A 57671-nucleotide genomic window follows, 5' to 3' on the forward strand; every position below is an offset into this window, starting at 1 on the left:
TCAGTTCGCCTTCAGGTTCGGCAATGTTGACGGGTTCTTCGACTTCGGTTTCTGCCTCAGTCTGAGGCAGCTCTGTGGCGGGAGGTGTCGCTTCTGCCTCGGTCTGAGGCTGTTCTGTAGCGGGAGGTGTCGCCTCTGCCTCGGTTTGAGGCTGCTCTGTGGCCGGAGGGGACGTCTCTGTCCCGGTTTGTGTTTCTCCGGTATCGGGCTGGCTCGTCCCAGTGTCAGGCTGGCTTGTCCCGGTATCAGGTGGGTTCACCCCGATATTGGGTTGGCTCGTTCCAGTATTGGGCTGGGATGGAGCGCTGATCACAGTATACCCGTTGTTTTTGAGCCAGTCGATGTAAGGGCCCGTAATGCTGTTTGCGAGGTCCGAACCCGCATTTGCCAAGTCCGCCGGGCTTCCTGGTATGACGACGTACTGATTGTAGCCATCCGTCTGCGCCGTGGCCTGATAGGTAAAGTGCTGGTCGTACTCTGTGGGCTTGATTAGGACATTGTTGCCGACGTTCCAGTCCGGCTGACCATTATGCCCCAGAACCTGCGACGTGATGTTTTGGGTGATCGTGACGTTTTTGGAGCCGTTCGAGACAAAGATGAGCGGAATTTCAATGCCGCCTGTCTGGGTTTTCTCGTCTACGTGCAGAACCGAGTTCTTGGTGATGGTAATTCCGTCGACGCCGTAAACCGAAATGCCGTGCAGGTGGCCGTTGTAAATCACGTTCCCTTCGATCAGGACGTTGTGGTGCAGCACATTTGGGTCGCTGAGATCCTTGCCGTCACCGCCAAACCAGATGGTCTGGGTGTAGTCTCCCTGTCCCATGTCAAAGACGTTGTTGCGGATGGTGATGTTGTCACTGCCGCTGCCGTTTGCGCGCTGGATCTGGATCATGTCACGGTGATCGCCTGCGCCTGCAGCGCCGCCGAAATCGTGAATATAGTTATTCTCGACCAGGATATTGTCTACATTGTCGAACACCAGACCATCTGAGCGGATCGAATGAACGTCGTTCCCGGTAAAGCTCACCCCATCGGAATTAAGAGCGATGGCGCCCTTCCACCATTTCGAGAATTCGGTATTGATGACGTCGATATTGTTGGAACCGGAGATCATCAGACCGGTGCCATATCCAGTGCCATCTGCAGATGTTCCGGTGCCGCTGGCAAAATCACCGTCGAAGTTCGAATTCTGGAATGTGATGTTCGAACTGTTGGTGACGCTGAATTTATTCTGGAAGTGATAGTCTCCAGAGCTGTACGTGTAATCGAATTTGATCGTGTCGAACGTTACATTCGACGCCCCATTGAGATGCACTTCAGAGAAGCTTGCGCTCGCATTCGGATCAGCGGATTTAATCGTTACGTTAGATGAAAACTGTTTACCATTCAGGCTGAGCTTGCCGTAATTGCCGGCCGCAAGCAGTATTGTTTCCCCACCTGTCACCTGTGACAAGGCCTGGTTCAGCTCTGCCGCAGAGGTTACCGTAATTGTCGTCGACATATTTCACCTTCTGTTTCATAGGCGCTGTGAGTGGCAGCGCACGAGTTCCCGCACACCCAGGACAAATGGAACAGCTGCCCGAGGGCAGTAGAGTGGCCTAAATATGGCTATGTTTGGAAATTGTTGCCTGTATTGGGACAATGGCGTCCCTTTGCCTTCATTTCCGAGTGAACTCGATACTCGATACCGGGAATTGTTCCATTTCCCTTGGCGGTTGGCGTCTGTTTGGATAATTGATTCCCGTTAAGCAACAATGAACACATAATTGCCACTATTCCGGCGCGTCCTTGCGTATCTCTGGTAGGTGTCGGCAATGAATTGCCCGGTGCCCCTACGGCAACTTACAGATTTAATTGAGACCACCCCGGAAAAGCACCGCTGAGTGTCTCGGAAATGTCATGCGATCCGAGGGGCACCACAATAGACAGTATGCGGGGGTTCGACTAAGCTTTCGAACGGTCGCAGATCAGAAAGGTACGTCATGTCCAGATCACGTATTCTTGCGCTGGCAGGTGCGATCCTGCTGTTCTTTAGCCCTGCCTTGCATGCAAAGACCCCTTGCGACAGGCAGCAATTCAAACCCAGATTCACGGCCCAAACCCAAGGTCAGGCTATTTCCGACGCAGCAACGCTGGCAAGTGCTTTGCAGAATGCCCGTGGCGGTGAGGTCTATCTGCTTGCACCCGGAAACTATGGTACTCTGAAACTGGGCAAGGCTTTCCCGTCACCGGTGGTGATCAGATCGGCTGATCCTGCCAGCCTCGCGTGTTTCAGTGTCGCCATTCTTGACGGGGCCGAGAATGTCCATCTGGATGGCATCAGGTTCGACTATACCTTCAAGAACGCTGACCCGTATCACCTGGCCAACTTTGTTGTTCGCAACAGCCGGAACATCACTATCTCCAACTCCGTGTTCAGCGGGGATGTTGCACGCGGCACCGGAACGCCAGAAGACGGGGCGGGGTTTGGTACAGGTCTGTTGGTGTTCCACGCCGCCAATGTCGATATTTCAAATTCCGAGTTTCTCACATGGTGGAAGGCGATCATCGCTATTAATACAGACGGCATAAAGATCACTGACAGCGACGTGCATTCGATCCGCTCGGATGGTCTGGTGTTCGACAATGTCGACGACATCCTGGTGCAGAACAATTACATCCATAACTTTGGCGGGGCCGATGGCGTTGGCGATCACCGCGATATGATCCAGATCCAGCGGGCCAATAACAGCGGAAGCGCCAATATCACGATCCGGGACAATGTCTTCGATGTAGGTGCCGGCGACTTTGCCCAGACGATCTGGGCTGGCGGAGATGGAAAGAACATCGGAGACCCCGAGGTGCGGCATCGGAACGTGCTGATCGAAAACAACATGATTTACAACGGCCATGTCCACGGCATTTCCATCTACGGTTCCGACAACATTTCGGTCAGAAAGAACTCTCTGATCAATGTGCCCGGTGGCCATTCTGTGCCGGTAATCAATATCTCACCGGACTCGACATCCGTTGTCATCGAACAGAACGCCGCGGCAAACATCATGGGGTATGAAAACCAGCGCGATTGGGTGCTTCTTAACAATGCCATGATTCAGGATCAAAACCCGTCTCAGGAAGGGTATTATGATCAGCAATTCATCTACCATGCGTTGGGGCGGGAAAAGGGGTACAATGAGTTTGGCGTGCGTCCCGGCAGTCTCATGGATCGCCTGAATGCCGGATCAACGCTGGCAAAGAACTATCCCACTCAATGAAGACTGACATGGATGATTTTCGCTGGCGTGTTTAATGGCAAGGGCGTGGCTATGAAAGCCACCAGTTTTTTTGGTTTTTGAAGAGTTACTTGAGTTAAGGGCAGGAAATTCGAATGATTGCTGTGTCATCAGCCAAAACGAGAGAACAGGTGACAAAACCGCTTGTCCTGATGTTGCTCGTCATATCTTTTGCGATGCCATTCTATTTCTTTCTTGGCGGGCTGAAACTCAACGGCTATCGCGTGATCCTGCTTCTTTACATGTTCCCTGCTGTTTTTGGATGGCTGAGCGGTAAGGCAGGTAGAATCAGGGCGGTCGATTTCCTGGTGATCGGCTTTGCGTTCTGGGCCAGCCTGACTTTGGCCGTCAATCACGGCATTCAGGAACTGTGGCAGTTCATCGGAATGTTCATGATAGAAACGCTAACCCCCTATTTTATTGCCCGAACTTATATTCGCAATTTGGATGCGTTCCGGTTTTTTGTGAAATGCCTCTTCATTCTGATCATGGTTCTCTTACCGTTTGCGGCTTATGAAGCTGTCACGGGTAAGATGCCGCTCCTGAATCTGTTTGGGAAGGTGATGAGTGTTTATCAAAAGTGGTATTTTCCACCGAGACTGGGATTGCTGCGCGCTCAGACAACGATGCCGCATCCGATTTTGTTTGGAGTGTTCTGTGCACCGGCTTTTGCACTTACCTGGTATGTGTTGGGATGGAATAAATCCTTTAACAAAAAGGTTGGTCTCGTTTCCATCGTTGGGGGCACCGTCTTCTGTTCCTTGTCCTCGGGTGCTTTCATGAATGTCATCCTTCAGATGATGCTGATGGCGTGGAACAGGATATTTTGGTTCCTGAAGAATAGGTGGAAAATTCTTCTCTATATTTTCTCCTTTTTGTACTTCGTCGGCGAAGTCAGTTCCAATCGGACTATGTTTCAGATCTTCGCAACACACTTCACTTTGACACCGGGCACCGCATTTACGCGGATCAATATTTTCACCTTCGCCTCTGACGATGTTCTGCAGAACCCGTTGTTTGGAATCGGGTTGAATGACTATACGCGACCCCACTGGATGGCCATGTTGACCACGGTGGACAATTTCTGGCTGGTGATAGCATTGCGGCATGGGTTCCCGGGGCTATTTCTGCTGTTGGGTGCGGTGTTGGTTGTCTTTTTCCAAGCCGGCAACAGGAATTTGACCGGCGCCGTCGCAGACGCCCGTCTTGGGTATTTGATTGCGTTGCTGGGCCTATGTGTTTCCGCGATCACGGTGCATTTGTGGGACTCTACCTTCTGTTTCTTCATGTTTCTTTTGGGGGCGGGGGTTTGGCTTTTTGATGCTGATGATCAGGAAAGCCAGGGCGGCGACAGTGTACAGACACCGACTGAAGGCAGGAAATTGCGTTATACGCGGTTTCCACAGATTGTTCCGGCCGAGCTACCAGCAAGGCGGGCTGTCAGAACCGGTTCAGCCGGTCGTCATCCAGCGCCGCCGAGACATTCCCAAAGCCCGCCGCAAACGGCGCAGGGGCGGCATTTGACCGGATAAAGTGGCACCCATCTCGTGCGTGGACATGTCACCACGCAACGAAGTCCGTGGCCGCAGAAAACTGTTTGCGCGCCAATTGCCGCCATCGCTGGACCAGGCGGCGGTGTACCCCGCATCGCGCAAGGCCCTAAGGACCCTTGCGTCATAGCGCCCGAAGGGGATGCCCGCCTCTGTCACCGGATGTCCGCAGATTTTTTCAAGCTGCGCCCGTGATGCGCACAGCTCTTCGGTCAGTGCAGCATCATCCAGGGTGGGCCACATCGTGTGACCGATGCCATGACTTCCAATTGTCATGCCTGCGTCGCGCAGGGTATGAAGATGTTCGACATCCAGCGAGCCCACCTGCCCGATCCGATCGGTGAGTACGAAAAATCGCCCCCGGAGGTTGCGGGCCGCAAGGGCGGGCAGGGCGATACTGTAATCTGACAGATTGCCATCATCGAAAGTGATCGTGAAATGGTCCGGATCGGGGGCATGGGCGATCCGGTCGAGCGCATATTCGAATTGACTGACTGACAGCCAGTAAGGGGCCTCACCCGGTTCCAGGGCACGTTCCGGTGTGCCGATGCCGTGAAAAATGATACTCGTTCCAGTGGTCATTAGCGTGCTGTTTTCAAGCGGGAATGAAGCGTTTCGGCGGTGCCTATCAAAGCCGAACCCAATCCGGCGGGTCGGTACTCATAAGGTCCGGCCGCCAACAAGTCCGTTCCACCGGTCCGTTGTTTGAATTCTGTGACGGTCGGATTGATATTAGGGTCGATACCGTCCAGATCGTACCATTTTATGCCCTGTGTCCGATGCCTCAGGATGGATTCCCACATCAGATAATGGCCGGCATTGCAGCGGCGCCCCACATCCGTTGTCGCGCCAAACAGATAGACTGCGAAATTCCCTGTCCGGCCGATTGTCATGCCGGCTATGTCGACACCATCTTTTTGGGCAAACAGAACCTCGTGGGAAAAATCAGCGCCCTGAAGTGGATAGTAGAATTCGGGGGGGATATCAGGTTGCTCGAACCCTTTGGTGGCCTGTACCTGCTGGTAGAGTTCATGAAATCTGCCTGAGGCTTCGGAGATCGGGGCGCTTTCCAGCGACAGATCGCTTTTCAACGATTTGCGCAGATGGTTGCGCCATTTGCCATGTTGCGCCTTGAGCAATGTTTCTTCGTCCTGTTCGCAGTCGATGACGACTGTCCGATAAGGCCGAGAGCGATCGGTGGTGCAAAAACCCGCTGCTGCGGCAGACTGATCTATTGCTGGTACGTCGTAAAAGGGCAGTGCGGGAAGCCGCAGCCGAAGGATATGCCCGGTTTTCTGGGCATAGGCGCGCAGTGCCGCAAATGTTGCATCCAGCCGGTCCTGGTCGATTTCGGGCTGCTCGCGGTGATGCATCATGGGGCCTGCTGCGATCCAGGCGATACCGCGCCCCAGGCCGGGCACGCGCTTTACGCGCAGGCAGGCGGCAGCGGTCAGCTGACCTGCCTGATCTGACAGGGTGATAAAATCAGTCGTGGCGCCGATCCGTTGTGCTGCGGCCTGCGCATACGTCAGGGTCTGTTCGTATGTCAGATCGTGAAAACCGGCGCTGATCCGGGGCCAGTCTTCCGCGGTGACTTTCTGAAACGAGAGGGTCGTGTTCATAATTGCATCCGTATCCAGCTGCTCCAGAGGCTGTTCGGCCGGATTCCCAGCCGCGGGCGGACTTTCAGGAACCAGACACGGTAGTAAAAGAAATGCAGTGCATCCGCCCACAAAAGCAATAGGCGGGCTCGTAATCGCGCTGAAGCCCGATCAGGTGCCAGAACGATATTGTAAAGCGGCACCAAATCTCCTCCGTAGCTCAGCTTGTATTCATACTCGCCGGCGCCGGCTTCAATCAGGTGCGCATCCTGATCGATCAACTCTTCAACACGCGTGACCAGACCGACGCGGCCCAGGCCTGCCTTTGCAAATTCGGCATCGACTTCCCGTGCATTCAGCCACCAAAGCACCTTGCCGTTCAGGGTGTAACGCAACTGGCTGGACAGCAGCGTTTCATCCCGCCATTGTTCATCGATTGCCGCATGGCCTTTCGGGCTCAGGCCTTGCATCAGGCTGCGATAGAACGCTGCCGCAACCGGCCAGTCGGAAAAATGCCCCCCTTTTCCGGCGGCCTCCCATTGTCGCGTATGCAATGCGATGAACCGATCCATCATTGCATCGACGGTTTCCGGCGTGGAACTAACAGTGCGCAAGACCTCACCTGCCGGGGTCAGGCGTTTGATGTCCCGCCGGACCTCACGGCGGCGGCTTTTCGAAAGCGAGGCCATAAACGCATCAAAGGTATCAGGCAGAGTCATCAGTGTATGCCCGCGGGTGCTGATGTCGCGCAAAACGGATAGGCCACGCCCATTCAGGGCACGCAGGTTTTCCAATTGCCCTGCGCGTTCTGACAAGGGCGACAGGCTTACGACGCTACATTTCAAATGATCGGTCAGGTGTTCAATGACAGCCCCGAGAACTGTGTTTTCGTAACCGGCGGCAATGGGCAGTTCCATGACCGCGAAATTAGGATCCACGCCCGCCAGCCGGGCGACGCGCACCGGAATGGGGCCGGCCCAAAGGGTTTCAACGCAAAAGGGCAGAACGCCAACAATCTCTGAACCGTTCCGCAGAATATAGCTGACGGGATGCCGGCTGGCGGCAAACGTTTTGCCGTAATGGTCCCACCAGGCAGATTGCCAGTCGGACAGGAAATATATCTCGGCACCCAACGCTGAGACAAAACTGTCCCAGCTAGCTTGTATGCTCAGCTTGTGTGCAGGTATTTCGACACACTCAAGCTCGATATCTGCATTGTTGGAAATGGCGTCCCTCATGCCATCGGTTCCTGACCGAAAAGATGATACCGGATTGCCGCTCCGGACAGGCGCAGCCTGGCCTTGTGATCGGGCGTGGTGCGTAGAAGCCCGATCAAGCCAAAGGCAATCCCGCGTAACATTGCACTGCTGAGGAAGATCGCGCGCGTTATCAGTTCACCGCTTCGGCCGTAGTGCTTTCTGGCGTAGATCGTCTTGCTTTTTTGCTTTTGCACATACATGCGCGATTTGATCTGAGCGGTGCTTTTCGAGCCGCCTTCAAGATGCAGAATCCGTGCCTCGGGCGCGAAGACGCAGCGTTTGCCAACATTGCGGATACGTCGGCACCAGTCAGCTTCTTCCGAATAGATAAAGAACGCGTCATCCAGCGAACCGACTTCTTCGAAGACCGGGCGTGGTACCAGCATGAACATGCCCGACACCACATCCACGTCGCGCTGCGTTGTCCGGTCCCAGCCCCCATATTCCGGCCAGCTAAACAGCCGTTTCAGTCCGAATTCGATCACTGCCAAGCTGAGCGGTCCGGGATCGGCAAAACAGGTTAACTGGATGGTTTCAGGGCCTTCGAAGACCTGACAGCCGACGCATCCGACATCCGGATGCGCGTCGAGCCAGGCGCTCATAACATCGATAGCATGATCTAGGATGATCGTATCGGGATTGAGCAGCAGCAGCTTGGCGCCTGTAGCAATCTCGAGCCCTTGATTGTTGGCAGCGGCAAAGCCCAGATTTTTGGTATTCGCGATCAACCGGACCTGAGGAAATTCATCGGCCACCATTTCAGGTGAGCCATCGCTGGAGGCGTTGTCGACAACGATGATTTCGTGCGGCAGCCGGGTCTCATGCGCAATGGACGCCAAGCAGTCCCGAAGAATGTCCCGGGTGTTCCAGTTCACGATAATGATAGATACAGCGTATTCGCTACTCGTGCCGGGCGGCGATGAAACCATGATGCTTCGCTCTCGTTAACCACTTACATTCCAAATTTTTAACACTGCCACATTCTGTGAACACTTAAAACGTGACCGTACCGGGACCGTTGTTGTCGAAAAGTAGCTATAAAAGTCAAATCATTTAGATCAGTATATTGAGGTAATATTTTGACGGTGCGAAACCTTGAAAGACAAGACTGTATTAAGATCGGGTGCGGGTAAATTTTGGCCTCTGAGTTTGGCATCGAATGACTGACCGTGGGAACGCACTTTATTGCGGCGATCCTGTCATGCGGTTGTCCGATCTGTTTCGCCGGGATTCTGCTGGCGGGTACACAGCCCTGTTCCAGGACCGGTCGGTGTTTTGGAGCTATAATACCCGCGTGGCAATCCGGGCGTCCTGTGACCTTTTGGGGTTGCAACCCGGGGATGAAGTTCTGGCCCCCGCCTATAATTGCGGTTCCGAGGTCGACCCGCTGATTGATGCGGGCCTTTCGGTTCGGTTGTATCCGGTTTCCGAAAACCTGCGTGCCGATCCCGCACGGATTGCGCCACTTATTACCGGGCGGACGAAGGCGATATATGTGATCCACTATTTTGGTGTGCTGCAGCCATACCTGGAGGACCTGCGGGCCTTGTGCGATCAGCATGGGCTGCGGATGATCGAAGATTGTGCATTGAGCCTTCTCAGCGGTGCTTCGCCGGCAGAAGGCCGCACCGGAGACGTATCGGTTTTCTGCTTCTACAAGTTTGTGCCTGTTCCGGGTGGTGGGGCCATGGTCATCAATGCGCCGGACCTGAGCGCTAGGCATCCGTTTCCGCGGCCTGCCCCGGGCAAGGACGTGGCCAAAACACTTTTGCGCGCTGGTTTGGCAACCGTATTGGGGCTGTCTCGTATGCAGGCCATGCTTCAAAAGGCACGCGGCCGACAAGAACCGCTGCCCCACAGTGACGGGGATCAACCGGAAGACATTCCGGGGCACTATTATTTCGACCCGGCGCTGCGCTGCGCACAGATGAGTGTCTTCACATCCCGTCCATTGCGGGCCTATTCCGTAGCAGAAACCATTGCGGTCCGACGGGCAAACTGGCAGCGGTACCGGGATGCTTTCAACGAGTTTCCCGAGATACGCATGCTTGTTCCGGAGCTTCCGGTCGATGCCTGTCCGCTGAATATGCCGATCATAGTCGCGGGGCGTGACCGGGTCGTACGGGCGCTGAAAAAAAGCGGGATTGGTGCCACTGCCTGGTGGGCGGGCTTCAACCGCAATCTCGACTGGTCAGGGCAGGCCGAGGCTATGACCCTGAAAGACAATGTCGTATCTTTGCCAGTGCACCAGTACCTTTCGGCTGCGCATATCGATCACATAATAGCGCAACTCAAAAGTGAAGTTGTGGCCTGATCAGGCGGGCGGTTTATGCAGAGTGAGGTCAGCGTAACCGGGGCCATCACGCTGCCTTGGACAGCTTGCGTTTGAGTTTTGCGGCAAGCTCCAGCGCCAGGCTCTCGAACCCTTTTGGCTTCCCGGCAAGGCGCCAGAGCAGCAGATGTGTGCCAACATAGACAAAAACTCCGACGAGAACTTTGACCGAGAACCGGATACGTAGCAGCGGCAGGTCTTCCGCTGTCTCGTAAGCCCATCCCACTGCGTCGCCACTGCCATAGGCACTGCTGACAAATAGAACGGCAAGCAACATGGCAAAGGTCGACGCAAATGTACGCCAGGCCATCAGGATCGGTGCCAAAAACCCACCGGTTCCGAAATCCTTGGCCATGATCAGCGCCAGACCGATCGCAAACAGGCTGGCGGCTCCGGAGCCGAGGATCGCGCCGGTAAAGCCGTAGTTCGATCCCAGCACCGTCAGCGCAGTTGTGGCGATCAGCAGGATTGTGTTGCGGAGAAACAGGCGCTTTGTAGAGCCTTCGACGTAGCTTGCAGACCGAACATTGGCCTGCAATGTCTCGATCGCTTTCAAAGGGGCAAGCACCCAGATGACCTGTGCAGCGGCCAGCCACTGATAACCGGCCACGACAACGATCAGGTGATTGGCAACCAGAGCCATGCCGACACTGGCTGGAACGATGATCCCTAAGAGGATGGCGTTGGCCCGTTCGAAGGCTTCCCGGCTGGAGCCTTGGGTCCGGGAAGTATTGGCAAGGCTTGGGTAAACGACCCGTTCCAACGGGCCGATGATCTGGCTGGTGAACAGGACCACAAGGCGATAGCCGACCCTGAAAATCCCTGCATCGGCCAGACCCAGCATGCTTCCGATGACAATCTGGGGCATGTTGTTGATCAGAAACTGGGTGATCTGGGCCCCCAGTGACCATGATGACACATCAATGCAGTCATGCCAGCATCGGAGCGTTAACCTGGGCCGCATCGGGGCAACGGAAAAGGACCAGATGACCCGGATGACCTGAGTGATGACGCTGGCGACCACGATGGCCCAGTAATCACGCCAGATCCATGTGAGGCTGATGGCCATCAATGTATATGCAATTCGGCTGGTCGTTTCTTCGCCTGCGATGAAACCGAACCGGAGATCTCTTTCCAAAAGTGGGAAGCGTGTGCTTTTGATGGAAGTTGCGATGGCAATGAAGCAAAGCGCGGGGATCAGCGATGTCAGTTCCGCAAGCCCGAAGAATGTCATCAGAGGGGCGCTGGCCCAGATCAGGAGTGCCGAAAAGATGCCCAACAGCACCTGCATCGTAAACACGGTGTTCAGGTGATCGTCAGTGATTTCGGGCTGGCGGATCAGAATCATGGAAACAGCCCGCTGGACGATTTCCAGAAACGCGGCCGCGATTATGAAATAGGCAATGATCCCGAAATCCGTTGGCGTCAGAAGACGGGCCGTCACAACCAATGTCAAAACGCCTAGAAACTGGCTGAAAACGCCTGATGCAAACAATGTTGCGGCCCCCCTGGTAAGGGTCGCGCTGTGATCGGGTGTGCCCGGGGCGATAGTCACGCCTGGTTCAACTGGAGGCTTCAAAAGGCTTGCCTTTCCATACTCGGAACAAAAAACTTATCAACGTAGCAATGTTTCTAATCTGGCTACCCTCAACGTCGCTTCAAAAACCCGCACTTGCTGTTCTAGAAATTTAGTCGGCTGGCTGCTAGTCAAACCTGTAAGTATATTTTTGTGTTGAAATCGCATGTTTTTCCAGTTTCAGAGAGGTACACCATGTTTCAATCAGTACCGTCGCGGCGAGTCGGCGCAGAATATCACATAGAAAAATGAAGTTTCGCCTCAGTGTCTCAGATTGGATTCTGACTGCGCAAGGGTAACAAGTAGAAGAGCCCGGAGTTTTCTGGACCCGGTGCCTGTTTTCAAGATGGTATAACAGTATGAAGATTGCGATTTTTGGTCTGGGGTATGTGGGGTTCACGGCAGCGTGCTGTCTGACCCGTGAGGGGCATGAGGTGATCGGCGTCGATGTGAATGCCGACAAGGTCTCGGAAATCAATGCCGGGCAGCCTCCGATCAAGGAACCCAAGGTGGCCGAACTGCTGACCGAGGCGCTTGCAAAGAACCTGATCCGCGCCACGGTTGAAATCCCCGACCTGTCGGATGTGGATCTGGCCATCGTTTGCGTCGGCACGCCCAGTTCCACTGACGGGTCGCACAACATGAATTTCGTGGCCGAGGTGACGCGGCAGATTGCCAAGGCCGTTTCGCCCGACCGCGCGCGACCGCTGACCGTGGCGTACCGATCCACCTTCCGGCCGGGCACGGTGCGGCAGCTGATCGAGCCGATCTTCCAAAGCTATCTGGGCGATCGGACGGGTCAGGCGATCGAGATTGTCTATAACCCCGAATTCCTGCGCGAGGCTTCGGCGGTGGATGATTTCTTCAACCCGCCCAAGATCGTTGTCGGCACGGCAGACGGAAATCGCTCGGCGGTGATGGACGAGATGCACGAAGGCCTGAATGCGCCGGTGTTCTATACCGCGTTCGAAGAGGCCGAGATCACCAAATTCGTCGACAACACCTGGCACGCGACCAAGGTGGCCTTTGCCAATGAGGTGGGCCGCATCTGTCACAGCATGGGCGTGTCGGCAAAAACCATGCACGAGATTTTCGTCTCGGACACCAAGCTGAACATCTCGGCCTATTACACCCGTCCGGGGGGCGCGTTCGGGGGGTCCTGCCTGCCCAAGGATGTGCGTGCGCTGCAACATATCGCCGGTGAGGTGGGGGCGCATACGCATCTGATCGACAGCCTGTTGCAGACCAATCAGGCGCATAAAACCTATCAGGCGCAGGATATCATGGCGCGGCTGCCCGAAGGGGGCCGGGTGCTGATGGCCGGGCTGGCCTTCAAGGCCGGAACCGATGATCTGCGCGAAAGCCCCAATGTCGATATCGCCCGGCGCCTGTTGCAGGCGGGCTATCAGCTGTCGATCTATGATCCGGCCATCAAACCGGCCGATCTGCGGGGGCAGAACCTTGGTTATGCCTTTACCCACCTGCCCAACGTGGGCAGCCTGCTGGTAGACCGCGCCACGGCCGAGGCCGGGCCTTGGGATCTGGTGGTCGGTTCAAACCGGATCGTGAATGATCTGAACCTGGGTGATGCAGAGGTGGTAAGAACCTATGAATATGACTAGCCCTGTGCCCGCCGTTCAGCCGATCTCGTTCGAAGAGCTGCGCCAGAGCCAGCCCCTGAAGGGCCTCAAGGTTCTGATCGTGGTGGAAAACCTGCCCGTCCCCTTTGACCGCCGCGTCTGGATGGAGGCGCGCACGCTGGCCGCCGCAGGCGCGCTGGTCTCGGTCATCTGCCCAACCGGCAAGGGCCATGAGGAACGCGTGTGGGAAGATGAGGGCATCAAGGTCTATCGCCACCCGCTGCCGCTGGATGCCAGCGGGGCGCTGGGGTATCTGCTGGAATATGGCGCGGCGCTGTTCTGGGAAAGCTGGCTGTCGCTGAAGATCAAATTCACCCGCGGCTTTCACGTCATCCATGGCTGCAACCCGCCCGATCTGATCTTTCTGGTGGCGCTGCCCTTCAAGCTGTTTGGCGTGCGCTATCTGTTCGATCACCACGACATCAACCCCGAGCTTTACGAGGCCAAGTTCAACAAGCGCGGTTTCTTCTGGAAACTGATGAAGACGTTCGAGCGGCTGACCTTTGCCTCGGCCCGTGTGTCGATTGCCACCAATGAAAGCTATCGCAAGATCGCCATCGAACGCGGCGGCATGGCGCCCGAGGATGTGTTTGTCGTCCGATCGGGCCCCGACCTCAGCCGGTTGCAGCATCTGCCGCCGAACCCGGCCTGGCGCAACGGGCGGAAATACATGGTGGGTTATGTCGGCGTCATGGGTGATCAGGAAGGGATCGACCTGCTGCTGGAATCCGTGGCGCATCTGGTCAAGGTTCAGGGTCGCGACGATATCCAGTTCTGCCTTGTGGGCGGGGGCCCCAGCCTGGACAAGCTGCGCGAACAATCTGCTGAAATGGGCCTGTCAGAGTATGTCACTTTCACTGGCCGCGCCCCCGATCATGATCTGTTCGAGATCCTGTCAACCGCCGATGTCTGCGTGAACCCGGACCGGGTGAACGAGATGAACGACAAATCCACCATGAACAAGATCCTCGAATACATGGCCTTCGAGAAACCCATCGTTCAGTTCGACGTGACCGAAGGGCGGTTCTCGGCGCAGGAAGCCTCGCTTTACGCCAAGGCCAACGATCCGGTGGATATGGCCGACAAGATCACCGAATTGCTGGCCGATGACGAACGTCGTGCCGCCATGGGCCGCTATGGCCGCGCCCGGGTCGAGTCCGAAATGGCCTGGCCGCATCAGGTGCCCGCGCTGATCGCGGCGTATCAGCGGATCTGGAAGGGGTAATCGGCCAGAGCGCTACTTTGCTACTTGTTTTGTTCCTGCCTGCCCATGCGCTTTCCTCGGAAACCGAAGCTTCATGGCCGGAGCCTCAATGAAGTGCCATGACAGGACCGCGCATAACAGGGAGAGGGGGAAAGACATCGCCATGTTGATGACTGGCGTCACGACGCCAGACTGCGCCACCAGTTGCTGGATCGGGAACGCGTAGATGTAGACCCCGTAGGAATAATCGCCCAGCTTGTTGTAGCGCAAGAGAAGCGGGATTTTGACATAGCCGGCAAAAATCACGGCATAAGACAGGCTGATCGCAAAGACAGGTAGAAACAGTGGTGTGAACCAGGCCATAAAGGACAACGCGGCGGACAGGGCCAGCAGCGACCAGGACAATGGTACGTGCCGGCGCCAGATGTAAAAAACCATTCCCGATAGAAAAGGCAGACCAAGCCTTGTGAGGACCTCGATCCTTGGATTAACGTCAATGAATACGACGATGACTGTATAGAAACACAGGAATAACAGCGTTAGACTGGCAAAAATCTTTTTGTTTCCCAAAAATCCAAGCAAGCCACATAAGAGGACGCCCACATAGCAGGTGACCTCGTACGAAAGAGACCAGAGCGAGCCATTGATCGCAGCACCATAGGGGTTGGATTCGAACACGCCCGGCAATGTGTATTGCAGTTTGAACAACAGCATGTTGCGGATGAAGTAGCTACCGGCTTCGCCCCAAAAAACAGAAGGGGGCGCTTGTGTTAACAGAAGCCCGGCAACCAGAATGGTGATCACGGTTACCACGGCAAGCGCTGGGAACAGCCTCAGGGCTCTGGCTATCAGGAATGATGCTGCAGACGGGTTCCGGTCGAAACTGCGTGTAATGAAAAAACCCGAAATTGCAAAGAAAGCCCATACGCACATCAGACCAAGCGACAGCCCATGCAGTGTGGATTCAAACGGCTGCCCGAACTCGGCGCCTAAACTCAGAGGATAGGCATGTGACACCAGCACAAGACTGGCCGCGATGATCCGGATCAGATTGAAATTGTTATCCCGCCCGTCTGATCGATCTGCGATAAACAGCGCAGGCTTCCCCGAAATCACATGCACATTATGCTCACTCATTTGCGGTTCTCTAGGTCACTGGCACTATCATGGGATACACAATTATTTGGAAGCTGATCTTTGATACAATATCCATGGTGCGGTTGTCGCAAGAATATTGAATCCCTGGATCTTTGGCGGAAACGATTCCGTCGAGCAAACGACAATTGTGTCAGCTTTGGCGTTTGACAATGTGGCTATTGCGGATGGCACTGTATGATGTGCGTCCGAGGCAACGCTCTGAACCACGTTTTGCACCTGGGCCAGCGGCCCGATGATGTGCAGCGGGTGCTGGGTGGGATCGGCGAAGGTGGGGATCGCGGTGCCGTTAAAAATCATGAGAAAGGACAGGGGTCGACAATTGGGCCGAAAAAAGCGTGGATTCCTGGCGTCTTCGACATAGGCACCCGCGCCCAGGCTACGCGTATCATGGCTGTTCAGTGCTTCAAGATACGAGACGTAACTTCTGCTGTCCTGATACCATCCGATGCTCAGCATCAGGTTTCGTGCCAGAAACAGCCCTGCGATCATCACAACGACAATTTCGCGGGACGGTGATTTTACATCGGGAGCCAGAGACAGGCTTGCGGCCAGAAGCGCCAGAAGTAAAAGCGGGATGCGTTCGCCCAAATGCCCGACACCGAACAGGGTCGGGGGTACGATCAGGATCAGCAGAACGCACAGGGCCACTGCAAGCTTCATGCGTCTGTCGATCTGCAAGATCCCGGTCACGAGCCCGCCGATCAGTACGCCCCACAATACGATGCCAAAGCCCCAGTCGATCGATTGCCATGTGGTTTCGGCCACGCGAAGGAAGCCATCAACTCTCAGATAGGCTTCGGTGCTCAGCCGAACCCATAATGTTCCCTGTTCGGCATGGGCGAGAATACTTTCTATCGGTATGGTGCTTCCCGCACCTATGGTTTTCGTTTGGGTAAACAACAGGGTTGGTATGACGGCGACCAGCGCAAGCCTTGAAGCTTTGTAAAAAAGCGTACGCCCCCCCGGGTGGCCGGGTCCAAGAGCAAGTGACAGCTCGACCGCACCCAACAGTAACCCCCACAGCGCAAAGGCCAGCCCATGAATGAAAAACAGGAGCACACCTATGCACATAGTCACGGTCAATTGCCGGACAGGCCGGTCCTGTGTCGCAATCCAGTATCCGATTGCGCCCAGCAGAACCCCCAATCCAAGCAGGAAATTCGAAAAACCCCAGATCAGAATATGGTTATACGCCACCAGACCGGCCAAAAAAACGGTCAGTACCGAGAGTTGGCCGTGCAAAACACGTGACAGATACAGAATACCCGCGAACGGGGCCGCAATGATCAACCCCGCTATCAGCTTAGCCCCCAAAAGCGGGGGCAGTACATGCATGATACCTGTGCCCAGAATGTCCAGCCCGAGATTGGGCAGCAGTTGCCAGGCGGCTTCGTAGTTCTGTTGCAACATGACCGAGTCCGGCAACTTGGCCAGAATATAATAGCGGGCAATATGGGCGTAGAAATCTGTCAGCGGTAGAACAGGGGTTACGCACAGGGGAACGAGGCAGGCAAACAGAGTCAGTGCCAGAACCGGGCGCAGTGAACGGCGTCGAAGTGTCGTAATCGTTTCTGCCGCAGGCACATTTCCACCCACATACCAAGAACTAAAAAACCTGATCCCTCAGATATCAGTAACAGATCATTGTGCAATCTATAGTGCTTAATGCCATCTGACACCCGGGATGCAATGACTTCAGGGGAAAGATCTGGTGGGCAGGGCGCTGCGATCACATCGAGCTTGCCGTCTTTCTAAAACGGTACAAAGCGGGGCAGGCGGTTCAGGCTTGGCTCCATGAAACGTTGCAACCTTGCATCCGCATCCGCTTCGGTTTCACCGGGCAGGATGGGGGTCACAAACCGGACCAGAGCGCCATCGGTGCGCCCCATGGTGAAGCCGTCCTGAATAACGCTCATCTTGGCGCGGAAATCATTGACCATACGCTTGCCGCGCTGTTCGAACCAGTAATAGACCAGCTGTTTTGACAGCTCTTTCTGGATCACGGCGCGGTTGACCGTAAAGCGGCCATAAGGCGTGTTGCCCGGGTTGATCTCATACGGTTCAAGGCTGAAGATTTCCCAACCGCCCACCGGCAGGCACACTTCGGGCGAATGGATGCCGTCGCCGTCGGTCTGCTTGTCGTAAAAGGCCACGAACATGTTCACGAAATCGCCCGATCCGGTGTTGATATAGGTGGCATTGAGGTAATCGCTGGCACCCAGAACCTGTTCTACCTGTGGATCCAACGTGGTGGGCGACCCGGACCAGGGGCCAAGCTGCCGTGGATACAGTACAAACGGGTCACGTTCCACAGGCCGCACTTCGGAAGCGGGCCGCAGGGTCCAGGCGGTTGAAACCGTAAGCGTCAGAAGGGCCGCAACCGCCAGCGCCACCGATGCGCGAATGCCAAAGATACGCAAGGCAACAGAACCCAGCCCCTGGGTATCCAGATCAATGGTCTCGGCAAAGGGTTGCGGATTCGGCGCCAGGCGCTGCAAGCCGATGGCCATCAGGAACAGAATGGCGACGCAGAGCAGGAAGATGATCCAGCCTTCAAAGAAATGCATGAAGCCTTCAGCCTGCTCGATGCCGTGCTGATTAACCAGCACGCCGATCACGCCAATGCGGATCGAGTTCATCAGCACGGTCAGAGGGGCCGCCGAAACCAGCAAAACCACCTTGTGCCAGATCGGGCCACGGTAAAGCAGGGCAAAGAGATACGAGAAGCTCAGGATCGGGAACAGATAGCGCAGCCCGGAACAGGCCTCGGCCACCTGCAGTTTGTAGACCCCCAGATCGATGATGTTGCCTTCGATGAAAACCGAAACACCGGCCATCTGCACGAACCAGACGCCCAGTTCGGACGAAATCCATTGCAGGAAGATCGTGAGCTTCCAATAGACGAACTGCGGCAGCGGCAGCATGAACACCAGATGCAGCACGGGCAGCTGGTGGTATTTGCCCCGCTGCCAGCCGAACACGGTCAGCATGACGCCGCCCACCCAGATGATCATGGCATAGGTGACGATATCGGGAATACGGGCCAGGTTGCCCAGAATGGCGATGATCAGGGCCACGGCAATCACAAGCACGCCCGGCCAGCGATCATGCACAACCGGGTTGGGGGGCGGCATATCCCGCAATTCACGCAGGAACAGATACAGCGAGATGATCGGGATCAGCGGGCCATGGCTGTATTCGGGGGTGCTCCAGGCGGCGCCCAGAGACACGATCCCGATCCAGAAGACGGGTACCGATCCAAGCAGCAGCAGGACAAACCAGAACAGCCCGACGGTGTTCATGACCGGCAAGCCTCTTCTGGCCGCTTCAAGGATATTACTGCGGCTGTTTTTCGAATCGAGGTGATGCATCACGGTCCATCATGCACAATAAGGTGTGGCCTGAAATTATGACGGCTCAAGTTCCCGCTATTTTGATCCGTTTTCGGGACATTGGGCGCGGGATGTCCTGATTGTCGATATCATGAACCGCGTGAATGAACGTCAGGGTTTGAGAGAAAAGCGTCGGCCCAAAGTCAGAAAGACCGAGTTTGAGGTTGCCTTAAAGCCGTTCTGATCGTCCATTTCATATTGGTACCCCACGTTTACAGCCCAGTCTTTCGTGACCGCCCGTGTATAGGACGCACTGAACGTACCGCGCTGGCGCGGGTTGGGTTGACCGGTTCCCTCGTCTTCCTGGTCGATGTAATCGACGCTGAAAGACAGACCCGATACCGGGTTGATGAAATAGTCATATGTCAGAAACACCAATGTTTCACGTGTTTCTATGCTCTGCGTACTGGTGCCGACCCGGCGTTGCACCGTTGCTCCGATCCGGGAACTGGCCAGCTGATAGCTGTAGTCGAGCTGCCCGATCGGTGTGACTTCGTCGAATGGTCCTCTGGTCAGGCCCAGGTTGAAGCTGAATAGTCCGTTGGCGCGCTGAAAACTGCGGCCGGCCGTTGCGTTTATCCGTGACCCATTGACCCCGAATGTCTGGTCAATCTGAAAATCCGCCGAACCATCTGGCAGGGTTTTGTTCCATGCGAAATCCCAGACGAAATCCTCGGTCACGGTGTTGGTATTGGTTGTGCGCTGCGTGTCATCCACCTGACTGTAACCGATATTCGCACTGACGGTGGTGACAGGGGATATGTCATAGGTCCCCCCTACTGTCACAACCGTTGTTTGCTCATCGGTTCGCACGTTGTCTTCTGCCGAGAAATCAGTGTAGCCGAGACGCAAGTTGGCTTGGAAAACCGGTGACACCCGCAATGTCGTGATCGCAGTGTAATCGCTTGATTTGTTGTCGAACAGGTTCGGATCGATCGTGTTTGTATAAGTGCGTTCGCTATAGCTGTAGATGAATTGGAACCCGATTGGATCATTCAGGCCGGTTTGCCAATTCAGGTTGCCCAAGGAGTTGACCTGATCCCCGATGGTTCCGGTCACATCGGCGGCATCGATTCTGCCATCCAGATTGGTGTCGGTCAGTGAACGATTAAAAGCCAGATCCTGTTCGCGGTAATCCAATAGCAGGTCAAGCTGGCTGTTCTGGCGCGACCGCTGATACGACAGGCGGGCAGACGGGTCCGCAAAGCTGGAATCCGTCCCGATAATCGGCTCATTGGCGATCCGGTACAGTCCGGAAAGGTCAAGAGCCAATCTCGAATCCGAGGTCTGCTTCAGAATACCCAATGCCAGCGTATTCTCCCACCAGGTCGTGGACCCAAGCGAAGGATCGGTCAGGCGAAGATTGCTGTCATGTCTGAGCGACGAGAGATAATCCAGGGTCACACTCAGGCCGGTCCCGGTCCCAATCTGCTGACCGGTCGGCAGGCCGACCCTTCGGGCCGGGTTTCGCTGTGCCCGTTGTGCGATCAATTGCTGGCTGGGTGTCTGCTGCACAACTGTCGGTGCGACGGTTGTCTGCTGCACGGATGTTTGCTGTGTCGAGGTTTGTGTTTGCTGCGCAGTCGTTTGCTGTGTCGAGGCCTGCTGCCCGACAGCTGGTGTAAACGAACTTATGACAGCGATCCCGCCCCCCAGAATGGTGGACAGCCTGCTCCTGGATTTCCCCACCTGTATCAGCCCCTATTCGAACAAGCGGCGTGCTGGTACGACAACCACGTCTCCGGGTCTAAGCACTGTATTGCCTTGGATGCCACCGCCCGAGCCTTTGTAGTTATAGGTGTATTTTCTCATCACGCCTGTTTTACTGTCAGCCCGGCGCAATTCGATGCGCTTGCGAGCCGCGAAATTGGTCAGACCACCGGCCTGAGCCAAAACCTGAAGAATTGTCGTGCCTTCGGTTGCCAGATGCTTGCCGGGCACATTGACCTCACCCATGATGAAAACATCGATGGTTGGTCCGGATGCGGCCTGTCCGCCCAGAAGCGGCGGCGGAGCCAGCGACGCCACTGAAATAAAGACTGTCGGCGGCGTATTGAAATTCGAGGCCAACGCCGATGAGAGCGACGCGCTTAATCCGCTGGTCGACTGACCGGCCGCACGGATCGAGCCGGCAAGCGGAAAGTTGATGGACCCGTCCGGCAGAACCAGAATGGTCCGATTCAGGGTGGGGTCTTCGAGAACTTCAACCTGCAGCGCATCACCCGGTTGGATTTGATAGGATTGCGCCCATGATGCGGTGGCCGCGATCATGGTAAGGGCAAGAGCGATTAATGACCCGATGACTGTACGCATATTCAAATCTCTCACTTTTTCCTACTTATGCCTTCCCACAAGCTGCAAAACAATCAGCAGGGAGTCTGATACATACAAGATGCGGCAGAAATGCAGCGGCGTCATTAGCTCTGCGTTAGTGGCTGTTGGTGGGTACAGCGTTCAGCTGTTCAATCTCAGCCTCTACCAATGACGCGACTTCCGTAGAAACCCCGCTGAAAGCCCTGGCTTTATGGAGAAGACGCAGCGCATCTTCGTTCCGCTCCAAAGCCGCATATGTTTTCCCCAGATGATATAGTACCAGGGGATGCTCAGGGAACGCCGCTGCCGCAGGTTCAAGATAGGCGACCGCCTCTTCATAATTTCCCACCCGGTAGGCGACCCAGCCATATGTTTCTTGAAAGACCGGTTCCTGTGTGCCGCGCAAACGTTGCGCCAAAACTTGCGCGCGCCGCAGGCTCTCCTCATCGTTACGATGTGTTGTCAGCAGGCTTGCAAGATTGTTGGCTACAATCAGAGAGCGATTGGTGATCGGATAGAGCTTTTCGTATGTTGCGATTGCCTGGTCCAGATCCCCGCTGCGTTCGTACTCCGTCGCCTGCAGCATGAGCAAGGCCGGGTTTTCAGGCAGATTGGTCAATGCCTCGGTCAGAATTTCCCTAGCCTGATCGGGAGCGTTCCGTTCCGTTGCCAATCCGTGCAACGCAATCCATGCCCGCGTCGTAGTCGGATATTCCTCAAGAATGACACGGTAGAGCTGCTCAGCCTCACCGCGGTCGCCTTCACTGATCAACGCGCGGGCTTTGATCAGGCGGATTGGCAAAGAATCCGGGTCTTCTGCAAGCAACTGGTCAAGATGGGCGAAGGCTTCGGCCGTCTGCCCCTTTGTAAGCATCAGGCGAACAAGCGCGATATCGGCGGGCAGGCCAAATTCGGGATCATCCGCCAGCTCGTTCAGGAAAGAGGTCAGCTCATGTGTGCGTTGCTGTGCGGCCAGCATGTGCGCCCTGAGCTCATTCGCGGAGCGCCGTGTTCCCGGGCTGTCCAGATCCCTGATGGCATGAAGGACGGTTTCCAGGCGGTCCCAATCCTGCATGCTCAGATATACTTCTCCCAACAAAAGCAGAAGCTCGGAATGTTCCGGAGTCTGGCGCAGGGCTTGGGCCAAAACACGTTCGGCGATCACCAGATCACCTTCCGCGATCAGAAATCGGACATAGCGCAGCGTTTCGTCCGGTGCGTTCCCCGAAATTTCCGTCGCCAGCGCCAGCATCTCGCCCATCAGTTCTCTGTCTCCGTTGCGCTCATGCGCCTGGGCCATCAGGGTCATCAATTGCGGGTCACGGGGCGCCTGACCGAGCGCTTCGCGCAAAAGCACAATCGCATCGCCGGTCTTGTCCTCGTCAATCAGCCAGGACGCCTTGAACTTGAGAGCGCTGACCTGGGCTGCATCCTCGGACAGGACTTTTTCAACCAAAGCGCGGGCTTCATCGGGCTGGCTGACCTGGAACAGCATGAGGGCAAATTCTACCTCACTAGCGCGGGTCTGTATGTTTCTTTCCGCGCCTTCCAGCAGTGTCTGCATCTCGGCGATCGCGGCTTGTTCATCACCCGATCGGAATTTCAGCGCTGCACGCACCGTCTTGAATTGGAACGTGTTCGGGCCGTTCTGAGCGATGATCGTATCCAGCTCGGCAATTGCCGCTGCAGAGTCGCGGTTATCGTTCAGAAAGGCGATCAACCGCTGTGTCGGCATGTGATCTTCAGCGAGCGGATCCACCTCGGCCCGCAGCATCTGTTCTGCCGCATCCAGATTCCCCTGATCGATATAATGTTCCACAAGCAACTGCTCGACGCCCTCATCGTCAGGGAATGTCACGGCCATCTGCCGAAGAAACGCCTCGATTTCTGCGGGCATATCCAGTTCCTGAAGTGCGCGGAGCCGGATTCCATAAAGGCTTTCTTCCATTGGATCGGTGGCTATGGCCACCTCTGTTTCCTGCAGAACACCCGGCCAGTCCTCATCGCGGATCAGATGGTCAATTACGATCTGGCGCGCGGTCATCAGTTCCGGATGGCTTTTGATCATCTCGCGGGCTCTATAGACGGCGACGTCCACACTTGCGAAATCCCCATCCCTGACCGCGTCGGTATAAGCCAGCATATTATTGATGGATTTGATTTCGATATCATCCGGAGCCAGAGCACTTGCCAATGCGCCGTGACGCCTGACATCTTCCCAATTCCCCACTTCCAGAGCCATCTCGGCAAGGTTCCGATGGCCCTCAAGGTTGTCTGGGTACTGCTCTATCAGCCGCAGATACTGACCATATGCAACCGGGATGTTGCCGCGCTCGCGCTCCACCCTGGCAAAGGTCAGTCGCGCTTCTTTATGCTGGCCGTTGAGGTTGAAAACATTTCTGAACTCAACAAGTGCGCGTTCGACATCACCGGCTTCCAGATGGGCCAACCCGGCCTGGAAATGCGCTTCGGCCCGCTCCTCGGCCGAGTCGCACGCGCTCAGCAGGAGCGTCGCCGCAAAAAGAGCTGCGATCAGCCGTGCGCCAATAGGAGGTACGATCCAGTTCATTGCTGTTCTCCTGCAAAACTTAAGGAAAAAGCATACAACCAATCAACCTGTTCGGCTGCATGGCCCGTTCTCAGCAACCCGTGCCGCGCAGGACCACAAAAATGGTCCGGAACACGATTGAAACATCTGTACTGAACGACATGCTTTTCCAATACTCGGTATCGTGAAACGCACGCTCAGCAAATGTGGACTGATTGCGTTTCGAAACCTGCCAGGGTCCCGAAAGGCCGGGACGCATGGCGGTATAGAATTTTCCTGGATAAAGCTCTTTCTGGTTCACCATCATCGGGCGGGGACCGACCACGGACATTTCACCTACAAAAACGTTCCAGAACTGCGGCAGCTCATCCATCGAGGATTTGCGCAGGAAAGTTCCGAATTTGATGATACGCGGGTCATTGCGCAGCTTCTGATCGCGGTCCCATTCTTCCTGGGCTTCGGGGTTCTTCGCCAGATGCTCCTGCAGCACGGTTTCAGCATCATGCACCATGGTGCGCAATTTAAGCATCTTGAAGGCTTTGCCATTCTTGCCGACACGTTCCTGCCGATAAAACGGGGTCACGCCCTGACACGCAAGAAACGCGGCCAGCAACAGCACCACCGGCACGACAAAAGGCGCTGCAAGCACTGCGAACGCTATGTCAAAAAGACGCTTGCCTCCGCTTCTGTATATCCCTGGATATGACACTGTGGCAGGCACAACAGAAATACCGGAGTAGCCCGCGCCAGCGTTGGCCACTTCTTTCGAATGACTTGTCACTATTTAAACCCCCAACACACAATTACTCACGAACCACTCACCAAACTTACGAACCGAACACGCTCGACCTCAACCACACATATTTAAAATCTTATATTTTTATACCACTTCGACCCTGCACTTACTCACTTGCGAGGCCGCTTTCCCGTATCCAACTGTTAACAAATTCCACCTGCCTTGCAAAACATTAATGCTGGCGAACGTGTTCTCTGGTCGCTGAATACAGGTGCTTTTTTATAGTATCGTGAAGATGCGATCAGCTGATCGGCCGCAAATTCATGAACTTTCGTTTCCCCGCGGGACACAATGGGCGAAAATTTCACCCTTTAGGTTTGATTTCCGCCCTTAGAATCTTTTTTAATGTGTGATCACATCAGGTTCTGGTCGCCTCTTTTTTGGTCAACCTAATAAGGACACAACGGAAACAATCGCACCGATCACTCCAGATTGAGAAAGCGGAAAGGTCAATTCACCGCGTGTGCAGTTTAGTGGTGCCTGCTATCTTGATTTTGTGACAAACTAGTACCCAAGTACTTTTTGTTTATGTGATGTGTTCTTTGTGTAAGGGATTTCTGGTGGTTCAGAGCATGAGTTTGGATAATCTCCGGGGGGCCAGTACGAGGTTTGACAAGGCAGAAGGCAACCGAGGTGCAATGGCGTCCAGCGACGGGTTTTATCTAGATTATTTCGGGCTTGACCGACGGCCCTTCACGCTGCTTCCGGATCCCGGATTCATGTACTGGTCGCCGCTGCACAAGCGCGGTTACTCGGTCCTGCAATTCGGCATCATGAGTTGTGCGCCCATCACCGTGCTGACCGGGGAAATCGGGGCCGGGAAAACAACCCTGATACAGCATCTCCTCAGCGAGATGGAGCAGTCGATCACCGTAGGGTTGATCTCGAATGCGCAGGGCGGTCGCGGAGAGCTGCTGCAATGGGTCCTGCACGCGCTGGGTCTGCCGATCGAGGCGGATGCAAGCTATGTACAGATATTCCGGGCGCTGCAGGATTTCCTGGTCGCGGAATATGCCGAGGGCCGGCGGGTGGTTCTGATCTTTGACGAAGCGCAGAACCTGACCGTCGAAGGGTTGGAAGAAATCCGGATGCTGACCAATATCAACTCGAATACGGATGAGCTGATCCAGCTTGTTCTGGTTGGTCAGCCTGAATTGCGCGACATGGTTCTTGATCCCAAGATGCGCCAGCTGACACAGCGCGTTGCCGCAAGTTTTCATCTTGAACGGATGGATGAGTCTTCGGTCAAAGCCTATATCAGCCATAGGATGAAAACGGCTGGCGGTTCAGGCGATGAATTCACCGAAGAGGCCTGCAAGCAGATTTTCAAACAAACGCGCGGTGTTCCGCGACTTGTGAATCAGTTCTGCGACTTTGCCCTGCTTTATGCCTGGACGAATGAGGCCGAGAAGGTGGATGAAGAGGTTGTGGAGCAAGTGGTCAAAGATGGCGTGTTCTTTGGCGGAAACTCACTCGAGAAGGAGCTGACAGTCTGATATGGGCCCGGTTCGCTATTACTTTTCCATTTTCCTGAGGCGGTTTCCGTATTTCCTGATCGTCGCCCTGATCGTGTCTGTAGCGTCATTCATTGTCGCTAGAGCATTGCCCGCCACGTATGTCTCGACGATGCGCCTTATTGTTGAATCGCCTCAGATTCCGGGCAATTTGGCTGCCAGCACCGTCACGACACCTGCAGCGGAACAGCTTCAGATCATCGAACAGCGCCTGCTGACCCGTCCGATCCTTCTGGAAATCGCGCGCGAGTTTCAGGTTCTGCCCGACCAGGATGAAGCAAGCCCCGATCAGGTTGTCAAAGCCATGCGCAAGAACACCTCGATCTGGATTTCCAGCGGTCTCAATCAGGCCAATCTGATGACAATCAGTTTCGAGGCGCGAACCGGTCCGATCGCAGCTGGTGTGTTGAACGCGTATCTGACGGAAATCCAAAAGCTGGACGTCTCGTATCGCAAGGAGCGCGCGACCGACACGCTGGCCTTTTTCCAGCTGGAAGTTGATCGCCTGAGCAACGAACTAAGCAGGCGCAGCGCCCGCATTCTCGAGTTCAAGAATGATAATTCCGATGCGCTCCCCGACAGTCTGCAGTTCAGGTTGGCTCAGCAAGGGGCATTGCAAACCAATCTTGAACAAACGGATCAGCAGATATTTTCCCTCCAGGCGCAGCGGGAAAACCTCATAAGCATCTTCAGCTCGACGGGTCAGGTTGTCGGGGTTTCGCCGCAAAACCAGACCCAGGCACAGCAGCAACTAAGTCTGTTGCAGACTCAGCTCGACAGTCAACTCGTGGTCTATTCCGAGAGCAGCCCGCAGATCAAATTGCTTCGCGCAAGAATCGAAAAGCTTGAGCAGGTTGTCGCTGCCGAACAAGCAACAGCCCCGACGCAACCTGACGTACAGACGGGCAATTCGTCCCTTGACCTGCAGCTGGCGCAGGTCGACTCACAGATTGTTGCACTCGAAGACCAACGCCGCGTGCTTCAGGACCGGCTCGACGCACTCACCCTGACGATTGATCAGACCCCGGCCAATGCCATCACGCTTGCAGAACTGCAGCGCGAACACGACAATATTCAAACCCAATATAATGTCGCGGTCAGCCGGTTGGCCGAGGCCTCGACCGGAGAACGAATCGAGGTCACGTCCCAGGGGCAGCGTATTTCCGTCATTGAACACCCGTCCACGCCAACCGAGCCGTCCAAGCCAAACCGATTGATGATCGCCGGAGGGGGCGCTGCCTTTGGCATCGCACTGGGGCTGGGGCTTGTGGTTCTGCTGGAGATCCTAAATCGGTCCGTACGTCGCCCCGAAGATCTGATCAGCAAGCTTGATGTCTGGCCGATCGCCACGATCCCCTATGCCCCCTCACGTGGCGAAGTGATCATGCAGCGAACCGTATGGGGGGGGGTCATATTGGCCATTCTGATCGGGGTTCCCGCAGCGGTCTGGGCGGTGCACATCTATTATCTGCCCCTCGATCTTATTGCCGAGAGGGTCATGGATAAACTGGAGACATTCTGGTGAGTATTGTCTCGATTGATTTGGTGGAATTGTAATGGACCGTCTTCAGCAAGCGATTCAGAAAGCGCGTGAAGAACGCAACAGCCGGCAGCAGCCTCAGCCTGCGCCGTCCGCTGAGGTACAGCAGCCCCCGGCACCGCAAGACCGCGGCGATGAAGATGTTTGGCTGGCTGTGCCAGAGATAAAGATCGATCAGCGCCACATCTCTCGCAACCGTTTATTGTCATTTCATGGGGGCGCGGACGCCACCCCCTACGACATGTTGCGGACCAAGATGCTGCAGCAGATCTTGTCCAACAAATGGCGCAGGGTGGCATTGACCTCCCCGTACAGCGGGTGCGGCAAAAGCACGACGACGGCCAACCTGGCGTTCAGCCTGGGGCGGCAGGAAGATCTGCGGACGATCGTGATCGATTTCGACATGCGGCGCAGGGGGCTGGCCGAGATTCTGAAGCAAACCGGCAACCACAGTATGGCCGACGTCATTCAGGGGGTGGTGCCGTTTCATGAACATGCGCTGCGGTATGGCAAGAACGTGATCTTCGGGCTGAATTACACGCCCACGCGCAACCCGGCGGAGATCTTGCAAAGCCGACGGGCAATCGAATTCCTCGAACAGCTTGAGGCGGATTACAAACCCGACGTCATTCTGTTCGACACGCCCCCCCTGATGATGAGCGATGACAGCCACGGGTTTCTCAGGAATGTCGATTGTGCCCTGCTTCTGGCGGCCGCCGAAGAAACCAGCATTGACCATATTGACGTTGCCGAACAGCAACTGGCGGAACTGACCAGCGTCATGGGGATCGTGCTGAACAAATGCCGATACATCAGCGGGACGTTTGGCAATGAGTACGGATCCTACTGATACGGCTCCGGCCGATGCGGTGATCATTCCCCATTACAACGATTTGCCCCGGCTGGAACGATGTCTTCTTGCCCTGAGAGAGAACGATCTGACGGCGACCGAAATCGTTGTCGTTGACAATAACTCTCCGGTGTCGCTGGACACGATGCGCCAGGCCTTTCCCGAGGTGCGTTTTGTGGTGGAAACCCAAAAGGGCGCGGCCCATGCCCGCAATCGCGGGGTTGCAGAAACCAGAGCGCCCCGGCTGTTTTTCATCGATGCCGATTGCGTACCCGCGCCGGACTGGTTGAGCGTCGGGCGTCAGGTCGCGGATCAGGCCGATCTGATTGGTGGCCGGGTAGATGTCTTTGACGAAACCCCGCCCCCGCGCAGCGGCGCAGAAGCGTTCGAGGCCGTTTTTGCATTCAACTTCCGCAGGTATATCGAGGTTCAGGGGTTTTCCGGCGCCGGCAACCTGCTGACCCGACGCGATGTGTTCGATGCGATCGGCGGATTCATCAACGGTGTCTCGGAAGATCGGGAATGGACCATGCGCGCGGTCGCGCGCGGGTATAGCCTGATCTACCGGGATGACTTGCGTGTCAGCCATCCATCCCGGCAGAACTGGCCCGCCCTCAAGGCCAAGTGGCGGCGCACGACCCAAGAGGCATATCTGCTGCATGGCACCAACGCCGCCGCGCGCATGCGGTGGGCGATCCGTGGATTGGCCATGCCGGCCAGTGCAATTGTGCACACCCCGAAAATCCTTACCAGCGACAAGCTGGCCTCGGCGGGCGAAACCAGTCGGGCGGTCATCACATTGTTCCGGCTCAGATGTCAGCGGATGATCTGGATGTTGCGCCAGGCGGCAGGTGGCAACATCTGATCAAAAGAAAAGGGACCGCGAAACGGCCCCTTGTCCTGTTTGTCAGGTTTGTGTGTCGCTCAGGCGGCCCTGCGGCGACGCGTCAGAGCCAAACCACCAAGCGCGGTCAGAAGCAGCAGACCACCGGCGGGCAGCGGAACTGCAGCCACGTCAAAGTCAAACGTAACCGGCACCGGATTGCCATTGGCATCGGTCGCCCCTTGAGAGTTGGCCCAGCTAAACACCAAATTCTGGCTCAAGGTGTTCGGGCTGACGCTGCTGAACAGCGTGCTGAGTGTCGTCTGAACACCACCCAGAACCGACGTCGATGCCAGCACGTTGGCCGGGTTCAAGGCGTCGACCCAGCTCACCGTCAGACCTGTGAACGTGTTCAGCAGATTGATGGTGATCGAAGCGTTCGCAACACCAAAAAGAGGATCAATGGGCGACTGGAAGTTGATCATGTAAACCCCGGGTCCACCCATTGTGGAAACCGTACCGGAGAAGAGCGTGTCGGAGGTGATGTCATATCCACCCCCTGGCAGAGGACCACCACCCGCTGACACCGAGGTCAGAGCGCTGGCCGATCCGGCCATCATCACAGCAGTAGCAAGCCCCGCCGCCATCATCTTAAAAGTTCTAAACATACAAAGTCCCACCTTTGATTTTTATACACACAACCCGCTCGAAATCTCGGCAGGGCACCTACTGCATTTATTAATAATTCATTTCTATTTGATTGCGAAGGATTTTTCTCGGAATTGTGGCTTTTTTTGGGCGCAAAGGCCGATTGCTCGGCACAATGGGCGCTCGAATTATAGTTTGTTTCCCCATCGTGAACCAGAATCACCCGAATAAGGCGAATCTGCGTCTGGAGAACATGCCAACTTTCCGGCGATTCCGAGCGTTTTCACACTGCACCAAACATAATCCAAACCGGTTCAGGCAATGCAGAACCAACCCCGATCACTCTGTCATGAAATGCAACCGGCACGCCTTTTCACATGACGGGCGCCCCCGTTCTGCGCAAGGCGAGAAACAATACAAACCATTTCAGCGCACTGTCTACTTTCGGCCCGCCGCAAGGACCCTGCGGATCACAACAGAAGGGAAAAAGGCCACAAACCCGGGTTCCACCATATTTATTCTTCGACGGTCCGAAAGTTTCGTGTAGCTTTGGATTGTTATTGTACCAAGTTCAGGCACGCATTTTCAATCGGAAGCCCTTGTTTAGCCGTTTGTCCATTGTGCCTGCCTATTTAGCGAGGAGACATTGCGCATGGGCGTTGGCCAGAACATAGCCGCTGAGAATGCGAACTGGACCTTTGGGGGCAGTGTTCCCGATACGTTTGTAGACCACATCAAATTGTCTGTTCCTCTTTATGAAATGGGTCACGGCCTGATCTGTCAGGTTTCCGATTTCTTCGTCCGCAATGACAGTCTCTGCTATGAAATCGGCACATCGACCGGAGAGTTGATCCGCAAGCTGGCAGAACATAATGCGGGAAAGCCTGACGCACGCTGGATCGGCATCGATGTCGAACCTGAAATGGTGAAAGTCGCCGAAGCTCATTGCGCGGATGTCCCGAACATTTCCATTCTTCATGACGATGCCCGTCATATGGAGATGGAAAAGGCGGACATGATCGTCAGCTATTATACAATGCAGTTCATCCCGCCCCGGTACCGGCAGGAACTGTTCACCAAGATCTACAACACCCTGAACTGGGGCGGTGCGTTTGTCATGTTCGAAAAGGTCCGGGGGCCGGATGCGCGGTTTCAGGATCTTGTGACCCAGCTCTACAACGAATTCAAAATCGGCAACGGATTCTCAAGCGAGGAAATCGTCGAAAAGGCGCGCAGCCTGAAAAGCGTGCTGGAGCCGTTTTCCACCCAGGGCAATCTGGATCTGCTGGGCCGGGCCGGTTTCAAGGATGTGATGAGTATTCAGAAGTATATTTGTTTCGAAGGTTTTCTTGCTATCAAATGATTGCTTAACGCGATTTTGGGCGGTGGCCACAGTGGAATTCGGCCCCACAGCCCGCTGGACAGAGGCAGCCAGGAACGCTGATGAACACGTCTGTTTCAAATCTCAATGACACGCGCCCGGTCCAGGTGTGGCTGCATCCCGCGAGACCAGACCAAATGCTGCGGAAATGACATGAGCGTATCGGCACCTTCGGACAAACTGGCCTTGCAGACCCGGTCGGCCCTGCTGGCTACGCTGGCGGTTCTTGCCTGCCTGTCCGTGTTTCTGGTCAACGGCGGTCCGCTCTATTATTTTGACACAGGCAGTTACATCCGGCAGGGCAGCGTGGCCCTCAACAGCCTTCTGCCGCCGGTGAACGAGACCAGCACGACGGGCGGCACTTACACCGCAGATGAGGACGGGACTGCAACCGGCTCCCGCTCGCTTATTTATGGCCTCATCATGGCCGCGTTTTTTCGCGCCGACGCCCTTTACGCTGTTCCGGTCATCCATCTGGTTGCCACGCTTTTTACGGCCTGGATGCTGGCGCGGACGGCGGGCCGGTCTCTGGGCGGTGCGCAGAACACAATGCTGATGACGGCAATCCCGCTTCTGGCGGCGGCCAGCACCTCTTTGCCGTTTTACATCGCCTATATGATGCCGGACATATTCGCACCAATTCTCCTGATCGCGATTGCCGCACTCACCGCCTTTGGGCAGACAATGCGCCTCTGGGAGCTTTTTCTGATCTCGGGGCTGGCTCTGTTCTGCATTGTGCTGCATCCGTCGCATCTGGCGATCACAGGGCTGATGATCCCTTTTGTCGCCCTGACGGCTCTGGGTCGCAGGATGCCGGGGCGCTGGCGCGCAACGGTCCTGATGGTGATGCTCCTGACGCTTGCGGCGGCCGAGCGCAAGGCCTTCCAGATCACCGTTGAAGCCCAGATGAACAAGGAAGTTGTCTATACCCCGCATATCACTGCGCGGCTTATCGTTGACGGGCCGGGGATGGACTATCTGAAGGATGTCTGCCCGGATGCAAGTATACCAACCTGCGCGCTGTATGAGGCGCTTTCATGGTCGGATAACCCTTACAGACTGACCGCATCCCATATCATTTTCGAGCGCTCCTCTCAGTTGGGGTCGTTCCGTCTGCTGTCGCCGGAGGAGCAAAAACAAGTGGCGCTGGCACAGGGGAACTTCGCCAAGGCAGTCTTCCTGTCCAGGCCGATTGCGACGTCTTTCGCATTGGCCAAAAACGGCTATCACCAGATTATGCGCTATAGCGTCAACATGACAATTCCGACGGATGTGGAATTGGCCAACGCGCGCACCCTGGCTCGCCTCGACGAGGCGCAGTACGATTTGATTCAGAAAGGGAATCTGGCCTGGGACAGGGGCTGGATAGAAACGGCCGATATCGTGCACGGCGCGATCTATGCCGTGTCTTTTGCCTTTATCGTGTTTGTTCTGCTGCGGCCGGGTCGTGTGTCGCGTGACATGAAGCTGTTTGCGCTGTTCATCCTGATCGGAATAGCGGTCAACGCACTGGTCTGCGGGGGAGTATCTCAACCCGCGGATCGTTACGGCGCGCGCGTGATGTGGTTGTTGCCCTTTACAGCGGCCTTTCTTTTCCTTGTTCAGCGCTCAGGCGCTTCGCGTATCATTGCCGGAGATCCTTCGTGAGTTCAGATCACCCCCTTTCCATCAGCGTGGTCATGCCGGCCTACAATGCCGAACATCTGCTGCCGCGCGTTTTGCCGCCATTGATTGAAATGCTGAATACCGGTCAGGTGCAGCAGGTTCTGGTGGTGGATGACCAATCCCCCGACGGCACCGCGGCGCTGGCACGGGAAATGGGCGCAACCGTGTTGACCACGCCCGTCAATGGCGGGCCAGGGGCTGCCCGCAACCTGGCCGCCCAACAAGCCACGGGCGATATCCTGTGGTTCGTGGATTCCGATGTCATCGCCTGGCCGGACGGGCCTGACCATATTCGCCGGGCGATGTCCGAAGACAATGTGGGCGCCGTGTTCGGATCCTATGATGATGCCCCGGACGGGCAGGCCTGGTTTTCACGCTACAAGAACCTTCTGCACCGCTATCACCATCAACGCGCCCGCCGCGAGGCGCGCACCTTCTGGGCCGGGTGTGGCGCCATCCGGCGCGACGTGTTTCTTGAAGTCGGTGGGTTCGATGTCAAAACCTATGAGGTGCCTTCGATCGAAGATATCGAACTGGGCTACCGGATAGCGGCCACCGGTCGCCGTATCCTGGTCGAGCCGCTTTTGCAGGGCAAACACCTGAAGGTCTGGACCATCCGCAACAGCCTGAGCACGGATATCTTCTGCCGTGCCCTGCCCTGGGCCCGGCTGATGATCTCGCGCGAGGGGTTGACCGATGACCTGAACACCTCGATGGCCGAGCGGGCACGGGCCGCAATTGCTGGGCTAGTGCTGTTGTCGATATTAACCCTGCCGTTTTGGCCGGGGGCATGGCCCCTGCCCTTATTGCTGCTTGCAGCCGCCTTTGTCGCCAATTTCGATCTGGTGCGCGCCATGTCCGGGCATGGCGGACCGTGGTTCGCATTCAAATGCCTGCTCTATCACCAGGTCTATTATATCTACTCGGCCACCATCTATGTTTGGTGCCTGCTTGAATATCACGTACTGGGGCAAAAGCAGAAACTGCGTGTCACGCGGAACTAGAGACCCGCGTGGCGTGACCGGGTCTTGAGGCCAATAATCAAAATTGCTTTGCTGGCAATTGTTCAAACGGTAATTTTTCGACCTGATCGAAACGTGGATTTCGCTCATGGACATAGAACGTATCGTAGAGCGAGTTACGTACAAAATGATAGCCGTTGACAAACAGCAGTTCATTTAGCTCTGGTGTCGGGCGTTCAATTGTCATTGCTAGAAAACGGTATTTGTCGAAAGGAAAATCACGCAGTATCCGTGTTTCTGATCCTTCGACGTCCAAGCTGAAATAGTCGATTTCTTTTGGCGCCTTGTAACGATCGAATACCTCATCCAACGGCACCGCTTCAACTGTAACTACTTTACCTTTCTCCCGAAACTTGGCCAGTTTCGAGGCTCGGCGTTCGTTCATATTGTCGGCCTCATCTACCAGCAGGCTACTGCGTTGACCGTCGATCATGAATTCCAACTGGCCGGGTTCGGGGTCAACGGCCAACGGAACCGGAGTTGCCGTGCGCTGGTGCCAGTTGGTAATTCGGTGATAGTTGACGGGGTTTGGTTCGATCAGCAACCCGGTCCAGCCATAATGCTTTTCCAGAACAAACGTGTTGGAATCCGAAAATCCGTCAGCCGCGCCAAGCTCAACAAAGAAACCATTGCGCTTGCCATTATAAACTTCGTTGATCACCCACATATCCTGCCCCCGGTCCGAAACCCGTTTGGGCAAGTAGCCAAGATTCTTCATCGCAAAACGGCGACTTAAGTTTCGAGAGCTGACCACGCCGATATACGCAAAATAGGCAGGTTTCTGGAGGAACGGGTATGTTTCAACCAGTTTGGTAAGATTCTGCTTCATAAAGTTCTCCACTTAACAGCCCATTGTCATTGCCCGGGCAATTACATAATTCCACAGCTGCCGGCTATCTTAGTCCGACGACCCTCGCGATGTCCCACACCGGATACGGGGCCTCACGCGCACCGCGTCCGAAAATGATGTCAAACGGCACATGAAAGACTGGTGCGATACTGATCGGCTGATCGGCATTGCGCAGATCGCTTTCGTAAATTGCGCTGTCCCGCGCCACCAGCACCCAGTCGTCGACCGTATCGCCAATTATGCTTTCACCAGGGTGCAACGGCGTATCTGTCGCTCGAATAAAATAATCCGCCGCAGTATCTTTAAGTGTTGGCATCCTGGCATGTACGTAAACCGACAGTGCCCCGGCCATGTAGCGTTCTTCTAGCTCTGCCTCTGTCCAGATGGGCGGGAAGGCCTCGTCGATCAGTGTCTGTACTGCGTTGATTTCCTCCGTATCGGGAAATGGCCCAGATTCGACTTCGAACGTGATTCGATCGGCCAGATTTCGGGTCAGAGTGAAAGGGCGCAGCGTTTCAGGCCAGCTGATCCAGAGACTGACCGCCAACCCGCTCAATGCGCAGACAAGAGCTGGCGTAGGGGCCGCCTGAACCAGACGCAGACGCCAGAACACGATCAGCGGTATGATCATGGCAGGCGTGAAATGATGCGGCAGAATACGGTAGGCCTGTATATAAAAGAACAGAACATAGGCAATAACAGATAGCGTCAGCGCCTTGGACAACTTGTCTTGCCAAGGCCAGGCCAGCAAGGCCAAACTAGGCAAAATTCCGCTGGGTAACAACCAGAACAGAGTACGTTCAGTTTCAAATATCGAAATGAAGCGTAGGCGGTTTAAGATGCTGTCGGTATTGAACTCTGTGGACTGGTTCATCACTCCGAACCGCCCCAACAGCATTTCGAACAGCGATGCCAAAATCAGAATGGCCAGAGCAATCCCCCCTCCAACGATCACCTGTCGGATCGGAAAAGGGCGGGTTAGAAGAAAATAGGATATCAGAAAAAATCCGATTAGAAGAATACCGTTCGGCGCGGTCAACAAACCCAGCGTTGATACAGCCGCCATCCAACCGAATTTCTGTTCGCTAAAAAACAAGATATAGCCCAATACGCCCAGCAAGATCATCGGCTCGCGGACCATAGGCAGAGCAATGTCAGCGAAATACGGATTGTAAGATGGGTTGAATGCCATCACGAAAGAAAACAAAAGTAGAGCCATGCCCAACCCAAACACCGTCTGCATGTTGCTGCGTGTCTTGGTGGGGGGGACAAAGGCCAGCATAACCCCGAACAGGATCGAGATACCCGGCAGATAGGCAAGGCGAATAGAAACTTCATACGGCCCGAATATCCGCATAAACCCGGCTTGCATAAATGTCTCTGTCATCATTTTGGGGGTTGGGTACCCTCCGATTGCACCAGAGTCCGGAGGCCAGAATGGCAGGCCCCTGATAATAAACAGCATTGCGTTCAGAAAGCTGTGCGCGCCGTCGTCATTCAACACCTCCCAATAGAATTTCGGAGACATCAGCAACAGCACAGCCAGAGGTAGCAGGATCATACCGATAATATCCCAGCTTTTGCCCCGAAACATCTGTGGCTCAAAATAATGTGCGGGGAACAAGTAAAGGCTCAGCAGGCAAAGCATCAGGATCAGTAAAATAAAGGCTGTTTCCGTCATCTGAATGCCACTGACAACCTGAACCAGCGCCGCAATAGCGGGGACACCGAACAGGGAAAGCGTAAACCCTTTAAGCAACCAGTGCTCAAACCGATCGCTGGGCGTGCGGACAGCCCATGCTAAAATCAGCCCCGGGGCCAAAAAGAGCGCGGAAGCGGACAAAGCGACCAACGGAACCCAGATGTAAAGAAACAACGCCTCATCCGTCACGAAATAAGGAGAGGCTCCATCTGCCAAAGCAGCCTTTGCAGACAATGTCGCCGCAATATCCTGCCCCACCAGTATGATACCGGTCAGTACAATAAGAAACAGAGAAAGGCGAAATACCATCACGTCTTATATAAACTCGTTAAATATAGCAGGTAAAAAATTAACCGATGGCAGACATCCCGTTACCCTGCAGAATACCGTTTCCTTCAACCATCAACTTATTGATAACATACAAGTCATGTTGCGTTGTCAGTTTTTTTTGAATGAGTGGATCACACGCCCAACGTAGCATCAATGCAAAAAATTACGCCGCATTAGCGAGACATTAAGAACAAAAGAAACTGATTCAATACTTAGCGGCGGAGCTAGCACAGCAATGGCAAAGGACAAGCCCAGTCTGTTTTCAGTTCCGGTTGGCACAGTTGATATTCAGCACGAAAACAGGCCTTGAACGGTACGCCGTGCGATCTGGCACGACATACCCAATCTGCAAACCACAGAAAAAGTCTTTATGGCCGTACCGCTTCACCAGCACTACCCGAGCTGGCGCCGCCTCCCATCATATGGCAGCGGGAAAACCGCTTACATGATCAAGATCCCAATTCAGAGCGCCGCTCTGTTACTGAGCTTATCTGAAGATGTCTGGTTCTTTTTCTTGGGTTTGGCTTCAAACTCTTCGTGATAGGACCGCTCAACATTGACATCCCAGACGTCATGATCCTCGCCCAGAATATTGCGCGCGGCGTACATCGCCGACAGCATGGAATGATCCTGGTTGTTGTAGCGGTGCAATCCATTGCGACCCACGGTCTGGAAGTTTTCCAGCGTCTTCAGCCAGTCGCTGACCGTGTCCAGGGCGTCCTTGTATTCGCTGTCATAGACCGGATAAGCCTTGGGCTGCCGGATAACTGCGTGATCGATGACATCACTGGCCTTGGCCAGACCAAGCTTTTCAAGCTCTTCACTGGCAAGATGCCTGAGATCCTCGTCACTTGAGGACCACAACCCGTCACCCTTCTGACAGAAATATTCCATCCCGATCGAGGCAGTGTTCTGATCGGGCAGCATTTCCGCGGACCAGGCGCGGAAATTCTGGATGCGACCCACCTTCACCTGCGGGCTGTGGATGTAGATCCAGTTGTCCGGGAACGGATCCGCGTGATCCAGGATCAGGGTCACGATCAGGAAATCACGATACCGCAGACGGTCTGCCGCCTCGACGACCTCGGGCGGTGGCGGCGGATCAAAAGCATGGATCAGATCACGAACGGCCATCGAATTGACGAACTCTTCACCCTCCACCCGCTCGGTGTGTTTTTCGCCATCTTCAGTCCAGTGGCGCACATCGATCGAGGTGACGCGATTGCCATCACGGTTCACCTGGATCACTTCGGAATGGGTTTCGACCGAGCCCCCCTTTTCCCGGATCAGGTCACGGGTCTTTTCCCACATCATGCCGGGGCCCAGGCGTGGATACTGGAATTCCTCGATCAGGCTGGCGGTGTCATTGGCCCCCGAAATCGCATTCCAGACCGCCTTGGGCAGGGACAGGTTCTTGATCCGCTGCGCGGCCCAGTCGGCGCGGATTTCGGACGGCGGAATACCCCAGACCTTCTTGGTGTAGCTGTGGAAGAAATGCATGTAGAGCCGTCCGCCAAAACGGTTGATTACCCATTCTTCGAACGTGTCTTCCTGCGGCTTCGGCCGCAGCTTCCATTTGATGAAGCTGCCGATGATCTTGTAGGTCTCGTAGGGGCCGATATTGCCAAGGGCGTTGAAGATACGCAGCGGGTAATCGTAGAATTTGTTGCGATAGAAGATGCGGCTCAGGCGTTGCACGGTGATGAAATCATCCCCCATCACCTCGTGCCACATATCCTCGACTTCGCGCACCTTGGTGAAAAACCGATGCCCGCCAATGTCGAAGCGATACCCTTTGTGCGTTTCGGTTCGCGAGATGCCACCAACCATGTCCGAGGCTTCGAACACCCTGGGAACATGTGTGTCGCTCAGTTTCTGAAGTTCATAGGCTGCTGTCAGCCCTGCTGGACCACCACCAATGACGACAACGGGAACAATATCTTTTTTCAAATGACTAACACCCATACCAAAACACTGACCTAAAGCTACAAGAGGTTATCCGAGATTCACAACAAAATCCTGTCAGTTCCCGAAACGGGGCTCCTGCGCTTTGAGTTCCACCCCTTCCGTGCAGAAAAATCAACCATTCCGTTTGACGAACCGCACTCGCGTCCTTCTCTGCAAATCGATGGCAAAACCCAAACCGGGTCGCCTGTACCGAAAGCCGGTTTGGGTTTTGCGAAACCGACGGTCTTTCACACCGCCCGAAACAGCACGCGTTTTCCACAATGCCCTGAAACATAACGATGATTGCTGACTGGCACAGCCAGCCGAAACTCCCCGCCCGGAAGCGAAACATAGATTGGATCCATACACCTCTTGCACGGCGCCTGACCTGAACCATGACCGTTTTTTTCAGGCTGCGTCTGTGATGTCCTTCACTGTATCGACGGACCGAAAGGGCGCATCAACAATGCTGTGACTTTTCTCGCATTGTGTATAGTTGAGCGCCAGAGCAGCAGGAAATTCAGCACCTCACGACTCGTCGCTTGGTGAATCTTGACAGGGTGGCACCGCTGCCGTCCTAATACGTGAGAATGTTTGCAAAACCCAGGTGTCTCAAACCTGGGGGACGATGAGTGAATTGGTAGCCAGTCTCGTTGTTAACGAGGGAGCAATTTTATGAAGTGTGTTATTCTGGCCGGCGGCTTGGGAACCCGGCTCAGCGAAGAAACCGTCAAGATTCCAAAACCCATGGTCGAGATCGGCGGCAAACCGATCATCTGGCATATCATGAAAATCTACGCGGCACACGGCATCACGGATTTCATCGTCTGCCTCGGCTACAAGGGTTACGTGATCAAGGAATACTTCGCGAATTTCTTTCTGCACAGTTCAGACGTCACGATCGATCTGGCCAATGGCGGGCTTGAGATTGCAAACAGTAAATCGGAACCATGGCGCGTGACGCTGGTCGATACCGGAGAGGACAGCCAGACCGGGGGGCGGCTGCGCCGTGTCATGCACCTTCTCAAGGATGAAGAGGCCTTTTGCCTGACCTATGGCGACGGTGTTGGTGATATCGACATTCGTGCCGGGATCGATTTTCATCGGGCGCATGGCAAGCTTGCAACCGTCACGGCAGTTCCTCCGCCCCGCCGCTTCGGCCAGCTCGAACTCCAAAGCAACCAAGTTCTGAATTTCTCCGAGAAACCCGTCGGAGATGGTGGGCTGATCAATGGCGGGTTTTTCGTGCTGTCCCCGAAAGTGGGCGATTACATTGACGGCGACAATACCGCTTGGGAACGCAGCCCCCTAATAAATCTGACTCGCGATGGCGAGCTGATGGCCTTTGAACATAAAGGCTTCTGGCAGCCCATGGACACCATTCGCGAACGTCAGGAACTGGAAGAGCACTGGGCCACAGGCAACGCACCGTGGAAAATCTGGGAATGAGTGCGAGCGCGTTTTCTGGACGCAGGGTGCTTGTTACCGGGCATACCGGCTTCAAAGGCGCCTGGCTGGCTGCTTGGCTGGCCCAGGCAGGTGCGAAAGTCACCGGGTATGCCCTCGCCCCCGAGACGAAACCCAATCTCTGGGCGTTGCTGGATCAATGCAAAATACGGTCGGTCATCTGTGACCTGAATGATCGCGTTGCCCTGGACCGGGTCATCGCCGAAACCGATCCTGAGTTCGTCTTTCACCTAGCCGCGCAATCGCTGGTGCGGCGATCCTACCGCACGCCGGTCGGGACCTTCGCCACCAATGTTCTGGGCACGGTTCAGCTTTTGGACGCACTGCGTGCAGCCCCGAGCCTACGCGCTGTGGTGGTCGCCACCTCGGACAAGGCCTATGAGAATGTCGAACAGGTCTGGGGCTATCGCGAAACCGACCCGATGGGTGGGCACGACCCCTATTCCGCATCAAAAGGGGCGACCGAAATTGCGACCGCCGCGATGCGGCGCAGCTATTATTCGCCGGGTGCTGCCGATCCGCACCCGGCCCGGGTTGCCAGCGCACGCGCAGGCAACGTCATTGGCGGCGGCGACTGGGCCGAAGACCGTTTGGTTCCCGATATCGTGCGCGGCTGTCTGAGCGATGAAGGGCGTGTCGTATTACGCTATCCCGGCGCAATCCGCCCCTGGCAGCATGTTCTGGAACCTCTCAAGGGGTACATGATGCTGGCCCAGAAGCTCGAACAGGACGCCGCCTTCGCAGCTGGCTGGAATTTTGGCCCCGAACGTGACGATGAACGCCCGGTTCTGGATGTAGCCCAGGCGGTCATCAAGGCGCTTGGGCAGGGCCGGATCGATATCGACACCCCGGCGGATACGCCGCATGAGGCCAAGATGCTTCGGCTGGATGTATCGCAGGCGCGAGCACTGCTTGGCTGGCGCCCGGTCCTGAGTTTTGACGACACCGTCAGGCTGACGGCAGACTGGTATGCGGGCTGGGCCCGCGGCACTCCGGCAACCGAGCTGTGCCACGCCCAGATTGCCGAATTCGAAACACTGAGTATGAGACAGGTATGACCGGCACGACCCATCCCACCTGCCGCCATTGCGGCGCGGATCTTGAGATGACGCTTGTCGATCTCGGACTGTCCCCTCTGGCCAATTCCTATGTCGACCCCGCGAAAGCGGACAAACCGGACCCGGTCTATCCGTTGCACGCCCGCGTGTGCACCGAATGCTGGTTGGTTCAGGTGGATGATGTTGTACCGGCGGAAGAGATTTTTTCGACCGATTACGCCTATTTCTCCAGCTTCTCGGATAGCTGGCTGGCCCATTGCCGAGATTACGTGGAAAAAATGGTCGACCGGTTCGATCTCGGGCCGGATGATCTGGTGATCGAGATCGCCTCGAATGACGGATATCTGCTGCAGTATTTCGTTGAAAAAGGCATCCCGGTTCTGGGGATCGAACCTTCAGGCAATGTGGCGGCGGCGGCACAGGAAAGGGGTGTGCGCACGCTGGTCGATTACTTCGGCGAGGCGCTGGCCCGAAAGGTTGCTGCGGTCGAGAAACCCCCGGCCCTGATTGCCTCGGCCAATGTGCTGGCGCATGTGCCTGACATCAACGATTTCGTTGCCGGCATCGCCACGCTGCTGACGGGGGACGCGGTCTATACAGTTGAATTTCCGCACCTTCTGAACCTGATCAAAAGCGTGCAGTTCGACACGATCTATCACGAACATTATTCCTATCTGTCGCTGCTGGCGGTCGAGACAATCTTTGCCAAGGCGGGCCTGCGCGTCTTCGACGTCGAAGAGCTGCCAACCCACGGCGGATCGCTGCGGGTGTTCGCCTGCCTTGAAGGGGCCAGCCACCCCGAAGGGCCGGGCCTGGCCAAGGTCCGCGCGGACGAGATGGCGGCGCAGTTCGACCGGCCTGAAGGTTACATGAATTTCACCACTCAGGTCGAAGCGCTGCGCGATGGGTTGCTTGCCTTCCTGCGTGAAACAAAGGCGCGGGGCGACACGGTTGCCGCCTACGGTGCCGCTGCCAAGGGCAATACGCTGCTGAACTATGCCGGGATCGGCCCCGATCTGATCTCTTACTGCGTCGACCGCAACCCGGCCAAACAGAACACGCTGCTGCCCGGCAGCCATATCCCCGTGCATGGAGTCGAAGCCCTGCGCGAGGCGCCGCCGGATTACGTGCTGATCCTGCCCTGGAACATCCGGGATGAGGTCATCGGGCAACTGTCCGACCTGAAGGTACGGTTCGTGACCGCCGTGCCGGAAGTCAGGATCAGCTGATGGCACGGATTCTGCTGACCGGCGCAACCGGATTGATCGGACGCGCGACGGTTCCGGCTCTGACACAGGCGGGCCATGAGGTGGTGACGCTGGGCCGCAACCCGGCAAGCGACATCCCCTGTGATCTGCTGGACCCCAGGGCCACCACAGCAGCCCTTGAAACAACCCGCGCCAACTATCTGGTGCATCTGGCCTGGCATGACGGCGCGCGCGACCGCTGGACTTCTGGGGCCAATCTGGACTGGATGGCCGCCACCCTGCATCTGGTGCGGGAGTTTGCACGCACAGGAGGCCAGCGCGCGGTCTGCGCCGGAAGCTGTGCTGAATATGACTGGTCGGTACCGGAGCTGATCGAAACCAGCCCCCTGCGCCCCCGAACCCTTTATGGGGCGGCCAAGGCCGGGGCCGGTCTGGCATTGTGCGCGGGCCAGCAGACGCTTGGCCTGTCCCTGGCATGGGCCCGCATCTTTTTTGTCTACGGGCCGGATGAACCGCCGGGGCGACTGTTTGGCGATCTGATGTCAAACCTCGGGGCGGGACGGCCGGTTGATTGCACCGATGGGCGGCAGGAGCGGGATTTCCTGCATGTCGATGATCTTGCCCGCGCCTTGTTGCGCGTGCTGGAAAGCGATCTGACCGGCCCGGTCAATGTCGCCAGCGGTACGGCGACCCCGGTTCGAGACCTGATTGCAGAGGTGGCAAACCAGATGCACCGGCCCGATCTGATCCGCTTGGGCACCATCGCCCGCGCAGCGGACGATCCGCCCCGGCTGGCGGCGGACGTGACCCGGTTGCGGGACGAGACCGGTTTTATGCCACAATATGACATCATCTCGGGCGTGGCCGACATTCTCAGATTCGAAGGGGGACAGACGTGAAGAAATTGCTTGTCCCCCGCAAGAAATCTTTCATGCGTTTCGCTATGGTCGGAGTATTGAACACGGCGTTTGGCTATGCGCTCTTCAGCATTCTCAATCTGTCTGGCCTACCCCCGCAAGTCGCGCTGGTGATCTCGTTTTCCGGTGGCGTGCTGTGGAATTTCATGACCCATGCGCGCCTTGTGTTCGATACAAAGGGCCTCGGTCGGTTGCCATTTTATTTCCTGTCCTATCTAGCGGTTTATGCATTCAATGCCCTGTCTTTGGAGGGCCTGCTGTCCCTGGGATTTCAACCAATCATTGCGCAGGGGATGATCGCCCTTCCGGCCGCAATCTTGGCCTTCATCCTGATTTCCCGGGTACTGACAGACCGCTTTCCATGGCAACAGGAGATGTGAAAAACGCTTGAATATAATATTCTGGCATAAAAGCCATTGAAGACCGATCTGACCATGGAGTCTGAAATTTGACATAAGAACTGTACCGCGAGGATAGTTAACTAATGCGTCTTTACCTTGCCGATCTCGGCCACAACCTCGTTACTGCAACATCGGACACCTACCCGTTGGGTGTCGGAAATCTTGCGACTTTCGCCCAGGCCTATGCGAAAAGCCCAGCACCGATCGAGGTCGCGATCTTCCGTGATCCCCAAGAACTCAAAACCGCAATCGACACGGCCGCCCCGGATGTAATCGGCTTTTCCAGCTATTCCTGGAACCACCACTTGGCCCTGTCCTTTGCCGATTATGCCAAGGCAGTTAACCCCGACAGCCTGACCCTGATGGGTGGCCCCAACTTTCCACTGACCGAAGAAGAACAGGACAGCTGGATCCGGACCATGCCACAGATCGACATGCATGTGCGCGGCCCCACCTATGAGGGCGAGCGCGCTTTCCTCAGCACGCTGCAACGCTTCATCGATGTCGGCGCCCGACGCGAAGGCATGTGGGAAGAGGCCGTCGATGGCGCGCTTTACGTGCACCCCGAAACCGGAGAGATCCTGCGCGGGGCCGAGCCGCCCCGCATCCGCGATCTGGATGAAATCCCCTCGCCCTATCTGGCCGGGCTGATGGACAAGTTCTTCGACACCGGCCTGTTTGCACTGATGCAGCTGGCACGGGGCTGCCCGTTCACCTGCGCGTTCTGCAATTCGGCGGTCAAATCGAATTCGAAGGTGTTCCGCCATTCGTTTGAACGCACCAAGGCCGATCTGGATTACATCGTCGCCCGCATCAACCATGCCAGCCCGCTGTGCTTTGCGGATGACAATTTCGGCATGTATGTGCAGGACGAAGAGGTGGCCGATTACCTGGGCCATCTGATGGATCGGTACGACTGGCCCAAATACATCCGGACAACCACGGGCAAGAACCGCGGCGACCGGATCATCAAGGTGATGCGCAAGGCCAAGGGCCGGTTGCCGATGACCTCGTCGGTTCAGTCTCTGAATCCGGAAGTTCTGAAGAACATCAAACGCGACAATATCAGCCTGGACACCTATGCCGAGGTACAGCAGGAGCTGCATTCAAAGGGCATGCAATCCTATGGCGAGCTGATCCTGTGCATGCCGGGTGAGACCAAGGAATCCTTTATGGATGCTGTCGACAAGCTGATCGAAACCGGTGTCAGCCGGGTGGCGGCACACCAATTGATGCTGCTGCATGGCGCGCCACTGGCCAATCCTGACAGCCGCGAGAAATTCGGGTTCAAAACCCTGCACCGGGTCGTTGCCCGATGCCTGGGCAAATATACCGGGCCAACCGTGGTCGAGACCGAGGAAATGGTGGTCCAGTCCGAGAATTTCTCGTTCCAGGATTATCTGGACACCCGTGTTTTCCATCTGCTTCTGACAATCTTCTATTATGAAGACAATTTCGAAGAAGCCTTCCGGCTGGCGCGTTCTCTGGACATCCGACCGTTCCAGATCATCAAACATATGCAAAAGATTCTGGATCAGGCACCGGAGCCGTTCCGCAATGCATTGGCTGGTTATCTGGAAGAGAACCAGGCTGAGCTGTTTGAAACCCGCGCCGATTGCGTGGCTTGGGCTCAGGACAATTACGATGACCTGATCAGCGGTGAACTGGGGGGCAATCTGCTCAGCAAATACTCGATGATTGGCCGGTTCATTGTACTGGACGAAGCGCTTGTTTTCCTGAAGCGGGCCATCTCAGACCTGCTGGATGAAGGTGATCACGAAGCTCATGCGATGCTGGATACAATCATCAACTACTACAGTGCCGTGATGCTGCATGTGCCCTTCTCGGAAACTCTGGAGCACGAACCGATCTGGAGCTCATCCTTTGATGTCGAGGCCTGGCGGAACTCGGGATATGAGGGCGCCCTGACCGATCATCAGTTCGACGCGCCACGCAAATTCCAGACGCAGGTCGACCCACGCGTTAAAACAACTCTGCTGTCACGGATCGAAACCTTTGGCGAGCATGCCTCGGGGCTCGGCCGGTTTACCCGAACGATGTTTGCCAATGATTTCCGGCGCGACTTCGTGACAGGCGAAAACCGACATGCAGCCGAATAGGCCCCGGGCCTATTCCTCATCCCCCAGATAGACAACGTCGCGGCCCGGGAAGGCCGCGATGATGTCTGCGTTCTGCTCGGGGCCCATATCGCGCAGGAAAATCGGCTTGCCCTCGGGCAGGAACGGGTCGTTGAGATAAAGTGCAGACCCGATATCGCCCTGTGTCGAGACAAAGACCAGAGCGTTTCCAAGCCCGGCAGCCTGCCGTCTTATGTCGCCGGTATAGCCACCATATCCATTGTATTTCGACACCCCCCGCCATGGGGTGAAACTGACAACAGACACCGCACACAGCAATAGGATGACGCACTGCAGGCGGCCACGATGCCGTTCGGGCAACCGGTCATTGATTGCCTCGACCCCAGCAGCTGAGAGAACCAGAATTGGCAATAATGCCGTATGCCAGTACCGAGGGCCAAGATAGAATGTGCCCGTAAACCAATAAAAGAACAGCACGCCGACAAGCGCCACTAACACCACAAACATCGCCCGGTCGAAACCGCTCAGCCTTTTACCCCAGATCAAAAGAACCCAGATCGGAACCAGAGATCCGAATGTCCAGCCCAGAAGCTCAAGGTTGAGCGATGCAATCGCATTGATCAGGTTCAACACGGCTTCGGCGGGGCTGTGTCCGATCCAGATATCCAGCGCACCCCAGCTCTGGGCAGGCGGGCCTACATTCTCGCCAAACCCAAATGCGTTTTGCGTGTCCGGCCACAGGCGACTGAGATAGTCGGCTTGCGCGGTCAACAACGGATCGCCCGTGATCGCGTAGTTGAGCAGAAAAACGGCAGACGCGGACAAGACACCCCCGATACCACAGGCAAGCACCTGCCCAATCCCGCCGGGCAGTCGGCGTAGCAACCACAAGCCAGTCAGACCACCCACGATCAACCCGTCTAACGGTCGGGTGACAAACCCCCATCCCAAGGCCAACCCGGCGACAAATGCCAATAATACCGCCCGACGAACCCCCTTTCCGGCCCGGATTAAACACCACCAAGCCAGTAAGATCGTCACTAGCATAAGCGCGTGGTTCATCAGCGTGGCCCCAACAGCCAGCACCCAAGGTGAGGTTGCCATAAGCAACGCGACCATATCCGCGCGTTCCCGGCTGACGGCCCGCCGGACAATTTCATGGGCCAAGCAAACCGATATCCCGGTCAGGATCGGATTGATCATCCATGGCGCCCCGATCAGAACCCCAAGGCTTAGAACGATGGCCCAGCCCTGTGCCGGAACACTGATCCATTTGCCCTCATGTATTTCGAGAAGATAATATTCCAGCGCGGGGTGTGCCGCTTCGGGCGGGGCCGGAGCCCAGAGCGTGCCAGCCGCAAAGGTCTGTGCCTGAAAAAGATAAGCCAGCTCATCTTCGACATGGGGAACCCGGTCGAACGCCGTCCATGCAAGAATGCCGCTGGCCACCGCTGTAAAAACCGCTAGAGCGGACACCGGTATGCGCGGCATGCAATCAGGACCCGCCACGGCGAACATGGAGACCAGCGTGGCCATCTGAACAAGAGATAATGCACCGCCGACGCCGATCTGCAACCCAAAAGCCACATAATAGCCATAGGCCACATAAGGTGTTGCAGACAGGCAGAAAACCGCGACCAGAACCATCAGAAAAAACAGTCGGGCAAGCCCCGCTCTGGTAAAAAGATACCTGACGGCCTCCCTGCCTGAAGGGCGCATCAGAACAGCGCCCGTCAGCACTGCTTGTGCTACCAGCATCATCAGCATGATCAGATTTTCAGGCGGATTGCTCGAGATATCCAACCTCGGAAACCAAAGGGGTTGTGTCAGCCTCAACCTGGCGGAACTGCCTAAAAGAACCAGAGCGGCCAGAAAACCAAACAGACCCTGCCCACGTGCCCAAAAAAAGCTCAGCAACAGCAAAGAGCCGGCGAACATGCCGAAAAACCACCAGCGTAGCTCAACCAACGTCGCATTGGTGACAGGGGCGTCAGCAGCCAATGCAGGTCCTGTGCAGATGACAGATCCCAGTGCAAGACAGCACAGAAATCCCCGTTTCATGCATAAAATCACGCCAAGTGCTCGTCTTTACTCAGTGCGGGATCCAAAGCTGGGCCTTCGATATTGATCCGTTCTTGCTCAGTAACGATAGGACCACCTCGCACCTGATTATGGATCGATGTGATGTACTCCCCGAGCATCCCAATAAACAGCATCTGAATCCCTGAAAGAAAAAACAGGGAAACGATGATGGTTGTTGTCCCGCGCGGCGCTTGGTCGGGATTGATGAAAAAGAGCACTGCGGAAATTAGAGAAAACAGAATACATGCTGCGGCGATCACCAGCCCGCTGATCGTGCAGAACCGCATGGGTGCACGCGTAAAGGAAAAGATTGCGTTAAGAGCCTGATCCGTCAGCGCCATCAGGCTATGCTTGGTCAAACCGTTTTTCCGCGCCTGCCAGACATAAGGCTTGATGATCCGGCGAAAACCGCAACTTGCAATGATTCCGCGGATATAGGGATAGTGATCCTTGTGTGCCAAAACCGCCTTCAGCACTTTGCGATCAATCAACTGAAACTCTCCGACCGATGGCTCTAGCCAGACATCCGACAGGCCATTGACGATCCGATAGAAAAGGCCGCGTGCGTTGCGCATTACAAACCCCTCCTCGCGGGTGCTGCGGGCACCAGCCACCACATCGTAACCGCTTTCCCACAATTCAACGAACTCGGGGATCAGCTCGGGCGGATCCTGTAGATCAACGGGCAGCATGACGACGACCCCGTCACCGGTTGCATAGCGCAATCCGTTGAAGGTTGACCGGAACACCCCGAAATTACGGGCATTGACCACAACTTTCACGTCTTGGTCCTTTGCGGCAATCTCGCGCAGAATGTCTACGGTGCGGTCAGAGGAAGCATTGTCGATGAAAATATGCTCGCGCCTGTAGCCCGGCAGCTTCTCGTCGAAAATCGACTTTACGGCCTCATAACAATTCGCCACGTTGTCTTCTTCATTGAAACATGGAGAAACAATAGAAACGGTTTTCATAGCTCTATTTAACATCAAACAGCACCGCTTACCCCACCAATACCTGGGTATAATTGTACCATCCCGCGAAGTTTGGGATTCGCACAACACCTAACCTAAAGGAATACCATGGAATAACGAGCGCGCATCGCAACATCAAAAGTCAAATTCGCCCTTCTTCTGCGACAAGGCTATCTTGCCATTGTTTCCCGAACGATTACTGCGTTTAGTGTTCCCAGACATTGTAGACAGACAAACATTCAGATGAACCGCAAAATCCGCAATTCACTTTTCAAACTCCACACCTGGCTGGGACTGCATCTGTCGCTTTTCTTCGCATTCATGTTTCTGACCGGCACACTGCTTGTCGCCGGGCTCGAACTTGAATCAATCGGCCGCCCGGACATCTGGAACACGATCGACAAGGAAAAGCGCACCGCCAGCTTCGGCATGATTTATGACGGCATCAAAGAGACCCACCCCGAGAGTGGCGTTTTTCTGATGATCAAGCGTCCAACCCCCTGGTTTGCGGATCGCACTTTTGGTCGCACGGGTTGGGGAGAGAATGTCAGTTTCTGGACAGACCCGGTAACCGGTACCATCGTCGGTGAGACGCGGCCCAATGGGTTTCGCGAAATCCTGCGAGACTTGCATGATACTTTCCTGACCGAAAAGCGGGCTGTGTTCATGCTGGTCAGCGCAACATCCGTGATCTTGCTGTTTCAGATCATCAGCGGCTTCATCACCTATCGGCGTTTCTGGAAAGGGTTTTTCCGCTGGCCCAGCCACGCTTCCGGATTGCGCGCATGGGCGGGCAGTACACACCGGCTGACAGCTCTATGGTCAGCGCCACTCCTGATTTTGACCGCCGTGACCAGTTTCTATTTCCTATTGGGCAGCCTGGGGTATGAAGGCACCCAGCCACAGCCCAAACCACCCGTCCCACGTGAAACCGTCCTGCCAGCCAATTTCGGTTCAGACCTTATCGATCAGGCCGAAGCGCACGCGCGCCAAGCCTTGCCCGGATTCGAGCCTTTCATCATGTTCCTACCAGATAAACCAACTGGTTCTTTCGGGTTCACCGGACATGTCGCAGGGCATTCGGTTTTTTTTGGGCCAAGTAACGTATCGATTGATCCCGTGACGCTTGAGGTTCTGGGAGCTTACACCCCAAGCGAGGTTAGCGGGCTCGCCTACTGGAAGCCTTTGATGAACATGCTGCATTTCGGCACCTGGGGTGAGGCATATTCGATGGCGCTGTGGATCGTCCTCGGGCTGATTACGACCTGCCTCGCCGTCACCGGCGCTTTGATTTTTGCAGGCCGACTTGCCCCCGAAGCGGCGCATCTCGGTCCGATCAGGCGGATCTGGCGAGGCATGGGATGGACCCGGTGGGCGTATTTGCTGCTCATGATGGGTATCATAGCGGTTGCTGTTCTCCGCTTCGGCCCCGGATCCCATTCTAAAACCAGCGCGTTTGCAGTTGATGCGCCGCCCTCGGTGGTCTGGATGCTCATGCACGCACCACTCAGACGTGACACCCCCCTGGATATCGAATTGCGGATCAGCGAGCCCAATGTCGAAACCGTATCCATCGAATTCAATGGGAACGAGGTGCAGTCGCGTGAGGTCATGCAAACAGGCGAGACTGCCATAGCATCTTTTCAGCTACTGCCCTCGGACATGGAAAACACCATCGTTGCCCATCTGCAAAAACCGGATACAGACACAAGAACCGCCACCTTCCGCCTAGGACGACCCCTTTGGTAAGCGAAGCCCCGCCGCCTTTAATCAACCGGGATACTCAGTCCGCCGGGTTGTGTATCCTGCAGACCTGTTCCTTCTTCTCTTTCGGGGGCGGCATTCAACGCCATATCAATGACCTCAGCACCTCGCTGATGGCACATGGGCACAAGGTAATCAAAGCCGGAACTCCCGGGAAAACCACTGCCCCCGAGGATGGTAGTCTGTTTCTGCCCTTGCGGTTCGACCGTGTCAGCGATCACGCTGCCAACGGCCAGCTTGGCCTTGTGACGCGGCTTTACTGGCTGGTACGCTCGGCCCTGACCCTGCGGCGGGCGCTCAAGGACCATAAGGTCGATATCATCCATGCGCATGAAACCGCCCCGCTTCTGACGGCTCGTCTGGCCAGTCTGGGAATGGGAATTCCCATTGTGATGACCTATCACGGCTCGTCGCCCGACCGTCTCAACGCGGTGGCCCGCGCCTGCCGACAGCAAGCCGATCTGGCGATCTGCCCCAGCGAAACCGTCATGCAATCCCTGCTGGAACGCCAGGTCGATCCCGACAAGGCGCGGGTGATGCTTTTGGGGGTACGTCCCAACCCGCCCGCCGATCCGGCAGCTGCGGATGCCCTGCGGCGCGAACTGTTGGGCGCAGATGGCACACATCTGGTTCTGTCCTTGTCCCGTCTGGACCGCCAAAAGGGCCTCGACGCGATGATCGAAGTGGCCCGGCGTGTGCGGCAGGATCTGCCCGGTCTGCGGATCATCGTCGGGGGCGAAGGCGTGCTGCGCGGCCAGGTCGAAGCCTGGGCCGAACAGGCCGGGGTTTCCGACATCATCCGTTTCCCCGGGGTGATCTCGGATGTCGCCACCTATCTCGCGGCCTCGGATCTTTATATGCTGACCTCCCGGTGGGAGGCCCTGCCGATTTCAATTGTCGAGGCGTTCCGCGCCGGGCTGCCGGTGATCGCCACCGATTGCGGCGGTGTGCGTGAATTGGTGGATGGCGATGTCGGGCGCCTGTGTGCGGTCGATGATCTTGATGCCCTGTCTCAGGCGCTGCGCGATCTTTGCATCGACCGCGCCGAATATGACCGGCTAAGCGCCAATGCCACGGCGCGCGGTGCAGAAGACAGGTTCTCGCCAGCCCATGTGCATAGCGGGTTTGAAAAGCTGTACCGGCAACTGGCCGGGCGGGGATAACCCCCGGTCAATCCGCCGCGCCGTTCTCGAAAGCACCAGCTTCCAAGGCATGGGCCAGATCGGCCCGCCCTGCACGATGCGCGGCCTGCGCGAAAGCCGCGCCGAACCGGCCCAATACCTGATCTTCACGCCAGAGCGTCTCAAACCCCTGCCGCGCCGCTGCTGCCATCTGATCCCGCGCGGCACCTCTGTTCTGAAAACGGCGCATGGCTGCGATCAGATCATCTTCGGTTTCGAACAGTTCCCCGCCCCCTGCCCGCTCCACGATCTCGGGGAACGGACCCAGCCGCCGGGCGATCACCGGCGTGCCCAGCCGGAAGCTTTCGATCAGGATGATGCCGAAGGTTTCATAACAGACCGAGGGCACGATCAGCCCCAGTGCGCCACGATAGTAAGCGTTCAACTCGTCCGGCGTCTTGCGGCCCAGGAATTTGATCCGGTCATTGCCTGCGGCCTGTGCCTTCAACTCATCCGCATAGTCACCATCACCCAGGATCAGCAGATCCGCGTCGGGATAGCGGTCAAAGGCCGGGAACACATCCTGCAACCCCTTGATCTTTTCCAACCGCCCGACAAACAGGAAATAGGGGCGTTCCTGCGCCGCCGGTTCCGGCAAGGCGCTCTGATCCAGGTCGGGCAGGAAATAGGGCAGCACCTGCATGTCCTGCCGCAGGCCGAATTCACGATGTTTGGCGCGGCTGAATTCGCTTTTGGCAATGATCAGATCCATGTGATCCAGCGCCCGGTCCAGCGCACCGGTATACCGCCAGAGCTGCGGCGGACGTTTGTGCTGCAACACGCAGCGCAGGCACTGGCGCTCATCGCACAGCTCGCGCCCATGCCGCCACAGAACATGGGTGGGGCAGACCAACCAGTGTTCATGCGCTTCATAGATTTTCAACCCCTCGCCCATCGGCAACAGGCCGGGGCCGCCGATCAGGGATGTGTTGTTGTGCCAGATGATATCCGGCTTCCGCTCGGCCAGTAACTCGCGGATGCGGGCAGCATGGACAACCGGACGGCCCAGTTGCTGGGTCAGCAGGTTCGACATCATGCCGTTGCGGCTGCGCAGCCCGATCCGCCGCACCCCGTCAGGGGTGCCTTCGGGCTGCGGTTTGCCGCCCAGAATCAGATAGCTGTCTTCGTCATGCACCACCGTCACGTCGTGCCCGCGCGCCACTAGCGCCCGCGCCATGCGCTGAATGCCGATGGCGTCACCGCCAAAGGAATAGGGGGGATAAAATGTGGTGAACATCAAAATGCGTAACGATTTCATCTATCTCTCAATTCCTTGAGTGTCAGCCGCAGGCAGGTGCCCGCCTTGCGGCCCAAGCATCGAAACCAGCAGGCGCAGCCTGTCCCGCTGGAACAGAAAAGCCAGCAAACCATAGGCCAGAACACCCGTCACCGTACCGGCAAGTAAAAGCAAAGCCGGGGACAGGCCGTCCAGTTGCCACATGACCCCCTGCACGGCCGCCACCATCCCCCCTGACAGCAGAAGCGGCGCAAGATGCTGCCGCATCAAAGCCGGCCCGGACAGCCCGGCAATATGCCCCAGATTGGCAAATTTGAGCGGCCAGACCAGCAGAAAGACAGCCACAAAACCGGCTGTGACGACCGGCAACCCATACGGGGCCAGCACCACAATCACCCCCGCCGCCAGCGCCACCTCGACCCAGGACAGAACCGCCAGACGACCGGGCTGACCGGCCGCCAGACAAAAGGTCTGCTGCACCTTTTCGGCGCACAGATACATGCCAAACACCGACATCAGGCTCAGGACCGGAGCCGCCGGAGCCCATTTCTGACCGAACAGCAGCACCAGCGCCGGTTCCGACAGAACCGCCAGCCCGGCAAAGGCCGGAAAGGCCAGAAACCCGGTCAGGCGCATGACGTCGATCAGCAAATCCGTCGCCGGACCACCATCGCGCGCCGCCGCACCAAAGGCAGGCTGCGCCACGGTGCGCAGCGGTGTGATAATCAGGAACGAGGCGGTCTCGATCACGCGCCAGGCGATTGCATAATACCCCGCCGGAACCGGCCCCAGCATCGCGCCGATGATCACCGCAGGCGATTGCACCGCAGCCAGTTCGGCCGCGCGCAGGCCCAGAATCCGGTGACTGAAATGCAAGACCCTGCGCATGTGATCCCGCGACGCATGGAATGCCGGGCGCCAGGAGACCGCCCCCCAGGCCATCACGATATTGGTGGCTGTCATCGCCAGCCGCTGACCGACCAGGCTCCAGACCCCGTATCCGGACAGCGCCATGCCAATGCCCACGACCCCTCCGACCGCCGCGCCGAGCGCTGCACGGATGGCCAGAACACGGAACCGCATTTCCCGGCGCAGGATCGCAACCGGCACCGCCGTCAGTGAAATCATCAGCACCGTTGGGGACAATCCGATCAACAATTCGCGCGCAACCGGCTCATTGTAGAAATATGAGACCGGCCCCGCCCCCAGATACAGCGCAACCGTCAACACACCCCCCAGCAGCGCCAACAGCCAGAAAACCGAGTTCAACCGCTCTGGTGACAGCGCCTCATGGGTCAGCAGAATGTCGGAAATCGTTTCACGGACCAGGAATTCGGAAAACAGCACAAAGGCTGTAACCATCGCCAGAAGACCAAAGGCCTCGACCCCTAAAATACGGGCAAGAATGGCAAAAATGATGAAATTGAACGCCTGCTCGACCCAGATACCGGCCGACATCCAGGCAACTCCGCTGCTGAAACTCTGCCGCCCTGACACCCGTTTCCTTCCTGTTGCCCGAACCCCGCCAAGTGCCGATGGACACATGGCTCAAACACTCACACCTGTTGCGCACAGTATGCGCAATTGCAAACTTGACGCCTTAACGGTCGAATTTGGTCAAATTTATTGTCTATGTTCAGTCTGTACGTGTTCGAATACTATACGCAATACAGGGAATTATGCCCGTCATGTTCCAGGCGCCACGCAATTCTTGCAGCGGGGGCTGGGGCAGGGATTATTGAGTGAATAAAAGGTTTTCATTTTCATGAACAAAGTCGCAGAGCCGATGGAGACGAACAGCACCACACCCGAAGAGCTGATCGCATCGGAAACCGCCGGCATGAGCCTGAGCGTGGTCATCCCCGCCTATAACGAGGAAAACGCCGTCCGCCACACGGTCGAGGACGTGCGCACCCATCTCGAACCGCTGGGCATTCCCTACGAGATCATCGTGGTGGACGATGCCAGCCAGGACAACACCCGCGCCGAGGCCGAGGCCAGCGGTGCCACCGTCACCTTCAATGATGTCAATTCCGGCTATGGCGCCAGCCTCAAGCGCGGGGTGCGGATGGCGCAGCATGAATATGTGGCCATTCTGGATGCCGACAGCACCTATCCCGCGCGCTACCTGCCCGGAATGCTGGCCATGTGCCGCGATCAGGACATGGTCGTGGGCGACCGGGGCGCGGCGATGAAGAACGTGCCGCTGCTGCGCCGGCCCGCCAAGAAATTCCTGTTCGCCTTTGCCTCGTTCCTGGCCGAGCGCAAGATCAACGATCTGAATTCCGGCCTGCGGGTGTTTCGCAAATCCGAGCTGATCCCGTTCCTGCCGCTCTTGCCGCAGAATTTTTCCTTCACCACCACGATCACGCTGTGCATGACCTCGAACGGCAAGCGGATGATCTATACGCCGATCGAATACGGCAAGCGGGTGGGCAAATCGAAAATCCGGCCGATCGACTTCATCAATTTTATTATCCTGATCTTGCGGATCAGCACATTGTTCAATCCGCTGCGGGTTTTCATCCCTATGGGGCTGGTGTTTTTTGCTCTGGGGGCTGTGAAGTTCATTATCGACCTCACCTACCTGAACCTCAGCGGAACCACGGTGTTCGCGTTCCTTGCTGCGATCATGATCTGGTCATTGGGATTGATCGCCGACATGATCTCACGGCTGCATCTCAGACCCTGATTGGGCATGATACAAACCTTCTGAAGCAGTAAAGGAATGCACACGTGACGGATGTCTCCCCTTCAGATGGCAGCACTGAAAGACCCCATATCATCATTCTGGGCGCCGGGCCGGCCGGTCTGGCCGCAGCCCATGCCCTGACCGGGCAGGCGAAAGTGACCGTGATCGAACGCGCGCCCAGTGCCGGGGGCAATTCGGCCTCATTCCCGATTGAGGGCGTGATCTGTGATTACGGCTCGCACAGGTTTCATCCGGCGGCAGAGCCCGAGGTTCTGGCCGATGTGAAATCCCTGCTGGGTGACGATCTGCTGCTGCGCCCCCGCCACGGGCGCATCCGGCTGGGCGGCAAATGGATTCACTTTCCGCTGAAACTGACCGATGCGCTGATGCGCCTGCCCAAACCCTTTGCCGCGTCGCTGATCGGCGACATGGTGCTGAAACCCTTCCGCAAGAAAAGCGAAGGCCCCGAGACATTCTCGACCGTGCTCTATGACGGGTTGGGGCCGACAATTTCGGACAATTTCTATTTCCCATACGTGCGCAAGCTGTGGGGTCTGGATCCGGACAAGCTGGCGGTGAAACTGGCCGAACGTCGGGTGGGCAGCGGATCGGTCGGCAAGATCCTGATGAAGATGCTGCGCCTGTTGCCGGGGCTGCGCAGTGAAACGGCGGGGCGGTTCTTTTATCCGCGCAAGGGGTTCGGGCAAATCTCGGACGCGATGCGCAACAGTGCCGAGGCCAATGGCGCCACCTTCCTGTTCAATACCGAAATCACCGCCATCGAACGGGACGGCAATCGCATCACCGGGTTGACGATCCGCGACGAAGAGGGCGAGCGGCACCTGACCGGCGATCTGATCCTGTCGACCATCCCGCTGACCGGGTTGACGCGCCTGATCAGCGACCCTCCGGCAGAGGTGGTCGAGGCCGCCCGCGCCATCCGCTTCCGCGGCATGATCCTGCTGTATCTGGTGCTGGAGACAGACCAGTTCACCGAGTTCGATGCGCATTATTTCCCGGAACTGTCGATCCCGATCAGCCGCATGTCCGAGCCCAAGAACTATAACGCCAGTGGCGCGCCGAAGGGCGTCACCGTTCTGTGCGCCGAGTTGCCCTGCGACCCGGATGAAAAATGGTGGTCCATGTCCAACGAGGAGTTGGGGCAAGAATTCACCAAATGGCTGGGGCAACTGGGCCTGCCCGTCACCGTGCCGGTGCGCCGCTGCGAAACCCGGCGGCTGAGCCATGCCTATCCGGTCTACGATGTGGGCTATGAAGACCGGTTCGATACGGTTGATCAGTGGCTCTCAAATATGGACGGATTGCTCGTATTTGGACGGCAGGGCCTGTTCGCCCATGATAATACGCACCACGCATTTGCCATGGCCTATGGCGCGGCGGATTGCATCGACGACAAGGGCAATATCGACCGCGCGAAATGGAACAGCTATCGTGAGGTCTTTGCCACCCATGTGGTGGAAGACTGACCATGCCCGCCTGGCAGGCCGATATCCTGATGTATCATTCGATCTCGGACGCGCCGGGGCCAACCTCGATCGCACCCGACATCTTTGCGGCACAGATGCAGGCGCTGGCGGCGTCCGGCCTGCCGGTGGTGACGCCGGACGCGCTGGCCAACCCGCCTGCCCCCCGTGTGGTCATCATCAGCTTCGATGACGGG

Annotated in this window: 44 protein-coding genes (1 of these 44 running past the window's edge); 23 read left to right on the forward strand and 21 right to left on the reverse strand. The window is 56.4% G+C overall.

Translation table 11 applies throughout. The features are described 5' to 3' along the window. Positions 1–1501 (reverse strand): right-handed parallel beta-helix repeat-containing protein (locus ACR0FB_RS18585; RefSeq protein ID WP_480895437.1); only part of this gene is annotated, 1501 nt, incomplete at its 3' end. Between the two features lie 481 nt (positions 1502–1982). Here ACR0FB_RS18585 and ACR0FB_RS18590 point away from each other — a divergent pair. Next, entirely contained in the window at positions 1983–3254 is a 1272-nt protein-coding gene (locus tag ACR0FB_RS18590) for a right-handed parallel beta-helix repeat-containing protein (protein WP_171725009.1), read from the forward strand. A 113-nt stretch (positions 3255–3367) separates the two neighbouring features. After that, positions 3368–4804 carry an O-antigen ligase family protein gene (locus ACR0FB_RS18595; RefSeq protein WP_171725010.1) on the forward strand — a complete coding sequence of 479 codons (1437 nt, stop codon included), beginning with the start codon at positions 3368–3370 and terminating at the stop codon, positions 4802–4804. On the opposite strand, the gene ACR0FB_RS18600 is transcribed toward ACR0FB_RS18595, so the two are convergent. The 4 genes from ACR0FB_RS18600 to ACR0FB_RS18615 are packed head-to-tail and all read right to left on the reverse strand — an operon-like array spanning position 4724 to position 8611. Further along, positions 4724–5404 carry a polysaccharide deacetylase family protein gene (locus ACR0FB_RS18600; RefSeq protein WP_171725011.1) on the reverse strand — a complete coding sequence of 227 codons (681 nt, stop codon included), beginning with the start codon at positions 5402–5404 and terminating at the stop codon, positions 4724–4726. The two genes, ACR0FB_RS18595 and ACR0FB_RS18600, sit on opposite strands and share 81 nt — an antisense overlap. Further along, positions 5404–6444 (reverse strand): lipid II:glycine glycyltransferase FemX, encoded by a 1041-nt coding sequence (locus ACR0FB_RS18605; RefSeq protein WP_480621596.1) that lies wholly within the window; start codon positions 6442–6444, stop codon positions 5404–5406. Before ACR0FB_RS18605 ends, ACR0FB_RS18600 begins: the two co-directional genes overlap by 1 nt. Further along, positions 6441–7661, reverse strand: a complete 1221-nt coding sequence (locus ACR0FB_RS18610; protein WP_171725013.1) for a GNAT family N-acetyltransferase — start codon at positions 7659–7661, stop codon at positions 6441–6443. The genes ACR0FB_RS18605 and ACR0FB_RS18610 overlap by 4 nt, the downstream gene beginning before the upstream one ends. Beyond that, positions 7658–8611 (reverse strand): glycosyltransferase family 2 protein, encoded by a 954-nt coding sequence (locus ACR0FB_RS18615; protein ID WP_171725014.1) that lies wholly within the window; start codon positions 8609–8611, stop codon positions 7658–7660. Before ACR0FB_RS18615 ends, ACR0FB_RS18610 begins: the two co-directional genes overlap by 4 nt. Before the next feature lie 230 nt (positions 8612–8841). Here ACR0FB_RS18615 and ACR0FB_RS18620 point away from each other — a divergent pair, with 230 nt between their 5' ends. Continuing rightward, positions 8842–9996, forward strand: a complete 1155-nt coding sequence (locus ACR0FB_RS18620) for a DegT/DnrJ/EryC1/StrS family aminotransferase (RefSeq protein WP_171725015.1) — start codon at positions 8842–8844, stop codon at positions 9994–9996. 46 nt (positions 9997–10042) lie between these two features. Here the strand turns inward: ACR0FB_RS18620 and ACR0FB_RS18625 are convergent, their stop codons facing one another. Beyond that, positions 10043–11569 (reverse strand): oligosaccharide flippase family protein, encoded by a 1527-nt coding sequence (locus tag ACR0FB_RS18625; protein ID WP_480621597.1) that lies wholly within the window; start codon positions 11567–11569, stop codon positions 10043–10045. A 380-nt stretch (positions 11570–11949) separates the two neighbouring features. On the opposite strand from ACR0FB_RS18625, the gene ACR0FB_RS18630 reads away from it, so the two are divergent. Both ACR0FB_RS18630 and ACR0FB_RS18635 read left to right on the forward strand, forming a co-directional pair. Continuing rightward, positions 11950–13212, forward strand: a complete 1263-nt coding sequence (locus tag ACR0FB_RS18630) for a nucleotide sugar dehydrogenase (RefSeq protein WP_210093864.1) — start codon at positions 11950–11952, stop codon at positions 13210–13212. Next, the gene (locus tag ACR0FB_RS18635; RefSeq protein WP_253283358.1) at positions 13199–14455 is read left to right on the forward strand and encodes a glycosyltransferase family 4 protein; all 1257 of its coding nucleotides are present in this window, start codon (positions 13199–13201) and stop codon (positions 14453–14455) included. Before ACR0FB_RS18630 ends, ACR0FB_RS18635 begins: the two co-directional genes overlap by 14 nt. Before the next feature lie 12 nt (positions 14456–14467). On the opposite strand, the gene ACR0FB_RS18640 is transcribed toward ACR0FB_RS18635, so the two are convergent. The 7 genes from ACR0FB_RS18640 to ACR0FB_RS18670 all read right to left on the reverse strand — a co-directional run bounded on the left by ACR0FB_RS18640 (position 14468) and on the right by ACR0FB_RS18670 (position 24626). Further along, positions 14468–15556 (reverse strand): acyltransferase family protein, encoded by a 1089-nt coding sequence (locus ACR0FB_RS18640; protein ID WP_480621598.1) that lies wholly within the window; start codon positions 15554–15556, stop codon positions 14468–14470. Between the two features lie 57 nt (positions 15557–15613). Continuing rightward, entirely contained in the window at positions 15614–17176 is a 1563-nt protein-coding gene (locus ACR0FB_RS18645) for a hypothetical protein (RefSeq protein WP_171725019.1), read from the reverse strand. A 167-nt stretch (positions 17177–17343) separates the two neighbouring features. Then, a complete protein-coding gene (gene xrtD, locus ACR0FB_RS18650; protein ID WP_480621599.1) occupies positions 17344–18894 on the reverse strand; it encodes a VPLPA-CTERM-specific exosortase XrtD in 1551 nt (516 codons plus the stop codon). Positions 18895–19095: 201 nt separating this feature from the next. Beyond that, entirely contained in the window at positions 19096–20529 is a 1434-nt protein-coding gene (locus ACR0FB_RS18655) for a hypothetical protein (protein ID WP_480492482.1), read from the reverse strand. 156 nt (positions 20530–20685) lie between these two features. Then, on the reverse strand, positions 20686–21297 hold the full coding sequence (locus ACR0FB_RS18660) for a polysaccharide biosynthesis/export family protein (RefSeq protein ID WP_171637905.1): 612 nt from the start codon (positions 21295–21297) through the stop codon (positions 20686–20688). Positions 21298–21412: 115 nt separating this feature from the next. Then, positions 21413–23866, reverse strand: a complete 2454-nt coding sequence (locus tag ACR0FB_RS18665; RefSeq protein ID WP_171725022.1) for a tetratricopeptide repeat protein — start codon at positions 23864–23866, stop codon at positions 21413–21415. A 70-nt stretch (positions 23867–23936) separates the two neighbouring features. Continuing rightward, entirely contained in the window at positions 23937–24626 is a 690-nt protein-coding gene (locus ACR0FB_RS18670; protein WP_371807780.1) for a sugar transferase, read from the reverse strand. 653 nt (positions 24627–25279) lie between these two features. On the opposite strand from ACR0FB_RS18670, the gene ACR0FB_RS18675 reads away from it, so the two are divergent. Genes ACR0FB_RS18675 through ACR0FB_RS18690 form a run of 4 tightly spaced genes read left to right on the forward strand, consistent with a single transcriptional unit; the run spans position 25280 to position 29410 of the window. Then, positions 25280–26137, forward strand: coding sequence for an ExeA family protein (locus tag ACR0FB_RS18675; RefSeq protein ID WP_171637909.1), 858 nt, complete (start codon positions 25280–25282; stop codon positions 26135–26137). A gap of 1 nt (position 26138) precedes the next feature. Beyond that, positions 26139–27680, forward strand: coding sequence for a GumC family protein (locus tag ACR0FB_RS18680; protein WP_171725024.1), 1542 nt, complete (start codon positions 26139–26141; stop codon positions 27678–27680). Positions 27681–27711: 31 nt separating this feature from the next. Further along, positions 27712–28545: a CpsD/CapB family tyrosine-protein kinase gene (locus tag ACR0FB_RS18685; protein WP_171725025.1), complete on the forward strand. Its 834-nt coding sequence runs from the start codon at positions 27712–27714 to the stop codon at positions 28543–28545. Next, a complete protein-coding gene (locus tag ACR0FB_RS18690; RefSeq protein ID WP_171725026.1) occupies positions 28526–29410 on the forward strand; it encodes a glycosyltransferase family 2 protein in 885 nt (294 codons plus the stop codon). Before ACR0FB_RS18685 ends, ACR0FB_RS18690 begins: the two co-directional genes overlap by 20 nt. Before the next feature lie 59 nt (positions 29411–29469). On the opposite strand, the gene ACR0FB_RS18695 is transcribed toward ACR0FB_RS18690, so the two are convergent. Beyond that, positions 29470–30036: a VPLPA-CTERM sorting domain-containing protein gene (locus tag ACR0FB_RS18695; RefSeq protein ID WP_253283360.1), complete on the reverse strand. Its 567-nt coding sequence runs from the start codon at positions 30034–30036 to the stop codon at positions 29470–29472. 632 nt (positions 30037–30668) lie between these two features. On the opposite strand from ACR0FB_RS18695, the gene ACR0FB_RS18700 reads away from it, so the two are divergent. From ACR0FB_RS18700 to ACR0FB_RS18710, 3 genes are all read left to right on the forward strand, one after another. Continuing rightward, positions 30669–31379 (forward strand): methyltransferase domain-containing protein, encoded by a 711-nt coding sequence (locus ACR0FB_RS18700; protein ID WP_170347013.1) that lies wholly within the window; start codon positions 30669–30671, stop codon positions 31377–31379. A 171-nt stretch (positions 31380–31550) separates the two neighbouring features. Further along, positions 31551–33044, forward strand: coding sequence for a hypothetical protein (locus ACR0FB_RS18705; RefSeq protein ID WP_171725027.1), 1494 nt, complete (start codon positions 31551–31553; stop codon positions 33042–33044). Beyond that, on the forward strand, positions 33041–34066 hold the full coding sequence (locus tag ACR0FB_RS18710) for a glycosyltransferase family 2 protein (RefSeq protein ID WP_171725028.1): 1026 nt from the start codon (positions 33041–33043) through the stop codon (positions 34064–34066). Before ACR0FB_RS18705 ends, ACR0FB_RS18710 begins: the two co-directional genes overlap by 4 nt. Before the next feature lie 37 nt (positions 34067–34103). Here ACR0FB_RS18710 and ACR0FB_RS18715 read toward each other — a convergent pair whose 3' ends face one another. From ACR0FB_RS18715 to ACR0FB_RS18725, 3 genes are all read right to left on the reverse strand, one after another. Beyond that, positions 34104–34913, reverse strand: coding sequence for an FkbM family methyltransferase (locus tag ACR0FB_RS18715; protein ID WP_171331822.1), 810 nt, complete (start codon positions 34911–34913; stop codon positions 34104–34106). A gap of 64 nt (positions 34914–34977) precedes the next feature. Beyond that, a complete protein-coding gene (locus ACR0FB_RS18720) occupies positions 34978–36945 on the reverse strand; it encodes a hypothetical protein (RefSeq protein ID WP_480621600.1) in 1968 nt (655 codons plus the stop codon). Positions 36946–37428: 483 nt separating this feature from the next. After that, positions 37429–38916 carry an NAD(P)/FAD-dependent oxidoreductase gene (locus ACR0FB_RS18725; protein ID WP_480621601.1) on the reverse strand — a complete coding sequence of 496 codons (1488 nt, stop codon included), beginning with the start codon at positions 38914–38916 and terminating at the stop codon, positions 37429–37431. A gap of 672 nt (positions 38917–39588) precedes the next feature. On the opposite strand from ACR0FB_RS18725, the gene rfbF reads away from it, so the two are divergent. From rfbF to ACR0FB_RS18755, 6 genes are all read left to right on the forward strand, one after another. Further along, complete coding sequence (rfbF, locus tag ACR0FB_RS18730; protein WP_171725031.1) at positions 39589–40362, forward strand: glucose-1-phosphate cytidylyltransferase; 774 nt, start codon at positions 39589–39591, stop codon at positions 40360–40362. After that, positions 40359–41438 (forward strand): CDP-glucose 4,6-dehydratase, encoded by a 1080-nt coding sequence (rfbG, locus tag ACR0FB_RS18735; RefSeq protein WP_480621602.1) that lies wholly within the window; start codon positions 40359–40361, stop codon positions 41436–41438. The genes rfbF and rfbG overlap by 4 nt, the downstream gene beginning before the upstream one ends. Further along, entirely contained in the window at positions 41435–42667 is a 1233-nt protein-coding gene (locus ACR0FB_RS18740) for a methyltransferase domain-containing protein (protein ID WP_480621603.1), read from the forward strand. The genes rfbG and ACR0FB_RS18740 overlap by 4 nt, the downstream gene beginning before the upstream one ends. Then, on the forward strand, positions 42667–43545 hold the full coding sequence (locus ACR0FB_RS18745; protein ID WP_480621604.1) for an NAD-dependent epimerase/dehydratase family protein: 879 nt from the start codon (positions 42667–42669) through the stop codon (positions 43543–43545). Before ACR0FB_RS18740 ends, ACR0FB_RS18745 begins: the two co-directional genes overlap by 1 nt. A gap of 32 nt (positions 43546–43577) precedes the next feature. Continuing rightward, positions 43578–43943: a GtrA family protein gene (locus ACR0FB_RS18750; RefSeq protein ID WP_171725035.1), complete on the forward strand. Its 366-nt coding sequence runs from the start codon at positions 43578–43580 to the stop codon at positions 43941–43943. Positions 43944–44047: 104 nt separating this feature from the next. Then, positions 44048–46084 (forward strand): B12-binding domain-containing radical SAM protein, encoded by a 2037-nt coding sequence (locus tag ACR0FB_RS18755; protein WP_171725036.1) that lies wholly within the window; start codon positions 44048–44050, stop codon positions 46082–46084. A gap of 9 nt (positions 46085–46093) precedes the next feature. Here the strand turns inward: ACR0FB_RS18755 and ACR0FB_RS18760 are convergent, their stop codons facing one another. Together ACR0FB_RS18760 and ACR0FB_RS18765 are read right to left on the reverse strand one after the other, a co-directional pair. Next, positions 46094–48124 carry a glycosyltransferase family 39 protein gene (locus ACR0FB_RS18760; protein WP_480686178.1) on the reverse strand — a complete coding sequence of 677 codons (2031 nt, stop codon included), beginning with the start codon at positions 48122–48124 and terminating at the stop codon, positions 46094–46096. Positions 48125–48132: 8 nt separating this feature from the next. Further along, positions 48133–49203, reverse strand: coding sequence for a glycosyltransferase family 2 protein (locus ACR0FB_RS18765; protein ID WP_480621583.1), 1071 nt, complete (start codon positions 49201–49203; stop codon positions 48133–48135). A 156-nt stretch (positions 49204–49359) separates the two neighbouring features. Between ACR0FB_RS18765 and ACR0FB_RS18770 the strand changes: the two genes are divergently transcribed. Together ACR0FB_RS18770 and ACR0FB_RS18775 are read left to right on the forward strand one after the other, a co-directional pair. Next, positions 49360–50865 carry a PepSY-associated TM helix domain-containing protein gene (locus ACR0FB_RS18770; RefSeq protein ID WP_171725038.1) on the forward strand — a complete coding sequence of 502 codons (1506 nt, stop codon included), beginning with the start codon at positions 49360–49362 and terminating at the stop codon, positions 50863–50865. Between the two features lie 47 nt (positions 50866–50912). Next, positions 50913–52043 carry a glycosyltransferase family 4 protein gene (locus ACR0FB_RS18775; protein ID WP_480621606.1) on the forward strand — a complete coding sequence of 377 codons (1131 nt, stop codon included), beginning with the start codon at positions 50913–50915 and terminating at the stop codon, positions 52041–52043. A 7-nt stretch (positions 52044–52050) separates the two neighbouring features. Here the strand turns inward: ACR0FB_RS18775 and ACR0FB_RS18780 are convergent, their stop codons facing one another. Beyond that, on the reverse strand, positions 52051–53319 hold the full coding sequence (locus ACR0FB_RS18780) for a glycosyltransferase (RefSeq protein ID WP_480621584.1): 1269 nt from the start codon (positions 53317–53319) through the stop codon (positions 52051–52053). Then, the gene (locus tag ACR0FB_RS18785) at positions 53320–54756 is read right to left on the reverse strand and encodes a lipopolysaccharide biosynthesis protein (RefSeq protein WP_480621585.1); all 1437 of its coding nucleotides are present in this window, start codon (positions 54754–54756) and stop codon (positions 53320–53322) included. 307 nt (positions 54757–55063) lie between these two features. On the opposite strand from ACR0FB_RS18785, the gene ACR0FB_RS18790 reads away from it, so the two are divergent. The 3 genes in view from ACR0FB_RS18790 to ACR0FB_RS18800 are tightly spaced (at most 44 nt apart) and all read left to right on the forward strand, a layout consistent with a single transcriptional unit that may run on beyond the window. Beyond that, complete coding sequence (locus tag ACR0FB_RS18790) at positions 55064–55990, forward strand: glycosyltransferase family 2 protein (protein WP_480621586.1); 927 nt, start codon at positions 55064–55066, stop codon at positions 55988–55990. Between the two features lie 44 nt (positions 55991–56034). Next, positions 56035–57477, forward strand: coding sequence for a protoporphyrinogen/coproporphyrinogen oxidase (locus ACR0FB_RS18795; RefSeq protein ID WP_480621587.1), 1443 nt, complete (start codon positions 56035–56037; stop codon positions 57475–57477). Between the two features lie 2 nt (positions 57478–57479). Then, positions 57480–57671: the 5' end (the start) of a polysaccharide deacetylase family protein gene (locus ACR0FB_RS18800; RefSeq protein ID WP_480621588.1), read on the forward strand. 558 nt of this gene lie beyond the right edge of the window; only the first 192 of its 750 coding nucleotides appear in the window; it begins with the start codon at positions 57480–57482; the stop codon falls past the right edge of the window.

Source organism: Ruegeria sp. P10, from assembly GCF_056534925.1.

Coding starts and splice junctions, on each gene's coding strand:
- ACR0FB_RS18690 (WP_171725026.1), top strand. CDS start 28,526: ATGAGTACGGATCCTACTGATACGGCTCCGGCCGATGCGGTGATCATT.
- ACR0FB_RS18665 (WP_171725022.1), bottom strand. CDS start 23,866: ATGAACTGGATCGTACCTCCTATTGGCGCACGGCTGATCGCAGCTCTT.
- ACR0FB_RS18770 (WP_171725038.1), top strand. CDS start 49,360: ATGAACCGCAAAATCCGCAATTCACTTTTCAAACTCCACACCTGGCTG.
- ACR0FB_RS18700 (WP_170347013.1), top strand. CDS start 30,669: ATGGGCGTTGGCCAGAACATAGCCGCTGAGAATGCGAACTGGACCTTT.
- ACR0FB_RS18610 (WP_171725013.1), bottom strand. CDS start 7,661: ATGAGGGACGCCATTTCCAACAATGCAGATATCGAGCTTGAGTGTGTC.
- ACR0FB_RS18760 (WP_480686178.1), bottom strand. CDS start 48,124: ATGAAACGGGGATTTCTGTGCTGTCTTGCACTGGGATCTGTCATCTGC.
- xrtD (WP_480621599.1), bottom strand. CDS start 18,894: ATGAACACCGTCGGGCTGTTCTGGTTTGTCCTGCTGCTGCTTGGATCG.
- ACR0FB_RS18750 (WP_171725035.1), top strand. CDS start 43,578: ATGCGTTTCGCTATGGTCGGAGTATTGAACACGGCGTTTGGCTATGCG.
- ACR0FB_RS18660 (WP_171637905.1), bottom strand. CDS start 21,297: ATGCGTACAGTCATCGGGTCATTAATCGCTCTTGCCCTTACCATGATC.
- ACR0FB_RS18720 (WP_480621600.1), bottom strand. CDS start 36,945: ATGGTATTTCGCCTTTCTCTGTTTCTTATTGTACTGACCGGTATCATA.
- ACR0FB_RS18680 (WP_171725024.1), top strand. CDS start 26,139: ATGGGCCCGGTTCGCTATTACTTTTCCATTTTCCTGAGGCGGTTTCCG.
- ACR0FB_RS18600 (WP_171725011.1), bottom strand. CDS start 5,404: ATGACCACTGGAACGAGTATCATTTTTCACGGCATCGGCACACCGGAA.
- ACR0FB_RS18590 (WP_171725009.1), top strand. CDS start 1,983: ATGTCCAGATCACGTATTCTTGCGCTGGCAGGTGCGATCCTGCTGTTC.
- ACR0FB_RS18745 (WP_480621604.1), top strand. CDS start 42,667: ATGGCACGGATTCTGCTGACCGGCGCAACCGGATTGATCGGACGCGCG.
- ACR0FB_RS18615 (WP_171725014.1), bottom strand. CDS start 8,611: ATGGTTTCATCGCCGCCCGGCACGAGTAGCGAATACGCTGTATCTATC.
- ACR0FB_RS18595 (WP_171725010.1), top strand. CDS start 3,368: ATGATTGCTGTGTCATCAGCCAAAACGAGAGAACAGGTGACAAAACCG.
- ACR0FB_RS18695 (WP_253283360.1), bottom strand. CDS start 30,036: ATGTTTAGAACTTTTAAGATGATGGCGGCGGGGCTTGCTACTGCTGTG.
- ACR0FB_RS18675 (WP_171637909.1), top strand. CDS start 25,280: ATGGCGTCCAGCGACGGGTTTTATCTAGATTATTTCGGGCTTGACCGA.
- ACR0FB_RS18630 (WP_210093864.1), top strand. CDS start 11,950: ATGAAGATTGCGATTTTTGGTCTGGGGTATGTGGGGTTCACGGCAGCG.
- ACR0FB_RS18790 (WP_480621586.1), top strand. CDS start 55,064: ATGAACAAAGTCGCAGAGCCGATGGAGACGAACAGCACCACACCCGAA.
- ACR0FB_RS18705 (WP_171725027.1), top strand. CDS start 31,551: ATGAGCGTATCGGCACCTTCGGACAAACTGGCCTTGCAGACCCGGTCG.
- rfbF (WP_171725031.1), top strand. CDS start 39,589: ATGAAGTGTGTTATTCTGGCCGGCGGCTTGGGAACCCGGCTCAGCGAA.
- ACR0FB_RS18635 (WP_253283358.1), top strand. CDS start 13,199: ATGAATATGACTAGCCCTGTGCCCGCCGTTCAGCCGATCTCGTTCGAA.
- ACR0FB_RS18755 (WP_171725036.1), top strand. CDS start 44,048: ATGCGTCTTTACCTTGCCGATCTCGGCCACAACCTCGTTACTGCAACA.
- ACR0FB_RS18740 (WP_480621603.1), top strand. CDS start 41,435: ATGACCGGCACGACCCATCCCACCTGCCGCCATTGCGGCGCGGATCTT.
- ACR0FB_RS18780 (WP_480621584.1), bottom strand. CDS start 53,319: ATGAAATCGTTACGCATTTTGATGTTCACCACATTTTATCCCCCCTAT.
- ACR0FB_RS18715 (WP_171331822.1), bottom strand. CDS start 34,913: ATGAAGCAGAATCTTACCAAACTGGTTGAAACATACCCGTTCCTCCAG.
- ACR0FB_RS18620 (WP_171725015.1), top strand. CDS start 8,842: ATGACTGACCGTGGGAACGCACTTTATTGCGGCGATCCTGTCATGCGG.
- rfbG (WP_480621602.1), top strand. CDS start 40,359: ATGAGTGCGAGCGCGTTTTCTGGACGCAGGGTGCTTGTTACCGGGCAT.
- ACR0FB_RS18685 (WP_171725025.1), top strand. CDS start 27,712: ATGGACCGTCTTCAGCAAGCGATTCAGAAAGCGCGTGAAGAACGCAAC.
- ACR0FB_RS18605 (WP_480621596.1), bottom strand. CDS start 6,444: ATGAACACGACCCTCTCGTTTCAGAAAGTCACCGCGGAAGACTGGCCC.
- ACR0FB_RS18785 (WP_480621585.1), bottom strand. CDS start 54,756: ATGTCGGCCGGTATCTGGGTCGAGCAGGCGTTCAATTTCATCATTTTT.